General features: G+C 43.7%; 41 protein-coding genes and 1 tRNA gene (1 of these 42 only partly in view). 30 read left to right on the forward strand and 12 right to left on the reverse strand.

Annotated features, from left to right (window positions below):
• The 5 genes from P1X15_RS12080 to P1X15_RS12100 form a co-directional block, all read right to left on the reverse strand.
• Positions 1–3117, reverse strand: a 3117-nt coding sequence (locus P1X15_RS12080; protein WP_277338378.1) for a choice-of-anchor Q domain-containing protein, incomplete at its 3' end; no start/stop codon positions are given.
• On the reverse strand, positions 3114–3671 hold the full coding sequence (locus P1X15_RS12085) for a hypothetical protein (RefSeq protein WP_277338379.1): 558 nt from the start codon (positions 3669–3671) through the stop codon (positions 3114–3116). The genes P1X15_RS12085 and P1X15_RS12080, both read right to left, overlap by 4 nt.
• 162 nt (positions 3672–3833) lie before the next feature.
• On the reverse strand, positions 3834–5705 hold the full coding sequence (locus P1X15_RS12090; protein WP_277338380.1) for a helix-turn-helix domain-containing protein: 1872 nt from the start codon (positions 5703–5705) through the stop codon (positions 3834–3836).
• 86 nt (positions 5706–5791) lie between these two features.
• Complete coding sequence (locus P1X15_RS12095) at positions 5792–7309, reverse strand: hypothetical protein (protein ID WP_277338381.1); 1518 nt, start codon at positions 7307–7309, stop codon at positions 5792–5794.
• Positions 7284–7865 (reverse strand): RNA polymerase sigma factor, encoded by a 582-nt coding sequence (locus tag P1X15_RS12100; RefSeq protein WP_277338382.1) that lies wholly within the window; start codon positions 7863–7865, stop codon positions 7284–7286. The genes P1X15_RS12095 and P1X15_RS12100 overlap by 26 nt, the downstream gene beginning before the upstream one ends.
• 182 nt (positions 7866–8047) lie before the next feature.
• Between P1X15_RS12100 and P1X15_RS12105 the strand changes: the two genes are divergently transcribed.
• The 11 genes from P1X15_RS12105 to P1X15_RS12155 all read left to right on the forward strand — a co-directional run bounded on the left by P1X15_RS12105 (position 8048) and on the right by P1X15_RS12155 (position 27889).
• Positions 8048–9106, forward strand: coding sequence for a glycoside hydrolase family 2 TIM barrel-domain containing protein (locus P1X15_RS12105; protein WP_277338383.1), 1059 nt, complete (start codon positions 8048–8050; stop codon positions 9104–9106).
• A gap of 32 nt (positions 9107–9138) precedes the next feature.
• The gene (locus P1X15_RS12110) at positions 9139–11631 is read left to right on the forward strand and encodes a glutaminase family protein (RefSeq protein ID WP_277338384.1); all 2493 of its coding nucleotides are present in this window, start codon (positions 9139–9141) and stop codon (positions 11629–11631) included.
• 29 nt (positions 11632–11660) lie between these two features.
• On the forward strand, positions 11661–12374 hold the full coding sequence (locus P1X15_RS12115) for a GDSL-type esterase/lipase family protein (RefSeq protein ID WP_277338385.1): 714 nt from the start codon (positions 11661–11663) through the stop codon (positions 12372–12374).
• 554 nt (positions 12375–12928) lie between these two features.
• Positions 12929–15997, forward strand: a complete 3069-nt coding sequence (locus P1X15_RS12120) for a TonB-dependent receptor (protein ID WP_277338386.1) — start codon at positions 12929–12931, stop codon at positions 15995–15997.
• 13 nt (positions 15998–16010) lie between these two features.
• Positions 16011–17510 (forward strand): RagB/SusD family nutrient uptake outer membrane protein, encoded by a 1500-nt coding sequence (locus tag P1X15_RS12125; RefSeq protein WP_277338387.1) that lies wholly within the window; start codon positions 16011–16013, stop codon positions 17508–17510.
• A 161-nt stretch (positions 17511–17671) separates the two neighbouring features.
• Entirely contained in the window at positions 17672–20029 is a 2358-nt protein-coding gene (locus tag P1X15_RS12130; protein ID WP_277338388.1) for a PSD1 and planctomycete cytochrome C domain-containing protein, read from the forward strand.
• A gap of 19 nt (positions 20030–20048) precedes the next feature.
• Positions 20049–21479: a DUF1501 domain-containing protein gene (locus P1X15_RS12135; protein WP_277338389.1), complete on the forward strand. Its 1431-nt coding sequence runs from the start codon at positions 20049–20051 to the stop codon at positions 21477–21479.
• Positions 21480–21718: 239 nt separating this feature from the next.
• Positions 21719–24046, forward strand: a complete 2328-nt coding sequence (locus P1X15_RS12140) for a PSD1 and planctomycete cytochrome C domain-containing protein (RefSeq protein ID WP_277338390.1) — start codon at positions 21719–21721, stop codon at positions 24044–24046.
• Positions 24047–24057: 11 nt separating this feature from the next.
• Positions 24058–25512: a DUF1501 domain-containing protein gene (locus P1X15_RS12145; protein WP_277338391.1), complete on the forward strand. Its 1455-nt coding sequence runs from the start codon at positions 24058–24060 to the stop codon at positions 25510–25512.
• Positions 25512–25673: a hypothetical protein gene (locus P1X15_RS12150; protein WP_277338392.1), complete on the forward strand. Its 162-nt coding sequence runs from the start codon at positions 25512–25514 to the stop codon at positions 25671–25673. The genes P1X15_RS12145 and P1X15_RS12150 overlap by 1 nt, the downstream gene beginning before the upstream one ends.
• Positions 25674–25720: 47 nt before the next feature.
• Positions 25721–27889 (forward strand): c-type cytochrome domain-containing protein, encoded by a 2169-nt coding sequence (locus P1X15_RS12155; protein WP_277338393.1) that lies wholly within the window; start codon positions 25721–25723, stop codon positions 27887–27889.
• A gap of 57 nt (positions 27890–27946) precedes the next feature.
• Here P1X15_RS12155 and P1X15_RS12160 read toward each other — a convergent pair whose 3' ends face one another.
• The 4 genes from P1X15_RS12160 to rsmI are packed head-to-tail and all read right to left on the reverse strand — an operon-like array spanning position 27947 to position 30975.
• Positions 27947–28795: an inositol monophosphatase family protein gene (locus tag P1X15_RS12160; RefSeq protein ID WP_277338394.1), complete on the reverse strand. Its 849-nt coding sequence runs from the start codon at positions 28793–28795 to the stop codon at positions 27947–27949.
• Entirely contained in the window at positions 28792–29052 is a 261-nt protein-coding gene (locus P1X15_RS12165; RefSeq protein WP_277338395.1) for a hypothetical protein, read from the reverse strand. The genes P1X15_RS12160 and P1X15_RS12165 overlap by 4 nt, the downstream gene beginning before the upstream one ends.
• Positions 29053–29054: 2 nt before the next feature.
• On the reverse strand, positions 29055–30260 hold the full coding sequence (locus P1X15_RS12170) for a DUF4105 domain-containing protein (RefSeq protein ID WP_277338396.1): 1206 nt from the start codon (positions 30258–30260) through the stop codon (positions 29055–29057).
• Positions 30261–30303: 43 nt separating this feature from the next.
• Positions 30304–30975, reverse strand: a complete 672-nt coding sequence (gene rsmI, locus P1X15_RS12175; RefSeq protein WP_277338397.1) for a 16S rRNA (cytidine(1402)-2'-O)-methyltransferase — start codon at positions 30973–30975, stop codon at positions 30304–30306.
• Between the two features lie 363 nt (positions 30976–31338).
• On the opposite strand from rsmI, the gene P1X15_RS12180 reads away from it, so the two are divergent.
• The 12 genes from P1X15_RS12180 to P1X15_RS12235 all read left to right on the forward strand — a co-directional run bounded on the left by P1X15_RS12180 (position 31339) and on the right by P1X15_RS12235 (position 46248).
• On the forward strand, positions 31339–34659 hold the full coding sequence (locus P1X15_RS12180; protein WP_277338398.1) for a TonB-dependent receptor domain-containing protein: 3321 nt from the start codon (positions 31339–31341) through the stop codon (positions 34657–34659).
• A gap of 204 nt (positions 34660–34863) precedes the next feature.
• The gene (locus P1X15_RS12185; protein WP_037326414.1) at positions 34864–35241 is read left to right on the forward strand and encodes a response regulator; all 378 of its coding nucleotides are present in this window, start codon (positions 34864–34866) and stop codon (positions 35239–35241) included.
• A 78-nt stretch (positions 35242–35319) separates the two neighbouring features.
• On the forward strand, positions 35320–36081 hold the full coding sequence (locus P1X15_RS12190; RefSeq protein WP_277338399.1) for an MBL fold metallo-hydrolase: 762 nt from the start codon (positions 35320–35322) through the stop codon (positions 36079–36081).
• A 300-nt stretch (positions 36082–36381) separates the two neighbouring features.
• Positions 36382–36455 (forward strand) — tRNA-Arg (locus P1X15_RS12195).
• Between the two features lie 164 nt (positions 36456–36619).
• A complete protein-coding gene (locus P1X15_RS12200; RefSeq protein ID WP_277338400.1) occupies positions 36620–39094 on the forward strand; it encodes a type I restriction-modification system subunit M in 2475 nt (824 codons plus the stop codon).
• The gene (locus P1X15_RS12205; RefSeq protein ID WP_277338401.1) at positions 39085–40098 is read left to right on the forward strand and encodes a YhcG family protein; all 1014 of its coding nucleotides are present in this window, start codon (positions 39085–39087) and stop codon (positions 40096–40098) included. Before P1X15_RS12200 ends, P1X15_RS12205 begins: the two co-directional genes overlap by 10 nt.
• 7 nt (positions 40099–40105) lie before the next feature.
• A complete protein-coding gene (locus P1X15_RS12210; RefSeq protein WP_277338402.1) occupies positions 40106–41332 on the forward strand; it encodes a restriction endonuclease subunit S in 1227 nt (408 codons plus the stop codon).
• Between the two features lie 112 nt (positions 41333–41444).
• The gene (locus P1X15_RS12215) at positions 41445–41741 is read left to right on the forward strand and encodes a type II toxin-antitoxin system HigB family toxin (RefSeq protein WP_277338403.1); all 297 of its coding nucleotides are present in this window, start codon (positions 41445–41447) and stop codon (positions 41739–41741) included.
• A 10-nt stretch (positions 41742–41751) separates the two neighbouring features.
• Complete coding sequence (locus P1X15_RS12220) at positions 41752–42129, forward strand: type II toxin-antitoxin system HigA family antitoxin (protein WP_277338404.1); 378 nt, start codon at positions 41752–41754, stop codon at positions 42127–42129.
• 30 nt (positions 42130–42159) lie between these two features.
• Positions 42160–42420: an HTH domain-containing protein gene (locus P1X15_RS12225; RefSeq protein WP_277338405.1), complete on the forward strand. Its 261-nt coding sequence runs from the start codon at positions 42160–42162 to the stop codon at positions 42418–42420.
• A 1-nt stretch (position 42421) separates the two neighbouring features.
• The gene (locus P1X15_RS12230; protein ID WP_277338406.1) at positions 42422–45517 is read left to right on the forward strand and encodes a type I restriction endonuclease subunit R; all 3096 of its coding nucleotides are present in this window, start codon (positions 42422–42424) and stop codon (positions 45515–45517) included.
• Positions 45517–46248 carry a M48 family metallopeptidase gene (locus P1X15_RS12235; protein WP_277338407.1) on the forward strand — a complete coding sequence of 244 codons (732 nt, stop codon included), beginning with the start codon at positions 45517–45519 and terminating at the stop codon, positions 46246–46248. Before P1X15_RS12230 ends, P1X15_RS12235 begins: the two co-directional genes overlap by 1 nt.
• A 9-nt stretch (positions 46249–46257) precedes the next feature.
• On the opposite strand, the gene P1X15_RS12240 is transcribed toward P1X15_RS12235, so the two are convergent.
• Positions 46258–47013: a LytTR family DNA-binding domain-containing protein gene (locus P1X15_RS12240; protein ID WP_277338408.1), complete on the reverse strand. Its 756-nt coding sequence runs from the start codon at positions 47011–47013 to the stop codon at positions 46258–46260.
• A gap of 6 nt (positions 47014–47019) precedes the next feature.
• Entirely contained in the window at positions 47020–48996 is a 1977-nt protein-coding gene (locus tag P1X15_RS12245) for a histidine kinase (protein ID WP_277338409.1), read from the reverse strand.
• Between the two features lie 270 nt (positions 48997–49266).
• Between P1X15_RS12245 and P1X15_RS12250 the strand changes: the two genes are divergently transcribed.
• The 7 genes from P1X15_RS12250 (at position 49267) to P1X15_RS12280 (ending at position 55249) form a co-directional block, all read left to right on the forward strand.
• Positions 49267–50640 (forward strand): OmpA family protein, encoded by a 1374-nt coding sequence (locus P1X15_RS12250; protein ID WP_277338410.1) that lies wholly within the window; start codon positions 49267–49269, stop codon positions 50638–50640.
• 26 nt (positions 50641–50666) lie between these two features.
• A complete protein-coding gene (locus tag P1X15_RS12255; protein ID WP_277338411.1) occupies positions 50667–51413 on the forward strand; it encodes a hypothetical protein in 747 nt (248 codons plus the stop codon).
• Between the two features lie 75 nt (positions 51414–51488).
• Positions 51489–51977: a hypothetical protein gene (locus tag P1X15_RS12260; protein WP_277338412.1), complete on the forward strand. Its 489-nt coding sequence runs from the start codon at positions 51489–51491 to the stop codon at positions 51975–51977.
• A gap of 10 nt (positions 51978–51987) precedes the next feature.
• Positions 51988–52680: a hypothetical protein gene (locus P1X15_RS12265; RefSeq protein WP_409049681.1), complete on the forward strand. Its 693-nt coding sequence runs from the start codon at positions 51988–51990 to the stop codon at positions 52678–52680.
• Complete coding sequence (locus P1X15_RS12270; protein WP_277338414.1) at positions 52677–54017, forward strand: hypothetical protein; 1341 nt, start codon at positions 52677–52679, stop codon at positions 54015–54017. The genes P1X15_RS12265 and P1X15_RS12270 overlap by 4 nt, the downstream gene beginning before the upstream one ends.
• The gene (locus tag P1X15_RS12275; RefSeq protein WP_277338415.1) at positions 54008–54658 is read left to right on the forward strand and encodes a hypothetical protein; all 651 of its coding nucleotides are present in this window, start codon (positions 54008–54010) and stop codon (positions 54656–54658) included. Before P1X15_RS12270 ends, P1X15_RS12275 begins: the two co-directional genes overlap by 10 nt.
• 174 nt (positions 54659–54832) lie before the next feature.
• Positions 54833–55249 (forward strand): hypothetical protein, encoded by a 417-nt coding sequence (locus P1X15_RS12280; protein WP_277338416.1) that lies wholly within the window; start codon positions 54833–54835, stop codon positions 55247–55249.
• A gap of 30 nt (positions 55250–55279) precedes the next feature.
• Here the strand turns inward: P1X15_RS12280 and P1X15_RS12285 are convergent, their stop codons facing one another.
• Positions 55280–57671, reverse strand: partial view of a PAS domain S-box protein gene (locus tag P1X15_RS12285; RefSeq protein ID WP_277338417.1) — the 3' portion only. The gene runs 1964 nt beyond the window's last position; the window shows 2392 of its 4356 coding nt (coding positions 1965–4356); its start codon lies beyond the right edge, outside the window; the stop codon is at positions 55280–55282.

Here is a 57671-nt window from a genome sequence, read left to right on the forward strand (position 1 = left end):
AGCATTTCCCGTGCCAGCGACGGCATTACCCACATTTGCGTTGTCTCTTTTGAGTTGATAGTTGATACCTGATTGTGAACCACTGAGGGTGATTTCGACGCCTGTCCCTCCTTGGCAGAAGCTACCGCCCCCACCGACGTTGTAGGCCGTGGGCAAATCATTGACGGTGACAGACGCACTGCTGCTCATGTCGTTGGTGCAACTAGTGGAGGCATTGGTAGCCACGACGGTGTAGGTTCCAGCGACGGTTTGATTACCAAACGAAAGTTCGTTTCCCGTGCCAGCGACGGCATTACCCACATTTGCGTTGTCTCTTTTGAGTTGATAGTTGACGCCCGATTGTGAACCACTGAGGGTGATTTCGACGCCTGTTCCTCCTTGGCAGAAGCTACCGCCCCCACCGACGTTGTAGGCCGTGGGCAAGTCATTGACGGTGACAGACGCACTGCTGCTCATATCGTTGGTGCAATTGGTGGAGGCATTGGTAGCCACGACGGTGTAGGTTCCTGCGACGATTTGGTTACCAAACGAAAGAGCGTTTCCCGTGCCAGCGACGGCATTACCCACATTTGCATTGTCTCTTTTGAGTTGGTAATTGACGCCCGATTGCGAACCACTGAGGGTGATTTCGACACCTGTCCCTCCTTGGCAGAAGCTACCACCGCCGCCGACGTTGTAGGCCGTGGGCAAATCATTGACGGTGACAGACGCACTGCTGCTCATGTCTTTGGTGCAATTGGTGGATGCGTTGGTAGCCACGACGGTGTAAGTGCCAGCGAGGGTTTGATTACCAAACGAAAGAGCGTTTCCCGTGCCAGCGACGGCATTACCCACATTTGCATTGTCTCTTTTGAGTTGGTAATTGACGCCCGATTGCGAACCACTGAGGGTGATTTCGACACCTGTCCCTCCTTGGCAGAAGCTACCACCGCCGCCGACGTTGTAGGCCGTGGGTAAATCATTGACGGTGACAGACGCACTGCTGCTCATGTCGTTGGTGCAATTGGTGGAGGCATTGGTAGCCACGACGGTGTAGGTTCCTGCGACGGTTTGGTTGCCAAACGAAATGGCGTTTCCTGTGCCAGCGACGGCATTACCCACATTTGCATTGTCTCTTTTGAGTTGATAGTTGACGCCCGATTGCGAACCACTGAGGGTGATTTCGACACCTGTACCTCCTTGGCAGAAGCTACCACCACCTGCGACGTTGTAGGCCGTGGGCAAATCATTGACGGAGACGGAAGCACTGCTGCTCATGTCGTTGGTGCAATTGGTGGAGGCATTGGTAGCCACGACGGTGTAGGTTCCTGCGACGGTTTGGTTGCCAAACGAAATGGCGTTTCCTGTGCCAGCGACGGCATTACCCACATTTGCGTTGTCTCTTTTGAGTTGGTAATTGACGCCCGATTGTGAACCACTGAGGGTGATTTCGACGCCTGTCCCTCCTTGGCAGAAGCTACCGCCCCCGCCGACGTTGTAGGCCGTGGGCAAATCATTGACGGAGACGGAAGCACTGCTGCTCATGTCGTTGGTGCAACTAGTGGAGGCATTGGTAGCGACGACGGTGTAGGTTCCTGCGACGGTTTGATTACCAAACGAAAGTTCGTTTCCAGTTCCAGCGACGGCATTACCCACATTTGCATTGTCTCTTTTAAGTTGGTAATTGACGCCCGATTGCGAACCACTGAGGGTGATTTCGACACCTGTCCCTCCTTGGCAGAAGCTACCGCCCCCGCCGACGTTGTAGGCCGTGGGCAAATCATTGACAGTGACAGACGCACTGCTGCTCATATCGTTGGTGCAATTGGTGGAGGCATTGGTAGCCACGACGGTGTAAGTACCAGCGACGGTTTGATTACCAAACGAAAGAGCATTTCCTGTGCCAGCGACGGCATTACCCACATTTGCATTGTCTCTTTTGAGTTGGTAATTGACGCCCGATTGCGAACCGCTGAGGGTGACTTCTACGCCTGTACCTCCTTGGCAGAAGCTACCACCCCCGCCGACGTTGTAGGCCGTGGGAATTTCCACTGCCGATTGATATTCATAAGCCCCCATATCAATGACCCCTACTTTTCGGGTATTTTTTCCTAAATCTAGGGTAGTGCTATTAGCGGCATCTTCTCCCACGTTGATAGCGGGAGAGCATTGTTGCAAACGGAAGTTGCCATTGGCGGCATCCACAAAAAGGGGATCAGTGTTGATATTGCCAGTGCCAGTGTAGCCACCTTGTATAAGAGAGTAAGTAGCTGTGGTAGTACTATATTGATTGTTAAAAACGACGCTATTGTCTGAGGAGGTATTCCCCCAAGCAATACAATTTTTTAGAGTAGTACTTGTCTCACGAAGGTTATTATACAGAAAACTGCCGTATATACCTGCCGTATTTCCAAAAAAACTACAGTTAACAAAAATAGGATTACTTTTATCTACAGTACAAATAGCCCCTCCGTGATAACCTGCGTAATTTTCAATAAACAAACAGTTGGTATAAGTAGGAGAAGATGATGCCATATTTGACACTGCTCCACCGTTACTTGCTGTGCGATTATTACGAAAAATACAATTTAAGATGGTTGGCGAGCTATTTTGATTACGCAGACCTCCTCCTTCAGCGCCGGAAAAAGTGCTGGTGTTGTAAGCATCTCTGATCGTAAATCCATCGAGAATAGCAGAGCTATTGATGTTATCATTGAAAATAATTCGTCTGCTGTTGTCCTCTACCGCGCTGGTACCTATCTCGCCGCTCAGGATGGTCACGTTGGTATGCCAATTACGGTCATCGAAGGTGGGGCTACCCGTATTGGGAAAGCCTCCGTAAATGGCTACGTCATTTTTAAGAGAAAACGTAATGTCTCGATCAGTACCCGTAGTGGGTTTGTAGGTACCTGCCGCTACCCATATTTGGGTACCCGCAGAGGCATTGGTAATGGCTGTTTGGAGGTTGGTGTACGCATCTGTCCAGGAGGTACCATTGTTGGTACCGCTTGCGTTTTGCTTTACATAGATAATACTCACCGGAGGGTAGGCGTAGCTTTGAAAACAAAAGGCAATAAAACCTAAAAGCAAGGGTAATTTTTTTAAAATGATTTTTGGAAGGAGAGTAGCGTTTTTCATGCGTGTACAGAGAGTGGTAAGGTTTGATATTTGAAATGAGTGGGGATAAAAGCCATCGAAGCATCATTGTAATCATAAATTCGATCGATTCGTTTTTCGGGATTGAAATGGCACCAAAGGCTGATGGTTTGTTCTAAAATTTGACCTGAAAGGAAGGTGATTTTTCGGGTAAACATGGCAAGTACATATACTCCCGCTAAGTCACCAAAGGGCAGAGGTTCGGGGGTGTTGAGTGGTACAAAATGAAAATTGGTGAGCTGTATAGATTTAATATGGGCTTGGGGGCGTTGGTTTTTCCAATGAAATAACAGTTGTTTTTTGCCAGTAACTTTGGTCTGGGTTTGGCGATAAGGAAAAGTGTATTCCACATTAGAAGCGAGCATTTCTGACCAAGCATCAAGGTCAAAATCGGCTTGATAAGAAAGAGCTTTTTGGGTAAGGGCAATGTAATCGGAAAAATGGTCAACGGCGGCTTGATGTTGTTTTTGTTCGGTAGATTGGCAGGAAGATAATCCTAGCCAACACGGAATGACAGATAGAAAATATTGGAACATGAGCCGCCTCATTTGATGTTTTTTGAGTCCTGATGATGTGGCAAATCTACAGGAGAGGAGGCGGAAGTATCTTTGATTATTGTGTCAAAAACTTAGAAATTTTGCTTAAAAACTTAGAAATTTTAGAAAAATAGACAAAAAAGGGGGCGAAATAGCTTGAATCTAAAAGTTGAGTCCCAATTTTTCGAGCAAAGCCTGAAAGCGGGCATCGGAGTGTAGAAATTTAAAAAGCGGTGATACTTTCAAATAAATAGGAACCATACCTACCTCCATCCCAAGTTGGAGATACTTCAGACAATTGTCTTTATCCTCAAGACCTGCATAAATAGTAGCGAGTTCAATATAATTTTCGGAAGTAGGTGAAAGGGTTTTGAGATACTGCTTCACAAGGGCAGTGTTTCCAAGTTTGGCTTGGCAATAAAATTGATTGTAGCGAATTGTTTTTGTATTTGGACTGATAGAGTCGCATTTCATCAATTCTTTTAAGGCACTTTTATAATCAGACAGATTGATGTAATAATACGCCCTTACATAATAATAGAGATAAAAACCGTCGAGGCTCAGTTGATAATTGTCCAAGACGGCTTTGGCTTCTTTGTTTTTGCCCGCATACAATAAGTTTCCGGCATGACCTACCACCACAACGGGATAGAGGGGGTCGAGGGAAAGGGCTTTGGTACTATATTCAATGGCTTCTTCCATCTGGCCCAAGGAGCGCAGAGTGATACTGTACCAATAGAGAATTTGGGCATCGTTGGGGCTGTATTTGAGGGCGATTTGATAGGTGGTTACGGCTTGTTCCCATTTATTTTGTTGGCGATAGCCATTGGCAAGGGTTGCATAGGCCAAGGCATTTTGGCCATCGAGCCGAATAGCCGTGAGCGCATTTTGTTCTGATAATTTAATCCCTTTTTTGAAATCTATAAAATCATCATTGACCAAAATAAAATAAGCAGACGCCCTATGAGCGTAAGCATCGGCAAAGGTTGGGTCTAAAGCAAGAGATTTGTCGAAACGCTGAATACTTGCTTCTAGCTTTTCTTTGGTTCGGCTCAGCATCAGCTGCTTACCTTGCAAAAATTCCCGATAGGCTTCTTCGTTTTGGGTCGGGACGCGATTCATGTTTTTGGACTGCGTTTCACTCAGTTTTTGGTGCAATTCCAGAGTGATTTTTTTTGCTACTTCGTTCATCGAACTTAGCGATTGTCGGAGATTGCTCTCAAACGTTTTGGACCACAGCGACCTGTCTTCAGAGGCTTTGATGAGTTCGATGTTTATCCTAAACCTTTGACCTTGGGGTTGTACCGACCCCACTACAATATAATTCACTCCCAGTTCAGTGGCGATTTGGGGAATGCTTTTGGGAGAAGCACGAAAAATAGCAGAGGAGGTTTTGGAAATCACTTTGAGATTTTCTAACGAAGCCAATGAGGCATGTACTTGGCTCATGAGCCCTTCGGCCAATAAAACCTGACTAGTGTCTTGTTGCGAAAGTTTGAAGGGTAAAATAGCAATAGAAGGCTCTATAATGGTGGGCTGTGTTGTTTTCCAGAAATAAAAAATACCTCCCATAATGACCAAGCCTAAGATACCTGCTACTCCATAAAGCTTCATTTTACTACGACGAGGCGCTTCTGTCGGAGGGGGTAGAGGGGGCAAATCAGGTACTGAAGCATCCGTGGTAGGTTCGGCCTCTGGCGCGGTGAGGGCCTTTCGGTATTCAGAGGGGCTGATGCCAAACTCTTGGGTAAAATATTTAGTGAAAGTTTGGGGGCTATCCACCCCAATTCTCTCAGAAATTTCTACCATTCTGAGATCCGTAAGCCTTAATAATTCCTGAGCTTTTAGTAGCCGTCGTTGACGGATATAAATAGAAATCGTGGTATTGGCTTCTTCTTTTAGGATTCTGTTTAATTGAGACCGACTTAAACCAATTTCTTGACAGAGATAATCAATTGAAAAGTGGGGGTTTTCGAGATATTGGTCAATAAGCGTATCAAGCGTATCAAGATACTTTTTTGAGGTATTCTCCATAGGGCTATTCTTCACACATCGAGTAACTGCACCGCAAATATCTTAAAAGTATGGAGATTCGCCAATCTTAAAATTTCCTTTGTTTTTTAAAACAAACGATAGCGCATCGACATAAAAAGCCCTGCCGAACGTAAGCGTATTTTGCCAAAACCTACATCGGCCATGGGCGTTTTGAGATAAGGCTCGGCTTGAAGGGTAAAATGCTTGCCTATTTGCCGCTCAAAACCAGCAGAAATATTGAGTACACCTAGCCAATAATTGCCCGTAGTACCGTTCCATTTATACCATTTGATATTGGTAGAACCAGGAGGATAATTGTAATCATATTTTTCGTTGAGCATCATGTAGCTCGATAAACCCGACGATACAAACCACCGACTTTTGCTACCCTGTGTAAAATCGTACCGAAGATTAAGAGGAATATCAAGTACTTTACAATTAGCATCAACACTCGTTGGACGTACTTTTTGACTATACCAATAAGTTGGCCATTGGTATTGGGCGCCAGTGGCTCCATAAAGCTTCACAGAGCGCATTGCTCCTAGTTGAAGACTGAGGCGGCTATTGAATCGATATTCTACCATTGCGCCTACTACTGATCCAGGGTTAGTAAATTGATTGAAATTAATAAAACTAAAATCGGGAGATACCATTATTTTGGTACTTAACCCACGCTTAAACAAGGGGGAGGGGGGCTCTTGTGGTAAAGAACTAACAGTACTAACGGGCGCCTGATAGGTGATAGTAATAGGAGCGGTTTTAGAAGGATGCCATTGCCAAGGTTTGGGTGTTAAAGGCTCTAGTTGTAAAGAAGAGGTTGTTGTCAAATTTGAACCTTTTTGTACTTCGCCTAAAACGGTAGGAGTGAATAAGGCAGAATCCTTTTCTTGATTATTCAAAATAGCTTTGTTCTCAAGAAGAGACTCCGAAGAAGATGAAGAAGTTTTACGATTCTTCCCTTCATTAGATTTTTCTTGAATATTTAATAAAGGAGATTGGTTTCCATTAAAAGCCACTTCCTGAAGGCGATTGTTTAAAAGACGCTCCGAAGGCGAAGTCTGTTTTTTGATAATCTTACGCTTGGTAGTGGTTGGTTTTATAAAATTTGAGTTTGAAGAATTAGAAAGACGATTTTGTTGAGAACTCTCTTCTAAAATAATTCTAGAACTGTTTTGTGGGGATTGCACCACATCGGTGCTAATCTCAGAACTACCCGTGGTTTTTTCTTTTTTATTGCCTTTAGGCGAAATATTGGGTAGGGATGAGGAAGTATTTACTGTATTTTTTCCCTTAATGCCATTATGGATAGCCGAAGGCTTAACTCCGCTATTCGAGGAAGGGTACGCTGTGGATGGTGGATTGGGTCTATTTATATTTTTTACAAAAGGCCAGTCGAATACAAACCCACCTACCACAATAGATGCAAAGAACAATAGAGCCAGTACCCAAGGCCACAGGAGTGGTCGTTTGACAATATTTTCTGTATTGTCTAGTTTTTTGCGCATGGCATCCCATGCTTGTGGCTCAAAGTTGGGTTCAAACTCCTCAGCAGACTTTCTGAAGAGTTTGTCCAGTTCGTCATCTGGTAACTCTTGCGTACTCATCTCTACCTTTTTTTTGTAACATTGCTCTTAAATTTTCGCGAGCACGGGCCAAATTGGATTTGGATGTGCCCTCACTGATGCCCAGTTTTTGGGCAATTTCTTCGTGTGAATAACCGTCAATGACGTATAAATTAAAAACCAATCGATAAGCGGGCGTTAGCTGCTGAATGAGCTCAATGAGTTCTTCCTGTAGAAGGTTTTGATAGCCGCTAGTAGCCTCAGAACTAGCCACGGTATTTTCGACGACACTAAGATCTTCTTGATGTTGGTATTTTACATTTTGACGATAGTGGTCGAGTGCAGTGTTAATCATTACTCGCCGAAGCCATATTTTAAAAGAGCGCTCGGCATCATACATTTCTACTTTTTGAAAAACCTTCAGGAATCCATCATTGACTACTTCTAGTGCTTCTTCTCGGTTAGGAACATAACGCATACACACCCCCATGGCATACCCGTAAAACTGCTTGTAGAGCAATTCTTGACATTTGCGGTCTTTTTTTAGACAGCCTTCGAGTAGTTCCGGTAAGGTTTTCAACGCACGTGAAAATAACATTCAGCTAATAAGTACGGAAGTTTGTTGTTGTAGGTTGCGTCAAATGTCGAGGAAAATATAACTTTTTGTTATCAACCCTCAAAAAATGAATGATTACCATATTTGTGGGTCTTACGGTTAGAAGTTGCGTTTAACTAGCTTTGATTAGTCGTAACCAACTATTTACTCTCACTTATTAATGTATGAAAAAATCAATCTTTCTAGCAGCTACTCTATTGTTTATGGCTTCTCTCTTATATGCACAGCCCCGATGGTCGGCCCAACAAGCCAACGATTGGTACAAAAAACAAGGCTGGATTAGAGGATGTAACTTTCAGCCAAGTACTGCTATTAATCAATTAGAGATGTTTCAAGCGGCTACATTCGACCCTCAGACCATCGACCGCGAGCTAGGCTGGGCCGAAGGGCTAGGTATGAATGCCATGCGCGTATATCTACATCACGTAGCGTGGACTTCTGATCAAGCGGGTTTTAAAAAACGCTTAGACCAATACCTCCAAATTGCTAATAAACACGGTATCAAAACCATTTTGGTTTTCTTTGATGACTGCTGGAATGACGAATACCACGCCGGAAAGCAACCTGCTCCTAAGCCTGGTATTCACAATAGCGGATGGGTACGCGACCCCGGAACTATGCTCTTAAATCACCCCGATAGCCTCGGGATGCTTGAGCGCTACGTGAAGGATGTAATGACTACTTTCAAAAATGACCAAAGAATCCTACTTTGGGATCTCTACAATGAACCGGGTAATAGTCAGTATTTTAGCAAAAGTTTGCCACTCGTAAAAGCTGTTTTTAGTTGGGCCAAAGCCGTCAATCCTTCACAGCCTCTCAGTGTAGGTGTATGGAGCTGGGGCGAGAAGTTCGATGAATTGAATAAGTTTCAACTCGAAAATTCGGATGTCATTACCTATCATCATTATGGTTACATCGACAAGCACCAAGAGTTGATTCAAGAATATCGCAAATACAATCGCCCTTTGATATGTACCGAATACATGGCGCGCCGCAATGGAAGCTTGTTTCAGACGATTATGCCTATGCTCAAACAAGAAAACGTAGGTGCCATCAATTGGGGATTTGTCGCGGGCAAAACCAACACCATTTTTGCCTGGAGTTCGCCCGTACCTGATGGCAAGGAGCCTGAGCTGTGGTTTCATGATATTTATCGCAAAGACGGCACCCCTTTTAGCGAAAATGAAGTCAAAACTATTAAGTCGTTGACAGGAAAGAAATAAACAGCTAAACCTTCGCAGGTGTGAAGATTATCATGAAAAAAACACTTTCATCTATTTTTTTGGGCGTAGCCACGTTTTTGGGAGTGGGCATTGTTCAAGCCCAAAACCTACGACCTCCGGCGTATCCACTTATTACCCACGACCCTTACTTTAGTATCTGGACCAATACCGACAAGCTCACCGACAGCCCCACGCGGCACTGGACTGGTAGGACACAGTCGTTGGAAGGTATAGTGAGGGTGGACGGAAAAGTATATCAGTTTTTGGGAGCGGTTCCGACGGCCTATGAGGCTCTCTTGCCAACCGGAGAAACAAAACCCTACTCGGCGCTCTATACCCTTACCAAACCAGAAGCTGGTTGGGAACAACCTGACTATAAACCGCAAAATTGGAAATCAGGTTCAGGCCCTTTTGGTGATATTCCGGTGGCTCGTACCCCTTTTACCAACGCTCGCACGGATAAGGACGGGATTTTTATTCGTCGTGAGTTTAATTATGACGGAAAAATCGACCCTTCTAAGTTGCTGTTAGTTGTAAGCCATGACGATGATGTAGTGATTTATCTCAATGGCACAAAGATACTTAGCAAGACCTGTTGTGCGGGGGAGTATATTCATCTTCCTCTTTCGCCAGAAGGACAAAAAGCCCTTCGCAAAGGCCGCAATGTATTGGCGGTGCATTGTATCAGCCAAGTAGGGGAGTCGTTGATTGATGTGGGTTTGGTAAGCCCTCTTCCACCTTCCAACATCACTACGGCGCTTCAGCAAAGCGTCGAGGTCACTGCTACTCAGACCACTTATGATTTTACGGCGGGGCCTGTAGCATTAAAAGTAAATTTCTTGTCGCCTTTGTTGCTCGATGATCTCGAAATCGTGGCACGTCCCGTAAGCTATGTGACCTTTGAGGCGCGTTCTACCGACGGTAAACCCCACGCTGTACAAGTATATTTTGGAGAAGCAGGAACTGTAGCTGCTAATACCCCTGGACAAGAGGTAGAAACCAAAATAGAAAAGCAGGGAGGGTTAAGTTTGGCATCGGTCGGAACAAAAGCTCAATCCATCCTTGGCAAAAAAGGAGATAATGTACGCATTGATTGGGGCTATGCTTATTTGGCCGTTCCTGAATCGGTCACTGGACAAACGGCCGCAGGTACACCCGAAAGCCTGAAAAAAGTATTTTTTGTCAAAGGAGAATTACCCCAGAATGCTCAAAAATCGACGAGTTTGGCGGGAGAAGTGGCTATTGCGACGGCTCTTAATTTAGGCAACGTGGCATCAACCTCCGTGGCGCGTCATGTGTTACTAGGCTATGATGATGTATATTCAGTGCAATATTTTGGTCAAAACTTACGCGGATGGTGGCGCCGCGACCCCAACATGACCATGCTCAAAACCCTTCAAATGGCTGAGACGGATTATGTGCGTATTCGAGAAAAAAGTAGTCGCTTTGACAAAGAACTCTACGGCGAAGCCCAAAAAGTGGGGGGAAAAGCCTATGCCGATTTGTGTCAATTGGCTTATCGACAGGCTATTGCTGCCCATAAAATAGTGCAAGGTCCCAAAGGAGAGGTATTTTTCTTTTCAAAAGAAAACTTCTCTAATGGTTCTATTGGGACAGTGGACGTGACGTATCCGTCTGCGCCCCTATTTTTGTTGTACAACAACGAACTCGCTAAAGGGCTGTTAAGGTTCATTTTTGATTATAGCGAATCGGGGCGTTGGAAAAAAGATTTCCCTGCCCATGATGTCGGAACTTACCCCCTAGCCAATGGCCAAACTTACGGGGAAGATATGCCCGTGGAAGAAGCTGGAAATATGGTAATTTTGACCGCAGCTGCTGTCAAAATGGACGGAAAGCCAGATTTTGCACGGGAACATTGGCCGATGCTGACCAAATGGGTTGGATTTTTGAAAAGAGACGGTTTTGATCCGGGCAATCAACTCTGTACCGACGATTTTGCGGGACATTTGGCGCGCAACACCAACTTATCGGCCAAGGCTATTATGGGCATTGCGTGTTATGGGCAAATGGCGGCTCAACTAGGCCACCAACAGGTAGCCGACGAACACCTCAAGCTGGCACGTGAACTTGCACAAAAGTGGGCTACAATGGCTACCGAGGGAGATCATTATGCCCTTACTTTCGATAAGCCTACAGGAAGCTGGAGTCAGAAATATAATATCGTTTGGGATCAATTGCTCGACTTGAATGTCTTTCCTAAAGAAATCATCAAAAAGGAAATGGCTTTTTATTTGAAGACCCAAAGACCTTACGGCTTGCCACTCGACAATCGCAAAACTTATACTAAGTCAGATTGGATTATATGGACAGCTACTATGGCCGACTCAGAGCAGGATTTCAGAGCGTTAGTAGAGCCAATTTGGAAATTTGCCAACGAAACACCTAGTCGAGTGCCATTGTCGGATTGGCACGAAACCACCAATGCCCGACAAGTAGGTTTTCAGGCGCGTTCGGTAGTGGGAGGTTACTTTATCAAAATCTTAGCGGAGCGTTTGAAAAAATAATTATCATATCTTTAAATTTCAGTTGAACCATGTCTCAACTAATTTTAATTATTACGTGGTTAATAGCAAGCCCCTTCTTTTCTATAGTGAGAGGAGAAGTAGCCTCGCCCGCTTCGTATCTCAGTGAAGTAAAAGAAGAGCTAAAAAAAGAATGGCCTAAAAATCGTACCATCAATTTGGTATTTCATGGGCATTCGGTGCCAGCCGGGTATTTTAAGACTCCTGTAGTCAATACCCTAGAGGCTTACCCTTACCAAGTCCTCAAACAATTGAAAGCTGAATACCCTCATGCGGTCATAAATATTATTAATACCGCTATTGGTGGAGAGGATTCTCAAAAGGGAGCAACTAGGTTTGAAACAGAAGTATTGGTGCATCGACCAGATGTGCTTTTTATTGATTATGCACTCAATGACCGACGTATTGGGTTGGCGGAAGCCGAAAAATCTTGGCGAGAAATGATTGGGAAAGCTTTACAAAAATCCGTTAAAGTTATTCTACTCACTCCTTCCCCCGACCAGCGGGTCAATTTGGAAGATTCTAAGAATGAACTTCAAGCTCATTCCCTCCAGATTAGACGGTTGGCTGAGGAATTTGGAGTTGGATTAGTGGATAGTTATGCTGTTTTTTTAGAAAAACATAAAACGGGTGAAAAAATTTCAACCTATATGTCACAAGTGAATCATCCCAATGAAAAAGGGCATCAACTTATCGCTAATGAAATTATGAAGTATTTGCGTTAGGTTTTTATCAACAGGGGATTGAAAGATAGTTATAAGGTAAAAAGGGAGAAGGCTTTTCAAGCCTCTCCCTTTTTTGTTAGAGATTTTAGGTGTTAAATGATTGATTTTTAGTGAATTAGTTTTGTTTGGCAGCGATTGTTTACAATAGAGGTGATAGAGTGATATTGATATATTAAATAATATTAAAATATCAAAAAGTGCAAAAAAATAACCATTTTGAGTAAATGCATTCTTTTGCTTGTGGGTTAGATTTGTAAAATATAAACTTGATATAGTTATATAATTGAGCATCACTTCTTCTTTGTCCACATTTAGTCACTCCTATGACAAACACTTATTACATCGATTTGAGTCGCAAACAAGAAAGCAGGTTAGTACAGGATAATTCCAAGTTTCTTTTTTGTGAAAATTAGATTCGAGAATAAGTAGTTCATAATGACATAAGCATATAATAATTTCATTTTGCTCATATTTAAGCTCTTCTTTATTCTGGTTTTAAACAGTGTAAACGCAAGTATCACTAAAATCCCTTTAACCTTTAATCAACTCATTCTATGAAACAAATTCGACTGTTTATGATTTGTATGTTACTAGCCTTTAAAGGGTTTGCACAAGGAGTGCAAGTTCAGGGGAAAGTAACCTCTGCAAATGGTGCTGCTATTCCAGGGGCAACTATCCTCGAGCAAGGAACTAGCAATGGTGCTACTACGAATGTGGACGGTACTTACCGTATCACTACTACCAAAGCCAATGCCTCGCTTGTTTATTCGTATGTAGGTCTTATTAGCCAGACCATCAATGTTCAAGGGCGTACTGTAATTGATGTGACGCTAGAAGAAGATTTGAAAGCTTTACAAGAAGTAGTAGTGGTGGGATATGGCTCGCAACGTAAACAAGATATTACGTCGGCGGTATCGGTGATTAATATGAAAGATATTGGTGAGCAACCGGCCAACAATATGAACCAACTCATCCAAGGACGGGCCGCAGGGGTGGTAGTCAAACAAAAAAGCGGTACGCCTGGCGGAGCTTTTGAAGTACGTGTAAGGGGGATAGGTTCGTTGGGGGCAGGTAGTGATCCTTTATATGTAATTGACGGGTTTGCGGTGGGTACTACTGTTGGACAAAACCTCAACCCTAATGATATTGAAAGTATTTCTATCTTGAAAGATGCCGCTTCTACGGCTATCTATGGGGCACGTGGCTCTAATGGTGTAGTGCTTATTACTACCAAAAATGCCAAAGAAGGCAAAGTTGGTGTCAACTTATCAGTAGATTATGGTATTCAAAATGTGCCCTCTTCAAGACGGGTAAAAATGCTGAATGGTGTAGAGTTTGCACAATTCAAAAAAGATGTATTTGAAGATGGTATCCGTTATTTCCAAAATAGAGAACCGACACTAGAGGAAGTACCCATTGGTTTTCGTTATCCTGAGCAAACTAAATATTCGACCGACTGGTTTGCCGAAATCATGAACAACAACGCTGCCTATACCGATGTAAACCTCACTATTTCGTCAGGTAAGGGGCCTTTGCGTTCACTTTTGTCAGTAGGTTATTTTAAAGAAGAAGGTTCTATCATCAAAACTGACTACGATCGCTTATCTATTCGTAGTAATTTGGGCGGACAAGTCAATAAGTTTTTGAATGTAGGTCTTAACATTAATGGTAGTTATACCAAACAAAACCTTGCCAATACCGACGGTCGTAGCGCCTTAGTAGGAGGAGCACTCTTGATGGATCCTCGTGAGCCTGTTTACAATCCTGACGGAACGCTCCGCCCTTACATTGGAGGATTAGATGGGGTTTTTGGTTTTCCAAACCCGGTGTATGTCCTCAACAATGTGCTTCGTAGAAGAAATATCGCCGACATCCTTACCAATGGTTTTGTGGAAATCTCTTTCCTTAAAAATTTGAAGTTTAGATCTTCGGTCAACGCAAAACTCAATTATAATAGTTACAAAGATTACATCCCTTCTACAATTGGGTTGTCGGTGGCATCTGGTACTGCCGGTGCACCTCCTCGCATCGCTACTTCGCAGGAGATTGTGGAGCAGCTCCAAAACTATTCTTTTGACCAATTGCTCACCTATACGCCACAGATTGGTTCGCAGCATAGCCTTGATATGTTGGCTGGTTTTACTTCCCAAAGAGAAATCCTCAGAGGAGTATCAGGTAGTGCCAATACTTTCCCTGACGACTTGGTGCCGTATTTGGGCGCAGGGTCTATCAGAGCCTCAAACTCTTACGAAAATGGTTGGACTTTGTTGGCATACCTAGCACGGGTCAACTATGCTTTCAAAGATAAATATTTGTTCTCGGCGTCGTTTCGCCGTGAAGGAAGTTCGAGATTTGGTACGCAAAACAAATACGGAGATTTTCCAGCGGCCTCAGTAGGTTGGAGAGTAACAGAAGAGTCTTTTATGCCCAAGATGCCTTGGCTAACCGACTTGAAACTCCGCGCAAGCTGGGGGGTAACTGGTAACAACAACATCGGTAACTATCCAAGTTTGGCATTCGTGGGAGCCAACAATTATATCCTTGGAAATGCTTTCGCTCCGGGTAAAGTGATTAGCTCTTTTGCCAACTCAGCCCTTAAATGGGAAAAATCAAACCAATTGGACCTTGGTATTGACTTGGCTACTTTCAACAACAAGTTGGTATTTACTTTTGAGTATTATAACAAACTCACCAACGATATGTTGTTGCCAGTATCTATTCCGGCGGTATCAGGCTTTACAACGAGCTTAGACAATATCGGTAAAGTAAGAAACCGTGGGGTTGAAATTGGCGTAGATTACAAAACCAATATCGGGGCGGTCAATTTCAGAACCAACGGAAACTTGACCATAAATCGTAGTAAAATTCTGGCTATCAAAGGCGTAAATGATGCCTTATGGTATGGAAGTTTCTATGGTGGCTACAACGTACAAAAAGTGGGTCGCCCTATCGGGATGATTTATGGCTACAAGAAAATGGGGATTTTCAACACTCAAGCCGAAATCGATGCATGGCCTAAGCAAGATGGGGTGATTCCGGGCGGTATGAAGTTTGCAGATACCAACGGCGACGGGGTAGTCACTTACGATACACAAGACATGGTCGAAATCGGAAACCCAAATCCAGCTTTTACTTGGGCATGGACAGGAGCTGCCGATTATCGGAACTTCGACTTAAATATCTTATTTGTAGGAGCGCATGATTTTGACATCTACCGTAATATCGAAGCCTCAACGATGAACATGGACGGGGTATTCAACGTCCTCGACAAAGCAAAAGACCGCTGGAGATCACCTTCCAATCCAGGTTCTGACCCTAACGCTAAAAATTCTCAAGGTGGAACCAACTACTTCAAATGGTCACGCGAGAGTAGCGAAAGATATGTATATGATGGTAGCTACATTTGGCTCAAAAGTGTAACTCTAGGATATACGTTGCCTAAATTTAAGTCGGTTTTGAGTGATGCACGTGTGTTTGTGACGGCCAACAATCTTTTCTTGTTTACCAAATATCCTGGTAACAACCCCGATGCAGGGGTAAGAGGCGGTACTGAACTCAACAACGACGATGAGTCTTATCCAGTACCTAGAACGTTTGCGGTAGGTGCTAAGTTTAACTTCTAATTTTTTGACAGAAATGAAAAAAATAACAGGCTTTTATATATTACTTCTTTGTCTGGTGCAGTTTTCGTGCAAAGACGATTTTTTGACCACCACCGACCCTACGCGTCTTGGTACAGATGTGTTTTACAAAACCCAAACACAGTTTGAGCAAGCACTCAACGGAGTGTATGGTCAGCTTCAAGGCATCACTAACACGGCTTACCTAGGGCAAGAGTTTATTTCGGACAATACCACCCTTGATTTTAACCCACTCGACCGTGGGGGCGCAGCTGGCTGGGAAGCGTTTGAGTTTTCGACCGTAAATCCAGGCAATGGCGAAGTAAGCACTCTTTGGAACAACCATTATGCGGCTTTGTATAATATCAATTATGCTCTCGAAAAACTAGCGCCTGCTACTATTGATGATGCGGCTAAAAAGGAAATTGAAGGACAGTTGAAATTTATTCGCGCGTTTCATTTCTTCAATTTAGTACGGTATTTTGGAGATGTGGTTTTAACTACCAAAACCCTTTCTACTCCTAACGAAGCTTTTGATTTGGTACGCTCACCTCAAGCGGATGTTTACAAGCAAATTGAGGCAGATTTGAAAGATGCAAGCACCTTGCTTCCTGCTACTTATCCCGCCGCTGGCAAAGGCCGTGTGACCAAAGGTGCTGCGTTGAGTTTGCTTGGTAAAGTATATTTGACTTTGAAAAGATATCCTGAAGCAGTGACTACTTTAAAGCAAGTTTTGCCGCTAGGATATTCATTGAATGCCAACTACAAAGATAATTTTGACCCCGCTAAGAAAAATGGCCCTGAGTCGGTTTTTGAAGTACAGTACCAAGGAGGCAATGATTTGGGAGAGCAAAGTACTTTTGTGTATGTATTTGCACCGCGCTTGTCGCAAGGGGCTGTGACGGGTTTTGCCAATACGGCTCCTAGTGGCCGTAATATCCCCACCAACGACATGATTGCGGCTTATGAGGCAGGGGACTTGCGCAAAGATATTTCGTTGCAAACAGGCTATACCCTCAACGGTACTTTTGTGGCAATTCCTTTTATTAACAAATACCGTTATCCCCATACTATTTCGGGGCGTTCGGACAACAATTGGCCCGTGCTGCGTTATTCTGATGTATTGTTGATGTTGGCCGAATCAATCAACGAAGCTACAGGGCCTGATGCCGAGGCATTGGGTTATCTCAACCAAGTACGCAAGCGTGCGGGCTTGGCCGAGTTGAGCGGTCTTACCAAAGATACCTTCCGTACAGCGGTAATGAAAGAAAGACGCGTAGAGTTAGCTTTTGAAAATCACCGTTGGTTTGATTTGCAGCGCACCAAAACGCCCGCCGAATTGGCGGCCTTTATGAATGCATATGCAGCTAAAGAAAAAGCTTCTCCTACCGTATCAAGAGGAGGAATTGCATTCAATGCTCTCGATTATGTATATAGCGATTTTGAGTACTTTTTGCCGATTCCTGCCCCTCAAATTCTGATTAATAGCAAGCTAACTCAAAATCCTGGCTATTAGGAGAATTGAGTAAAAGTGTTGGTTAGATTTTATTGGCTAACCGTCTTTATAAATAGTACTTATAAAAGCATCTATCGTATTATGCCAGAGCTAGCTCGTCATCATCGATAGGTGCTTTCTAAACTAATTTTTCCCACTACCTTAATCACATTTTTAAAATCGTGCAAGAAACCACAGAAACCTTCTGGCTTTGGCAATTATTAGGGCGATTGCACCCGCTAATCGTCCACTTTCCTATCGGACTCCTTTGCGTTGCGTTGTTGTTAGAAATTGTAGATTGGCGGCGCAAGTCCACCGAGCTGAGAGCGGGTATCAAGGCATTGGTATGGATTGGAGCTGGAAGTTCTGTTCTGGCCGCTGCTTTGGGCTTGATTTTGGCCAATCAAGAAGAATATGGCGGAGATACGGTAGTAGTTCACCAATGGTCTGGCATTGCTACGATGGCTTTGGCCGTGGGAGCAGTGTGGGCTTTGCGTACAGAGCGTCAATCGCTTTTTAGGAGTTTATTGTTTATGACTGTGGGTGGAGTTACGGTGGCAGGTCACTACGGGGCTTTGCTAACCCACGGCGAAGATTATATCAGTGGTGTTTTACCTTTCAATAAATCTTCCGAAGGTGAGCCTTCGGGCAGTACAAATTTCACATTTGCTAGTACCAACCAACCCCTTACAGAAAAGCAAATTGAAGATTTGAATATTGAAGTACGTTCTATTTTGGCTCACAATTGTTACAGCTGTCATAGCGCTACCAAAACCAAAGGAGAGCTTCGGCTCGACCAAAAAGACCTCATTTTCAAAGGTGGAGAGCATGGGCCTATCATCGTGGCTGGCAATCCTGGCAAGAGCGAATTGATTCGCCGCATTACTTTGCCTGTAGGTCATAAAGAAGCAATGCCCACCAAAGGCAAGCGACTTTCCGAAAAAGACGTGGCTATTTTAGAATATTGGATTAAACAGGGCGCTCCTTGGCCTAGTGGTGCCGAAAAAAGCATTTATCGGGTGGCAGCATTGGAGCCTCGGATGCCAGAACTACCTGCTGCTACTGCCGAACTCACGCAGCCTATCGACCGTCTTACGAATGCGTATTTTCAGAAAAATAAAATCACTTGGAAAAAGCTAGTTGATGACCGTACTTATATTCGTCGGGTATATTTGGATGTGGTGGGGTTGTTGCCCAAACCAGAAGAAATTCAGGCTTTTGAAGCCGACAATCGCCCCGACAAACGGGAGATTTTGGTAAGAAGTTTGCTCAATCGCAACGAAGATTATGCACAGCATTGGCTTACTTTTTGGAATGATGCCCTCCGCAATGACTATTCGGGTACGGGCTACATCACCAAAGGGCGTTATGATATTACCAAATGGCTTTACACTTCTCTCAAAACCAACAAGCCTTATAATCTTTTTGTAAAAGAACTCATCAGTCCTACCAAAGAATCAGAAGGGTTTATCAAGGGAATCAAATGGCGTGGTACCATCAACGCTAGCCAACGTACCGAAATGCAAGCGGCCCAAAATGTGGCGCAGGTTTTCTTGGGCCTCAATCTTAAATGTGCTTCTTGCCACGATAGTTTTATCAGCGACTGGAAATTGGAAGATGCGTATGCTTTTGCTAATATTTTTGCCGACACTACCCTCGAAATTCACCGTTGCGACAAACCTACGGGCAAGTTGGCGGGTCGTAGAGTGCTTTTCAAGGAGCTAGGCGAAATCAAAGAAACGCCCGTTACGGAAGAGCGTTTGAAAGAGTTAGCGGAGTTTTTGGTACAACCCAAAGACGGTCGTCTTTATCGTACGTTGGTCAATCGGGTATGGGCGCAGCTAATGGGGCGCGGTATCGTAGAGCCCGTAGATATGATGGACAACGAACCTTGGAGCCAAGATTTGCTCGACTGGTTGGCGTCAGATTTTGTGGCGAATGGCTACGACATCAAAAAACTAATGTATGCTATCTTGACTTCTAAAACCTATCAATTGCCATCGATTGGTGTCAAAGACGCAGGTTTGCTTACATCTTCAAACTTTGTTTTTGAAGGGATGGTAAGACGACGCCTTACAGCAGAGCAATTTGCAGATGCAGTCAGCGTGGCCTTCAATCCTGTGTATGGTGATTCGGCCTTAGAATTCAAACGATTGCCCGAAAATATTCAAAAAGAAGTTCCTTTTTCAAGAGCGTCATTGGTCAAAAACGACCCATTCTTGACGGCCTTGGGGCGTCCTAATCGTGAAACGGTTACGACGAGCCGAAACTCTCAAGCCAACCTTCTTCAAGCGCTTGAGCTTACCAACGGAACCAAGTTTAATGAAGCAATCAAAAAAGGTGCAAAAATATGGCAAGCCAAATATCCTTCTTCTGAACTGCTGGTGAAGGAGCTTTATAAAAAATCGTTGGGACGGGAGCCTTTGCCGAAGGAGCTGAATGTAGCCCAGAAAATAGTAGGACCTAAGCCTACCGTAGAAGGCATAGAAGATTTAGTTTGGGCTATATCAATTCACCCAGAATTTCAGTTAATATATTGATAATAAAGCGATTTTGATAATGAAAAATAGATGGAATAGAAGAGAGTTTCTCCAGAAAACAAGCGCGGCTACTTTGGCAGCAATGGCGGCGAGTGCCCCTTTACCTAGCTTGCTTTCAGGCTGTACTAAAAAAATAGGTCAAACCAACGGTACCGCCGATACGGTCATTTTGCTTTGGATGGCGGGTGGTATGGCTCATACCGAGACCTTTGACCCTAAAAGATACACGCCTTTCGAAACAGGAATGGAAGGCAATCGTGTACTAAGTACTTTCAAATCTGTACCGACGGTTTTAGACGGAATTCATTTTTCGGAAGGGCTAGAGTCGATTGGTAAAGTAATGGACAAAGGAACGCTCATTCGCTCTTATGTAGCGGCTGACTTGGGGCATATCTTGCACTCTCGGCACCAATACCATTGGCATACCTGCTACGAACCGCCCCAAACGGTCGCAGCACCTCATATTGGAGCATGGATTGCCAAAGAACTAGGCCCTAAAAATCCCGTGATTCCGGCTTTTATTGATATTGGTCAGCGTTTTACGGTAGGTGAGGCCGAAGAGTTGAAAGCCTTTCATACGGCAGGTTTTTTGGGAAATGAATACGGGCCTTTCTTTATTCCTGACCCCAGTCAAGGATTAGAAAGTGTACGCCCGCCTGTAGGAATGGATGCCAAACGTTTTGAACGCCGCAACCAGCTCTACAACGATCTCATCAGCAATGGCCCTATGGGTGAGTTTGGGAGTGATTACCAAAAAGAATCCCTCAAACGCTCGATGGAGCAAGCCTATATGCTGCTCAATTCGCCCGAAGCTAAGGCTTTTAACCTCACTACCGAGCCCAAAGAAAGCTACGATATTTACAACACAGGACGCTTTGGGTTGGGGTGTCTGTTGGCCAAAAGGTTGACCCAACAAGGCGCACGTTTCATCAGTGTAACCACCGAATATGAACCATTTTTTGGATGGGATACCCACGAAAACGGTCACACGCGCTTGGAAGGGATGAAAAAAATGATTGACGGGCCCGTGGCTCAATTGATTAAGGATTTAGACCAATCGGGCCACCTCGACCGCACGCTTATCATCTTGGCGAGTGAGTTTAGTCGCGATATGATGGTCGAAGGCCGTCCCGATGCCAAGGTACAAGAGCAAGTAAATCAGCCCGAGATTTTGTCGGATATGAAATTTTACGGAATGCACCGCCACTTTACTGATGGCTGCTCAATATTGATGTTTGGAGGGGGAATCAAACGTGGATTTGTATATGGCAAAACCGCCGACGAACGTCCCTGTAAGACTATCGAGAATCCCGTAAAAATCGACGGAATCCATCAAACTATTTATCATGCATTGAGCATTGCGCCTGATACACAGTATGAAATCGAAAAACGACCTTTTTATACTACCCCCGACGGTAAAGGTAAGGCTGTGATGGATTTGTTGGCCTAGAATATAGCTAACAGCCGTGATATATCGCAATTCAAAGGATCTTTATGATTTTACTTGCAAAATTCAACCTCACGGCAGTGGCCGACCGTCCCACCCTCACGGTACGCCGTGCGGCCTTTCTGGAGAAGGGAATTTAAAGCCCTCTCCAGAAAGGAGAGGGTGGGGTGAGGTTACATTTTCAAAGCGCAAGTAACTTCATAAACTACCAATTCAACGATGCTTTAGCACTGAATAATGTAATGACGAAAAATGCTTTTTATATATCGGTAATGGCCGTGGCACTTATCGGGTATTTACAATCTTGCGGAAGTAGCTCAAGCACTTCTCAAGAAGAAATACCCGATAAGGTGAGTTATAATTTTGACATCCGTCCTATTCTTTCGGATAAGTGCTTGGCGTGTCATGGGCCAGATGCCAACAAAAGAGAAGCGGGACTTCGGCTCGACGACCCCGAAAGTGCCTTCCATGCACTGAAAGATAATCCATCGGCTCACGCTATCATAGCGGGAGAACCACAGCGGTCGGAGGTGTTTTTGAGGATTTCGACCAAGGATACCAATAAGCTCATGCCGCCGCCTTCCTCTAATCTTAAACTCTCAGCTAGAGAGATAGCCCTGATTGAGAAGTGGATTAAACAAGGGGCCAAATATGAGAAGCATTGGGCGTTTGTGGCTCCCCAAAAACCAGCGGTGCCTAAAGTAAAAAATGAGGATTGGCCCAAAAACGAAATAGACTTTTTTGTTTTACAAAAACAAGAACAAAAAGGCTTTAGTCCCAACGAAGAAGCTGACAAAGAGCGGCTACTCAAACGCCTAAGTCTTGACCTTGTAGGCTTGCCTCCTACGCTCAAAATGATGGACAGTTTCTTGGCCGATAAAAGCCCCAATGCTTACGAAAAAGTAGTGGACGAACTGCTCAAAAATCCAGCTTATGGTGAAAAAATGGCGGTGTATTGGCTTGATTTGGCACGATATGCCGATTCGCATGGGTACCAAGATGATGGTTATCGTACGCAGTGGCCGTGGCGGGATTGGGTGATTCATGCCCTCAACAAAAACATGCCTTATGATAAGTTTGTGACATGGCAGTTGGCGGGAGATTTACTACCCAACCGCGATAAAAGCCCTACTTACAAAGAGCAACTTTTGGCAACAGGCTTTAATCGAAACCATAAGATTACGGAAGAAGGCGGTGTGATACCTGAAGAGTATCGCATCAGCTACGTGACCGACCGCAACGATTTGTTTGGCAAGGCTTTTCTGGGGGTCACTCTTGAATGCGCTCATTGCCACGACCATAAGTATGATCCTTTCTCTCAAAAAGAATATTACCAACTCTTTGCTTTTTTTAATAGCGTCAATGAAGTGGGGATTGAATCGGTAATTGGTGGGCCTGAAACCTATGCCAAAAAACCGCTCATGGAAATCAGCAATGAGGATGTAAAAAATATTTTGACTTTCATCAACAAACCTGATACCAACCGCCTCATTGTATCGGTGATGACCGACCTTGATACCATGCGCAAGACGCATATCTTACGCAGAGGAGTATATGATGCCCCTGGCGATGAGGTACAGCCTAATACTCCTTCCTTTATTTTGCCTTTTGATAAAAAATACCCCAAAAACCGCCTTGGATTAGCTAAGTGGCTTTTTGATCGCAAAAATCCCCTTACGGCACGGGTATTTGTCAATCAAATGTGGCAGGAGTTTTTTGGGAAAGGCATTGTCAAGACATCGGGCGATTTTGGGATGCAAGGAGAGCTTCCTTCCCATCCAGAGCTGCTAGACTGGTTGGCGGTCGATTTTATGGAGCATGGATGGAATCTTAAACGATTAGTAAAACAGTTTGTGATGTCGGCTACATACCGGCAGTCGGCAGTAGTAACACCCGAAAAACTCGCCACCGACCCCGACAATATTTACCTAGCACGGGCGCCGCGCTATCATATCAATGCGGAGTTTGTACGGGATTTGGTGCTTTCAAGTAGTGGATTGCTGGTGCCTACTGTTGGGGGGCCAAGTGTCAAGCCTTATCAGCCACCAGGGCTTTGGGAAGGAGCTACTTCGGGTCGCGGGTTGCTCTCTATGTATGTGCAAGACCACGGTGCAAGCCTGTATCGTAGAGGAATGTACACGCTCATTAAGCGCACGGTGCCGCCACCTTCTATGAGTATTTTTGACGCCAGCAATCGTGATTTGTGTGAAGTAAAACGCCTCAAAACCAATACCCCTTTGCAAGCTTTGGTGATGCTAAATGACCCCACGGTGCTAGAAGCTTCACGGGTATTAGCGGCAAAATTGCTACAAGAAAATAGTGGCGTTTCCGACAAAATTCAGAAAGCATTTCGCTTAGTAGTATGTCGCAAGCCTACCGATAAGGAGATGACTATTTTGAGTGATTTTTATGAAAAAGAACTTAAAAAACTCAATAAGTCGAGTGCAGAAAAGCTGTTAGCTGTAGGAGAGTATCCTATGCCCTCCCAAATAGACAAAGTGCAATTGGCAGCTTTGATGAAAGTTGTCAATACCATTTACAACTTAGAAGAGTCTATTACAAAGACCTAACGTAGAAAAGAATGGAAAAAGAAATCTTAGAACATGGCTTGAGTTTTAATCGTCGGCGGTTTTTATCGACCATGAGCCTGGGCTTAGGAAGTGTAGCGTTGGGGTCGTTGATGATTCCCAATCTACTCAATGGTGGTGATATGGACGAAGCAGGTTTTACACCGGGTATCCCTCACTTTGCACCCAAAGCCAAACGAGTCATTTATTTGTTTCAGAATGGAGCTCCTTCGCAGATGGAACTCTTTGATTATAAGCCCAAGTTGCGCGAAATGATGGGGCAAGAAATCCCGCCGTCAGTGCGTGGAAACCAACGCCTCACGGGAATGACCGCCAATCAAGCTTCATTTCCTTTGGCGGGCTCATTTGTGGATTTCAAACAATATGGGCAGTCAGGGGCGTGGGTGAGCGATTTGATGCCTTATACTGCCAAAATCGTGGACGACCTCTGTATTGTCAAATCAATGTACACCGAGGCTATCAATCATGACCCTGCTCTTACCTTTTTACAAACAGGCTCGCAGCAAGGCAACCGCCCAAGTATGGGGGCGTGGTTGAGCTATGGTTTGGGTAATGAAAACAAAAACTTGCCTGATTTTACGGTACTTCTATCGCGGGGAATCGGCAATGGTCAGGGAGTATATTCCAAACTTTGGTCGAATGGCTTTTTGGATTCTATTCATCAAGGGGTACAATTTAGCAAGGGAGAAGACCCTGTTTTGTATATCCGAGACCCTGAAGGGATGAACCGCAAAGAACGCCGTGAAATGTTGGATAATTTATCTGAACTGAATCAACTTTCCTATGAGCAGTTTGGCGACCCTGAGATTGCGGCCAAAATCAAACAGTACGAAATGGCCTATCGAATGCAAACAGCCGTGCCTGAAGTGATGGATTTGTCAAAAGAATCGGACGATATCGTAAAGCTTTATGGGCCAGACTGTTTGGTGCCGGGCACTTACGCTGCGAATTGTCTTTTGGCGCGTAAACTTTCTGAAAATGGGGTGAGATTTGTACAATTATACCATCAAGGTTGGGATCAGCACGGAAACTTGCCTTTTGAAATACAAAGCCAAGCCAAAGACGTGGATCAAGCTTCCGCTGCATTGGTGACTGATTTGAAACAACGTGGGCTTTTGGACGAAACATTAGTGATTTGGGGGGGAGAATTTGGTCGTACCAGCTATAGCCAAGGTAAACTTACCAAAGACAATTATGGCCGCGACCACCACCCGCGTTGCTTTACGATTTGGATGGCGGGCGGCGGAATCAAGCCGGGGCTAGTCTATGGCGATACCGACGAAGTAGGATATAACATAGCCCGTAATCCTGTGCATGTGCATGATTTTCAGGCGACTGTGCTACACCTCTTAGGGCTTAATCACGAAAAACTTATTTTCAAACATCTTGGTCGCCGTTATCGGCTTACCGATGTGTCGGGCAAGGTAGTAAGAGATATCATTAGTTAATGGCGTTTAACTTAGCTGATTTGCGTCGGAGACGCAGCACCCTTTTTGACCCAAATGATAGTTTGGGTCAAGCTATTGCAAAACTTATTTTTAAACATCTTGGTCGCCGTTATCGGCTTACCGATGTGTCGGGCAAGGTAGTAAGAGATATCATTAGTTAATCTTTTTTGTAACATAGGGAACAAAACCTAAAGTCCAATTTTCTCAAATGAGTAGAAAGGTTATTGATTATTTAGAGCAGTTTTTGTTGGTTTTCGGAATATTTATTGCCTTTCTGTTGTTGTTTGAGAGCAAATTGGTAGTACCGCTTTGGCTCCAGCCTTTGGGACGTATGCATCCTTTGCTGTTGCACTTTCCTATTGTGATGCTGCTTATTGCCTTTGGAATGGAGTTTTTTCGCTTTAATTCTTCCAACTCCTCCAATTCTTTTTACCTTCTATTTCTGCGAAATCTCTGGCTTATTGGAGCCGTTTTGACCGGGATGACGGTGGTTATGGGGCTTTTTTTGGCAAAAGAACAAGGCTACGAAGGTGAAACCTTACCTTGGCACAAATGGACAGGTATAGTGGTTTTTTATGTGGCACTAGCGGGCTATTGGGTGCGCCAACAGCCTTGGTATCAGGCTGCTATCGCCAAAGGATTTGTGTCGATTGCGGCCTTGATTTTGGTAATTACGGGGCATTTTGGCGCGGTTTTAACGCACGGCGACAATTTTATTTCTGGTCCTTTGCAAACCCCTGAGTCAGTTCCTTTCGACGAGGCCATTGTTTTTGACCATGTCATTCAACCTATTTTTGAACAAAAATGCGTTAGTTGTCACAATCCCGATAAGATAAAAGGTGAGCTGATGCTGACCGACCAACAGTCGATTTTGAAGGGTGGCAAAACAGGCAAGTTGTTTGTGCCCGGACAGCCCCAAGTGAGTTTGCTTTTGCAGCGTATTCACTTACCGCTCGACGACAAAAAGCACATGCCTCCCGTGGGGAAAGTACAGCTCAATCCGCAAGAAATTATGCTATTATCGCTGTGGATTAAAGGCAATGCTGATTTTAAGAAAAAAGTGGCAGACTTGCCTGCTAATGATTCCTTACGGCTTATTGCCGCCAATTTGTTGGCACCTGTCAATACCCCACAAGAAACATTTGACTTTGCTGCTGCCGACGAAGAAACCATCAAAAAGCTAACGACGGAGTTTCGGAGTATTGCACCCTTGGCCCATGAATCGCCTGCTTTATCGGTCAATTTTTTCAATAAAAATTTGTACAACCCTGACAAAATCAAAGAGTTGGTTGAGATTAAGAAGCAGGTGGTATTTTTGAATCTTGCCAAAATGCCCGTCAAAGATGCTGATTTGGGTCAAGTAGTAGCTTTTGAAAATTTGCAAAAATTGAATCTGAATTTTACGGATATTACTGGCAAAGGACTGAAAGAACTTACTGCTTTAAAAAAACTCAAAAACCTCTCTGTAGCAGGAACAAAAATAGCCTTCAAAGACTTTCAAGCAGTCATATCTAGTTTTGAGAATCTCAATACGGTGGCTATTTGGAACACGGGTCTGACGCCCTCAGAGATGCAGCAACTCAAAAAAGAGTTTAAGAATATCAATTTTATTGAAGGGTTCAAAGATGATGGTTCAAACCCTATCAAACTCAATCCGCCGCAAGTTAAAAACAGCGCAATGGTTTTTGAAAACTCATTGGCCGTATTGTTGAGTCACCCGGTCAAAGGTGTTCAAATTAGATATACGACCGACGGCACCGAGCCAGATAGTATTCGTTCGCCGTTGTTTACTAATCAAACAATCATTAATAATAGCACTCATATTCGTGCTAAGGCCTACAAAGATGGTTGGTATGGAAGTGACGTAATAGATTTTGACTTTTTGAAAAGAACCTACAAGCCTGATAGTGTACGGCTTTTGCTACCGCTCAATCGAGTACATCAGGCAGAAGGAGAGAAATCGTTTTTTGATACAAAACTCGGTACCTTCAATGCCAACAGCCCTGCATGGGCCAACAATTGGACTGGCGTCCGAAACAACGATATGGCTTTGATGTCAGAATTTAAGAAGCCTGCGCTTATATCGTCGGTGGAGTTGCGTATCATGGAAGAAGTAGAAACGGGGATATTTCCTCCCGAAAAAATTGAAGTATGGGGAGGAACAGACCCTAATCAATTGAAACTAATAGCGACTTTTAAGCCTTCTATTCCGACCCAACAACGCCCGCATTTGCTAACTACAGTAGGAGGTAAGTTTAAGCCTCAATCGGTGACTTTTCTGAAAATCGTAGCCAAACCTCTTCAAAAAATTCCAGATTGGCATGGAGCCAAAGGACGGACGGCATTGTTGCTCGTAGATGAGCTACTCATAAATTAAGCTGTAGCGTGCCAAAAACCAATTCTTTTAGGCTTTTGGCACGCTACACAATAGGGTTTAGGACCAGTGTTCTTGAATTACTTCTAGCAATTCTGATTGAGCAGCACAGCCAGCAATCACATCACCGCCAAAGAGCCAATCTTGTCCACCCGAAAAATCAGTGATTTGTCCGCCTGCTTCTAAAATAAGGAGTGTGCCAGCGGCCATATCCCAAGAGTTGAGGTTGTATTCATAAAATGCCTCAAAACGCCCTGCCGCTACGTAGGCTAAATCAATGGCGGCGGCTCCCATGCGGCGGAGGCCGTGGCAGCGCTGCATGAGGGTTTCTAGGATTTTGAGGTATTTGTCTTGTTTTTCAAATTTATAATAAGGGAAGCCCGTTGCTAGTAAGCTATCGCCTATGGTGGTGGCCGTCGATACTTTGAGACGAGTTGCATTTTCGAGCAAAGAAACATCTAGCGGAAGCCCTCCCAGCGTATACCTTAGGCTAACACTCCACGCGCCGCCACCTTGCCAACCATAAAATAGTTCTTCGGTACCCAAATGGTAAATGACCCCGGCGATGGGGATTTTGTTTTTGACCAAACCTACGCTTACGCAATAAATGGGCAAAGCATGAATAAAATTGGCAGTTCCGTCGAGTGGGTCAATAACCCAATACAACTCATCGGGGTTTGATTCTTCGCCAGCAGTACCTTCTTCGGTGATAAAGCCCGCCTCAGGCAAGAGTTGGCGCAGACCTGTCACAAGAAGCTTTTCGGTTTCTTTGTCAACGTAAGATACTAAATTGTTGGCGGCTTTGTATTCGGTTTGAGTGCGGTCAAATTTCGCCGCTTCTTGTTTAATAAATGCCCCCGCTTGGCGAACAATTTCTATGGTCTGTAAGGTGAGATTTTCGAGATTCATTCTTCGATGTTCTTTAAATATGATAAGTCTTGCATTGAGATGACATTGTACTTGCTTCGTTCAATAGGCGTACGAGATTTAAGTATTCTGCTTCCATTGTCTAGGGGAGGGTTGGCGGGGTTTGCTTTGTAAATCGCCTTGGCATATAAAATAAGTTTCAAAGCTGCTTCCAAACGTTGCTGCGGAGTTTTACTGTGCCATAGCTCTTTGTCATATTTAGGAATATCGTCAGGATTTTGAGATTTAATGATAGCCATGATTAAAGTGTTCTTTTTCTGAGAAAGAATAATCGATAAAAAAGACAAAAAATGAGCAGCCAAGCTTCCAAAGGCATTCCTACAAATACGCCTTTGACCACACTCCCTATCGCGACCGATAGCACATAGACGCCCATCAAGCCAAGGTTGATTAATACAAACTTTTGTACCCAAGTTTGTTGCTTAATTCGGCTTAGAAAAAACGCCAATGGTAAGTACAGCGGAATAGCCCATAGTAGATGCAAGTTCCACTCCGTCACACCGTGATTGGTAGCAGTAGCTAATCCCAACAAAATCCATCCTGCTAGGCCGATAATGGTAAGAAATATTTTATCAAATACGAAGGAGATTTTCAATTGTTTCTGTTGGCGTTGCGTATACCAAATCACAAATACTACCAATACCCCAAAGAGTACCATCGGACTTAACCACCAAGGTTGCGAAGGCTGCTCCCGATGCGAAAAATGAGTAGTAACCAAGGGTTGTGTCCTACTTACGAGGGATTTGCCACCTATGGTAGCCTTGTCGAAGTGATGCATCAAATTGTAAGGCAGGTACATTTCTTGCTGAGGCGTTGCAATTTCATCCGAAGGAAGTCCAAGGGCTAGATTCATCAGAAATTTTTCCCAAGGTTTATATTCCAAATATTGATTCATCCATTGCCTAAAACTTTTGGCTTCGCCGTCAATAGGTTTGTTGTAATAAACCAGACTATCGCCACAAGCTACTTGCAGGGCATCGCGAATACGGCTAGAACAGTTGTCATAAAAGAACCGGTATTGATATTCACGATTTTGGGGAAGAGCATTGTTTTCCAGAAAATCAAACAGTTTTTGTTTTTGTGTTTGGGACAAATTCAAAATCTGCTCAGTCAAGTCGCGGCGTTCGGCCTCATAATGGGGCACTACGTACTCCATTGGTACTACCGAAAGCGTGTAAGGTAGCGTACCTTGCACAAATTTTAGCAAGAAATTGCCTGTTTGAAAAGTATAAGTGCCATAGTTGTAGTTTCTGCTGATGCCGTTGAGCGGGTCATATATCCAGAGAGAGCTGTGCCCAAAACCACTTCCTTCAAATACACTATTGCCTGGAGCAATAGTAATCAGACTCACTTTGGCTTCATTGCTGAGGGTTTGGGCCATGAGCGACGAACTTAGCAGAAGGCTGTAAGCGATAAGCTGTAGGCTGTAAGCAATACGTCTAGCCATATTTTCTCTGCTTTTTCTCTTCTGGACTGCTACCCCTTTTTTACTATTTACCTGATACAACAATAACGATTTCACCCTTGATAGTTTTTTCGGCAAAATAAGCAATAATTTCGGTTAAAGTCCCACGAATAGTTTCTTCATAAACTTTTGTTAATTCGCGAGACACAGAAGCTTGTCGGTCGGCTCCAAAATACTCCACAAATTGCTCCAAAGACTTTAATAGCCGATGCGGAGATTCATAAAAAATCATCGTTCTTTCTTCTTCTTTGAGTTGAGTAAGGCGAGTTTGGCGGCCTTTTTTATGGGGTAAAAACCCCTCAAATGTAAAACGATCATTAGGAAGACCTGAGTTGACGAGGGCAGGTACAAAGGCAGTAGGTCCAGGCAAACATTCTACTTCTATGTTGTTTTTGATACATTCTCTCACCAGCAAAAAGCCTGGGTCAGAGATAGCAGGCGTACCTGCGTCAGAGACCAAGGCCATGTTTTCGCCTTTGAGGAGACGAGCGATGAGTTTCTGTACAGTCTGATGCTCATTGTGGATATGGTAGCTTTGCAAGGGCTTCGTAATACCCAAATGCTTGAGTAAATGACCAGAGGTTCGGGTGTCTTCGGCCAGAATGACATCAGCGTTTTTGAGGGTATTGATAGCACGCAGGGTAATGTCTTCCAAATTGCCAATAGGGGTAGGGATGAGGTATAATTTTGGAGTCACGGTATATGGTGATTTAATGGTCACAATTGCATGAATACGGCAATTTGTACGATTTTAAGGAAATAGACAATATGCTTAATAGGATTAATCTCATTTTTGGTTTAAAAGCAGTTTCAAACAAATAAGCAAGATTGGGAGTTTGAGAAGCAAAACAATGTTAACAATTTTTTAAAATCTTTATTTTGAAAAATTGCCGTAAAAAAATGTATTATTTTAATAATACGGTCATTCACAGCTGTTAAGGTATTGTTTTCTTTGGGAATAGCTTTTGTTTGTCCCATAAATTTCTTGTTTCTTTGTGCCGATTTTGACATCAACCAACTGTTTAAAACCAATTACAATTCTAACCAAAATTTTCAAATTATGAATCTTAAAGATTTACGAAAAATGCGGCTCATAATTGCACTTTTCGCAGTCATTGCTGCTATTTGTGTGAGTTTGCCCGAAGTGAAGGCGCAGGTTACTACCTCTACTTTGAGCGGTACTGTGAAGGATGACAAAAACTCAGAACTACCCGGTGCCACCGTAGTAGCTGTACACGTTCCTTCTGGTACTCAATATGGAAGTGTTACAAATGTAAGTGGTAACTACAGTATCCCCAACATGCGGATTGGTGGTCCTTACAAAGTTACGGTAAGTTTTGTGGGATTTGGAACCAAAACATACGATGATATTTATCTGAAATTAGGAGAGCCTTATACCCTTAATTCACAGCTTTCGACTGGCGATGTGCAGCTTGCGGAAGTAGTAGTAGTGAGTGCTCAAAACAAACTCCTTAGCAGCGAACGGCTGGGTGCAGTAACCAATATCGGTAGCGGTCAGATTCAAGCTTTGCCTTCTATCAGCCGTAGTATCAACGACTTGACTCGTCTTACTCCTCAAGCCAACGGTACGTCGGTGGGTGGAGGAAACTACCGCCAAAACAATATCACTATTGATGGTGCTGACTTTAACAACAACTTTGGGATTGGTACTAACCTTCCAGGTGGCAATGCAACTCCTATTTCATTGGATGCTATCGAAGAAATTTCAGTAAATGTAACTCCTTATGATATTCGCCAATCTGGTTTTATTGGTAGTGCTATCAACGCCGTTACACGTTCTGGAAATAATAATTTTTCTGGCTCAGCTTATACTTATTTCAGAAATCAAAATCAACAAGGAAATAAAGTAGGCGATAATACTTTTGCTCGTCAAGATTTGGATTACAAACAGTACGGTTTCCGTTTGGGTGGACCTCTTATTAAAAACAAACTTTTCTTCTTCGTCAATGCCGAGACAGAAAAGCAAATCACTCCAGGTCCTTCTCAAATTGCGGCAACGGCTCAGTTGCCTTTTTCACAAAGCAATCCCCAAGTATCGCGCCCTACAGTAGACGAAATGAATACAATCAGCGCTTACTTGAGAGACACATACGGATATGAAACTGGGCCTTACCAAGGGTACTCTTCAAATAGCTTCAGTACTAAATTTTTGGTGCGCTTAGATTGGAACATCAGCAAAAATCACCGTATCAACGTCCGTTACAACCAACTTAAGAGCGAGTCTTCACGGATTCAGCCAAGTACATCTGTTTCGCCGTTTACAAATATTTACCCCCAAAACCGTCAAAGCACTCAAGCTTTGCAGTACGAAAACTCAGGGTATTTTCAAGCAGCCAACTTTACTTCTTTTGCGGCCGAGCTTAACTCTACTTTCGGTGGTAAATTTGCCAATACATTGCGTGCTACTTATACACACCAAAATGACCCCCGTACTACCAAAGGCGGACAGTTTCCTTTTGTTGATATCTTGAAAGATGGTAATCCACTTACTTCTTTTGGAACGGAGTTGTTTTCGTATGGAAACTTGCGTGATGTAGAAATGCTATCTTTCGTAGATAACCTGACTTGGACTTCGGGTAAGCACAACTGGACTGTAGGAGCACAAGCCGACTTCAATACTACCAAAAATGGTTTCCAACGCTTTGGTACAGGTTTTTATGTATTCCAGTCTTGGGATGACTTTACATCGGGCAAATTGCCAAGCCACTATGGTTTGACTTACTCGTTGGCACCTAATTTTGAGCAAGTGTTCCCAAGCTTTAAGTTTTCTCAGTATTCTGTGTACGGACAAGACGAAATCAACGTCAACAGCAAGCTGAAAATTACGGCTGGATTGCGTATCGATTTGCCAACTTACCCCGAACCTTTGAAGGAGCATCCATTGATTTCACAGTTGACTTTTGCTAATGGACAGAAAGTAAATACGGGGGCTCTTCCTAAGTCTAGTTTGTTGTGGTCGCCACGTGTAGGGTTTAACTATGATGTAAATGGCGACCGTTCGCTTCAAGTTCGTGGTGGTAGTGGTATTTTCTCAGGACGTGTGCCTTTTGTATGGATTGTATCACAAGCAGGTGATGCAGGTATGCTACAAGTAACTCAAACTTGGACAGGTGCCAATGTTCCTGGTCCTTTCAGATTGGAGCCTTACTATCCCACCACTGTCCCTGTGGCTGGTACTTCTATTCCTACAGGAGGAACAACAGCAATTTCTCCTGATTTCAAAATGCCACAAACTTGGAAAAGTAGCTTAGCCGTGGATATGCAATTGCCTTGGGGAATCGTAGGTACGGTAGAAGGGATTTACAACAAAGACATTAATACTGCTTATTTCAGTAATATCAACCTTGTTCAGCCTACTGCACTTGGCGTGTCGGGGTATCCAGACAATCGTTTGATGTATCCTACCACAAACACCCAAAAATACATCAATCCTCTTACATCTGCGGGTCAGTATAGCCCTACCGGAACCACCGCCTACAACGTTACAATGCTAGGAAATGCTTCACAAGGCTACTATTGGTCTGTGACTGCTAAATTAGAAAAACAATTTAGCAAAGGTATTTCGGCTTCATTGGCATATGTACGTAGTGGTGCCAAAAACTTGTTTGACGGTGGAGGGGATCAGCCAGCTTCGGCTTTCCAAGGAACTGCTACTGTCAATGGCTCAAACTTTGCGACCCTTAGCAATGCTAACTATGTAGTTCCGACGCGTTTAGTTGGTTCACTTTCTTACCGTAAAGAGTATGCTAAATTCTTGGCGACAAGTATTTCGTTGGTATATCAAGGTTCAGCTGACGGTCGTTTCTCTTATATCTATTCTACGGATTTCAACAGAGACGGCGCCAATGCTGATTTGATTTATGTTCCTAAAGATCCTTCAGAAATTACGTTTGTATCACAAACAGTAGGCTCTGGTGCCAGTGCAGTTACTTATACTCCCCAACAGCAGAGTGATGCGTTTTTCCAATATATCGAACAAGATGCTTATTTGAGTAAGCGTAAAGGTCAATATGCTGAGCGTAATGGTGCTGCATTGCCTTGGAGAAACCAATTTGATTTCCGTATCCTTCAAGATTTCTTTGTCAATGTACAGGGCAAACGCAATACTATCCAGTTGAGTGTTGATATTTTCAATCTTGGAAACCTTCTTAACAGCAGCTGGGGCTTGACTAAGCTTATTAACAACAACGCTATTTTGATACCTGCCAACAACTCGTCGGTAGTATCAGGAGGAACAGTGAAACCTACTTATCGTTTAGGCTTGGATCGTGGAGGACTTATCAAAGATACTTTCCGCGACAACGTAGGATTTTCATCTACCTACTACATGCAATTTGGAGTGCGTTATATCTTCAACTAAGCATTGTTTTACTACTTTTCAAAAAATCCCGTGCCTGCGCTCGGGATTTTTTGATGGGGCCTAGGCTACCTTAAAAGGAGTTAGGAATGATTTTTGTGTTTTTCTTGAAAAGAGTTTTTTAGTTTATAATTTTTCTGTTTCTTAATATCGCTTTTCTTTGTTCTTTTGCAATAGAAAGCATTAAACCACCAAAATTCATATATCATGTCGCAAAAGCGCGTTCTCATTGCCGAAGATAGTTCCGTCATTCAAAATCTAGCCCGCAAGATTTTGGAGTTTCAGAATTATGAAATCACCGCCGTCAAAAACGGAGAACAGGTGATGCAAATCGTGGACAAAGAAGATTTTGACATTGTTTTGCTCGATATCAACATGCCTATTATGGATGGTATGGAGTGTGTAAAAGCTATTCGAGCTCTCAACGATAAGAAAAAATCTAATTTGCCAGTGGTAGCAATCACTGGTAATGCCAAAAATTATTCTGAAGAAGAGTTCAAATCAGCGGGCTTTAATGATGTACTCGTAAAACCCCTCAATTTCGACCGCCTTGTAGAAATCGTAAATGAATTGACGGAAGAATAAATAATACCTTTGGTGCGTGTATTGGAAACTAAATTTAGCTAAAAATTTCTTCCAATACACGCATCTTGCTTATCCACAATGGTTGTTACTCTTCTCGGTACTGGAACCTCATCCGGGGTGCCGCTCATTGGCTGCTCCTGCGAAGTCTGCCGCTCGCTCGACTATCGCGATAAGCGTTTGCGTGTATCGGTACACATCTTCATAGAAGAAAAAAGTTTTGTGATTGATACCGGACCCGATTTTCGTCAGCAAATATTAAGGGAGGGAATCAATCAGCTCGATGCAGTTTTGTTTACCCATCAGCACAAAGATCATACGGCGGGTTTGGATGACGTAAGAGCCTTCAATTTTCTTCAACAACGCGACATGCCTGTATATGGGCGAGCGCAGGTCTTAGAGCAGTTACGGCGGGAATTTGAATATGCTTTTGCGGAGTTTCGCTATCCTGGCATTCCCCGACTCCAACTTCACGAAATCCACAATGAGCCTTTTAGTATCGAAGGTGTCGAATTTGTCCCTATTGATGTGCTACATCACAAACTCCCCGTTTTTGGCTTTAGAGTAGGGGATTTTGCCTACCTAACCGACGTAAATCACATTCCCGAAAGCGAATACGCTAAACTTCAAAATCTGGATACGTTGGTATTGGGAGCATTGCAGCACGAGCCCCATATTTCTCATTTTAACTTGCGCGAAGCCTTAGAAGTGGTGGAGATTCTGAAACCACAACATGCGTATTTTACGCACATCAGTCATAAAATGGGACGTCATGCCCTTATCGAGCCTACTTTACCGAACCACGTAAAATTGGGCTATGACGGACTAAAGATTTATGTTTAGTATACCAATTGCAAAATACAAATGCTTGATAATGAATTGAAAGGTATTTTTTTTGAATATTTGTGTTAAAAATTTTTGCATTAAAGGAACAAACTGCTACCTTTGCAGTCCCAAAACAATGGGAAAATACATAACGGTTTCGTAGCTGACGGTGCGACGCCTCGCTTGGATAGAGCATCTGAGTCGAACGCGACTCCGGTCGAACGCGACTCCGGTCGAACGCGACTCCGGTCGAACGCGACTCCGATACGGATCAGAAAATTTGGGATTCAATCCCTATAAGTAAAGAGTAATTTATACGGTTTCGTAGCTCAATTGGATAGAGCATCTGACTACGGATCAGAAGGTTTGGGGTTCGAATCCCTACGAGACCACAAAAATCACAAAAAACCCTCAAAACAGCCTGTTTTGAGGGTTTTTTCTTTAAGACGTAATAACCGCTTACAAAAATCCGTAACTTCCTATTTGCTTGCCTTCTCCCATATAATCCCGATATTTACCGCCTCGAAAATCATCCATTTAGGCGTATCATAAATCAATGGCCATTAAAAAATCAGAATTGTATAGCTCCCTTTGGGCAAGTTGCGATGAGTTGCGGGGAGGAATGGACGCAAGCCAATACAAAGACTATGTATTGGTTTTGTTGTTTGTAAAATATGTGTCCGACAAATACGCCGACGACCCCAATGCCCTCATTACCATTCCCGAAGGAGGGAGTTTTCAGGACATGGTAGCCCTCAAAGGTGATAAAGAAATAGGCGATAAAATGAATACCATCATCGGGGCATTGGCCATCGAAAACGACCTCAAAGGCGTGATTGATGTGGCCGATTTCAACGACGACGACAAGCTCGGTAAAGGCAAAGAAATGGTGGACAAACTCTCCAACCTCATCACAATCTTTGAAAACCCCGCGCTTGATTTTAGTAAAAACCGCGCCGAAGGTGACGATATTTTGGGCGATGCCTACGAATACCTCATGCGCCACTTTGCCACCGAAAGCGGCAAAAGCAAGGGGCAATTTTATACGCCTGGAGAGGTAAGCCGCGTGATGGCCAAAGTACTCAACATCAAACAAGCTTCCAACCAAACCACCTTCTATGACCCTACCTGCGGATCGGGGTCGCTGCTGCTCAAAGCCGTGGATGAAGCCGACGGCAAAGGCAGTGTCTATGGACAAGAAAAAGACGTGACTACCGCCGCTTTGGCGCGGATGAACATGATTTTGCACGGCCAAGCGGCCATCGAAATTCACCGTGGACAAAGCACACTGTCGGATCCTTTCTTTAGAGATGCAAGCACGGGGCACCTCAAAACATTTGATTTTATCGTGGCCAATCCGCCCTTTTCGCTCAAAAACTGGACGAGTGGTTTTAATCCCCAAGATGACCTCTATGGGCGCTTTGATGGGTTTGGCGTACCGCCCGACAAAAACGGCGACTACGCTTTTTTACTGCACATCATTAAGTCGCTCAAAAGTACGGGCAAGGCGGCCTGTATCCTCCCGCATGGCGTGCTTTTTAGGGGAAATGCCGAGGCCGAAATTCGCAAAAATCTCCTTCAACACGGCTACATCAAGGGCATCATTGGCTTGCCTGCCAACTTGTTTTACGGCACGGGCATCCCTGCCTGTATCATCGTCATCGACAAAGAAACCGCCGACGCACGCAAGGCCATTTTTATGGTGGATGCTAGCAAGGGTTTTATCAAAGACGGCAACAAAAACCGCCTCCGCGAGCAAGACATTCACAAAATAGTGGATGTGTTTAACAAACAAATCGAGCTGCCCCATTACAGTCGCCTCGTGCCGATGGAGGAAATTGCCGACCCCAAAAACGAGTATAACCTCAACATCCCGCGCTACATCGACAGCCAAGAAACGGAAGATATTCAGGACATTATGGGGCATTTGGTGGGCGACATCCCCCGTGCCGACCTCGATGCCCTCAACGACTATTGGGCGGTGTATCCTACGCTCAAAACCACCCTCTTCGACAGCAGCCCCCGTGCGGGCTACTATCGCCCCAAAGTGACCAAAGAGCACCTCAAAACCAGCATCTTTCATCATCCTGAGTTTGTGACTTTTAGTGCCGAAATGGACGCCGTTTTTACCCAATGGAAAACCCGCACCACCGCCTACCTCAAAGCCCTCAATACTGAATCCAAGCCCAAGCACATCATTACTACCATCGCAGAAGACATCCTCAGCAGCTACGCCGACAAAGCCCTGCTTGACAAGTACGATGTGTATCAGCACCTGATGAACTACTGGAACGAAACCATGCAAGACGACTGCTACCTCATTGCCACCGACGGCTGGAAGGCTGAGCCCGTGATTCAGAAAAAAACCAAAACCGCTACCATCTGGGAGTGCGATTTGGTCCCCAAAGCGCTGGTGGTGGATCGTTATTTTGCCCACGAAAAAAATACCCTCGCCGCCCTCGAAGCCCAAAAAGAAGCCCTCTTTGCCCAGCTGCAAGAACTGGAAGAGGAACACAGCGGCGAAGAAGGTTTTTTTGCCGATTATGACAAGGTAAACAAAGGCAGCGTCCAAAAACGCCTCAAAGAAATCTCGCCCAAAAAAGAAAATACGAAGGAGCTTACCTTGGATTTTGGCCTAGTGGCCGAGCCGCAGCTGACGTACCTCAAAACCAACGACGATGCCCAAGAACGCGCCCTGCTCACACTTTACTTGCAGCTCATCGACGACCAAGCCAAGCTTGCCACCCAAATCAAAGAAGCCGCCGCCGACTTGGACCAAAAGACCCTCCAACGCTACCAAACGCTGACTGAGGACGAAATCAAACAACTGGTGGTGGACGACAAGTGGATGGCCGCGCTCGAACGCAACGTAAAAACCGAAATGGAGCGTATCAGCCAACGCCTCACGCAGCGCCTCAAAGAACTCACCGAGCGCTACGAAACCCCACTCCCCGCCCTGACCAAAGAAATGGAAGCACTGGAGCAAAAAGTGAACGAACACCTCGCTAAAATGGGATTTGTATGGAATTGACATTTTATCTATCGCTGATTGATGATATAAAAAGCAGAATCAGGCAGGGGCAAATAAAAGCCTCTCTCTCGTTAAATACTGAAATGATTCTGATGTATTGGGATATTGGTGCTATTATTTTGAAAAGACAAAAAATGGATGGCTGGGGCAAAGGTATTATCCCTAAACTTGCTAAGGACCTTAAAAATGACCTGCCCGAAGTAAAAGGTTTTTCAGAACGTAACTTGGGGTATATGTTGCAATTAGCTAAAGAGTATCCTGATTCTTCAATTTTGCAACAGGCTGTTGCAAAATTGCCTTGGGGACATACGATTCTGCTGATGCAACGCTTGAAAAATACCGATGAACGGGGTTGGTATATTCAACAAACGCTACAGAATGGTTGGGGGCGTGATACGTTAGCGCAAATGATAAAAAGCGACGTTTATCTTCGACAGGGACGATCTGCCAATAACTTTGGAACTACTTTGCCGTCACTCCAATCCGAATTGGTCAAAGAAACACTCAAAAATCCGTATTCATTTGATTTCCTGACCCTAACCGAACCTTTTACGGAACGTGAACTGGAAATCGAATTGGTAAAACACCTTGAAAAATTTTTGCTGGAATTGGGGGCTGGGTTTGCTTTTGTAGGTCGCCAATATGAGTTAACTGTCTCAGAGCGGGATTTTTACCTTGACCTCCTCTTTTATCACCTCAAGCTACGTTGCTTTGTGGTAGTGGAACTTAAAAAAGGGGAGTTTAAGCCCGAATACGCAGGTAAAATGAATTTTTATTGCTCAGCGGTAGATGATTTACTGAGACATCCTACCGATAATCCCACCATTGGCCTGATCCTTTGCCAAACCAAAGATAAAGTGTTTGCGGAGTATGCACTCAAAGATATTCACAAGCCCATTGGTATCTCGGAATACGATTTAACGCGTATTCTCCCCGAAAATCTCAAAAGTAGTTTGCCAAGTATTGAAGATATTGAACGTGAATTACAAGGCGATATGCCGTAAAAAAAACATGAACACTACCCCCCAAAATACCCCCTTCAAACAAACCGAAATCGGCCTCATACCACAAGATTGGGAAGTAAAAAAGCTAGGTGAGATTGGTGAGTTTGCTTCCGGAACTACACCAAGAAGAGAAATGAATGAAAGATATTTTCAAAATGGAAATATCTTTTGGGTAAAAACAATGGATTTAAATGATGCTGAAATCTATGATACAAGTGAAAAGGTAACGGAAGTTGCTCTAAAAGAGACCAGTAGCTTAAAGATTTTTCCTGTAGATACCGTTTTAGTGGCGATGTATGGCGGGTACAACCAAATTGGAAGAACAGGTATTCTAAAAATCTCGGCATGTGTCAATCAAGCCCTGACTGCAATTCAGGTAAATAAGCAAATTTTGAACCCCTTATTTCTCATAAACATCCTAAACTATAAGGTAAACTACTGGAAAGATGTCGCTACAAGTAGCCGTAAAGACCCAAATATTACTAGCAAAGATGTAAAGACATTTCCCCTCCCTCTCCCCTCTCTCACCGAACAAACCGCCATTGCCACGGCCTTGAGCGATGCCGATGCGCTTATTGGGAGCTTGGAGAAACTCATCCACAAAAAACGCCTCCTCAAACAAGCCACCCTACAGCACCTGCTTACGCCTAAAGAGGATTGGGAAGTGAAGAAGTTGGGGGAGATAGGGGAATGTATTATTGGATTGACATATAGCCCGAATGATGTAAAAGAGAGCGGTTTGTTAGTATTACGGTCTTCAAATGTTCAAGAAGGAGTACTTAAATATGACAATAATGTCTATGTGGATGTAAAAATTCCTGAAAAGCTAATTGTTAGGAAGGATGATATTTTAATTTGCGTTAGAAATGGTAGTAGGGATTTAATAGGGAAATGCGCACTAATTGATGATAATGCAGTCGGTGAAACATTTGGAGCATTTATGTCCATTTTTAGGTCTTCCTTCAACAGATATGTATTTATCTTATTTCAATCAAGTATTATAAAAAAACAAATAGATGAACATTTAGGAGCAACCATAAATCAAATAACAAATAAGAGTCTTAATTCTTTTGAAATCCCTTTCCCCCCTCTAGCCGAACAAACCCGTATTGCGGCGATACTATCTGACATGGATGCGGAGCTGTTGGGCTTGGAGGCCAAACTGGAAAAGTACCGCCAACTCAAGCAAGGCATGATGCAGCAGTTATTGACGGGTAAGATACGGTTGGTGTAGGGGCTATCCGATAAGTAAAACGTAGTGGAATACTATATAATCAAGTTTGTTAAAAATTCTTATATTTGTATATAAATATACCGAAATGGGAATTTAACTTTTGTGTTTGTAGATGCGAATAATTACGAAAGGAACCCTAAAGGAGTTTTGGGAAAAGTATCCGGACTCGGAGCAGGAACTTAAATATTGGTATGCCAAAATGAAGCAGGCCAATTATCAGTCGCCCAATGAAGTCATTGAAGATACGCCCAAAACGGATATTGTAGGCAACAATAGAGTTGTGTTTAATATTTGCCGCAATAAGTACCGACTCATTGTTTTGTTTAGATACAAACTTCAAAGGGTTTATATTCGTTTTATCGAAACGCACAAAGAATACGACAAAATCGAGGACATAAAAAATATTTAATTGCTTGATTATGAAAGAGATTGAAGCATTTAGGCTGAATTTAAAGCCCATCAAAACCAAAGAGCAATATCAGCACTATTTGGGCATGATTGACTCCTTGGTTGATTGTGCCGAAGGTAGCTCCGAAGAGGAGTTATTAGAGCTTATTTCCATTTTGGTCGAAGACTACGAGGCTACCCATTTTCCCATTGAAGCTCCCGACCCCATAGATGCTATCAAGCTCAAAATGGAAGAAGAAGGACTTAAAAGGAAAGACTTAGCCCCTTATTTTGGAAGTATCAGCAGGGTATCGGAAGTATTGAACCGAAAAAGGCCGCTTACGCTCGATATGATACGTAAACTTCACCGAGGCTTGGGGATTTCGGCCGAAACGTTATTGGCAGTATAGATTTCACCGTCAGGTAAGATACCGACTCCTGTGTATGAATTCTATTGGGGAGGGATAGAAGTGCATTTTGCAGCGGGGAGAATGCCAGAAAAAGAGAAAAAAAGTTCGGTGAAAATAATAGAACTAATCACTGAAAATAATCAAATTACCATTCCAGAAATTGCCCAAATCTTACAAAGATCAACGCGAGCCGTTGAAAAGCAAATCCATAAACTGAAAGAAGCGAATCAATTACAGAGAATTGGAGCAGATAAAGGAGGATATTGGAAAGTACTAAACTCAACCTCATGAAATGAACCCACACCAAGCTGTCGCCTCCGAGCGCGTGACCCAAAACCGCGTCGTAAAACTCCTGCGCGATGCCCTTCACTATCGGTATTTGGGCAATTTGGAAACCCAAGAAAACACCAACCTCCGCGAAGACGACCTGCGTCAGTACCTCCTCCGTACGGGTCGCTACACGCCCACCCTCATCCAAAAAGCCTTGTTTGAGCTTCAAAAAGCGGCACTCATCAACCGCAACGATGAGCTTTATACTGCCAACAAAGCCGTGTATTCGCTACTGCGCTACGGCATCCCTGTTAAGGAAGACATCGGCCAAAACAAAGTAACGGTGCAGCTCATTGATTGGGAGCAGCCCCAAAACAACGACCTAGCCGTGGCCGAAGAAGTGACCGTCAGGGGTGAAAAAATAAAACGCCCCGATGTGGTGCTGTACGTCAATGGCATTGCGTTGGTGGTGTTGGAGTTGAAAAAAACGAGCGTGTCCGTCAGCGAAGGCATCCGTCAGAGCATTGGCAACCAGCGACATATCTTTATCAAACCCTTTTTTACGACCATTCAGCTCGTCTTGGCCGCCAACGACTCCCAAGGGCTGCACTACGGCACCACGGGTACGGAAGAGAAGTTTTTTTTGAAGTGGAAAGAAGACGGCGACACCTACCAGCCCGATGAGCTCCTGCTCGACAAGCACATTCGGCAGTTTTGTGCGCCCCAACGGCTGCTCGACATCCTCCACAACTTCGTTATTTTTGACAAAGGCACAAAAAAACTGTGCCGCCCCAACCAGTACTTTGGCATCAAAGAAGCCCAACGGTATTTGGCTCGCCGCGAGGGCGGTATCATTTGGCACACCCAAGGCAGCGGCAAAAGCCTCACCATGGTGTGGTTGGCCAAGTGGATTTTGGAAAACAATCCCCGTGCCCGCCTGCTCATCGTCACCGACCGCACCGAACTTGATGAGCAAATTGAAGGCATCTTTATGGGAGTAGAAGAAGACATTAAGCGCACCCGCAGCGGGCAAGAGCTCATTGCGTGGCTCAACGGCACCGAGCACCGCCTGCTGTGCAGCCTCATCCACAAGTTTGGAAGCAACACGCAAGCCGACAGCAGCGCCACCAAGGAATTTATCGAACAAATCAAAATTCCGCTCGATTTTCGGGCCAAAGGCGAGTTTGTGGTGTTTATCGACGAGTGTCACCGCACCCAAAGCGGCGATTTGCACAAAGCCATGAAAACCCTACTGCCCGAGGCCGTTTTTATCGGTTTTACGGGAACACCTCTGCTCAAAAAAGACAAACAAAAAAGCATCGAAGTATTTGGCCGCTATATCCATACCTACAAGTTTGACGAGGCCGTCAAAGACGGCGTAGTGCTCGATTTGCTCTACGAAGCCCGCGACGTGGATCAGCACGTACACGACCAAAAAAGCATCGACGAGTGGTTTGAGACCATCACCTACGGCATGAACGACCTACCCAAAGCCGAACTCAAGCAAAAATGGGGAACGATGCAAAAAGTGCTCAGTACCAAAAGTAGGTTGGAAAAGATTGTATTTGACATCAAAAAAGACTTTTTGATGAAACCCCGCCTGCGCGACGGGCGCGGCAACGCCATGCTCGTCGCGCGGAGCATTTACGAAGCCTGTCGGTACTACGAGATTTTTCAGCATTTTGGTTTTAAAAAATGCGCCATCATCACCAGTTTTGAGCCCACCGCTAAGAGCGTCAAACTCGAACACATAGGCGAAGGCGAAACCGAAAAAGTAGAACAATTTGAGACCTACCAGCGAATGCTCCGCGACTACGGTTTCAAAGACACCGAGACGTTTGAGACGTTTGCCAAAGACAAATTCAAAAACGAACCCGCCCAAATGCAGTTGCTGATTGTGGTCGATAAACTCCTGACGGGCTTCGATGCCCCCAGTTGTACCTATTTGTACATCGACAAGCAGATGCAAGACCACGGGCTGTTTCAGGCAATATGCCGTACCAATCGGCTCGGCAAAGAAACCGAAGCCGACCCTTATTTCAAGGAGTTTGGGTACATTGTCGATTACAAAAACCTGTTTAATAGCCTCAACAAATCCATTTCCGACTACACCTCCGATGCTTTCGACGCCTACGAAGAAGAAGACGTAAAAGGGTTGTTGACCAATCGGTTAGAGAAGTTCAAAGAACGGCTAGAAGATGCCTTGGAGGCTGCCCACCAAGTGTGCGAACCCGTAATGCCGCCCAAGGGAGAGCCTCAGTTTTTTCACTATTTCTGCGGTGATACTTCCCAGCCCCAACAACTCAAAGCCAACGAAGAAAAGCGGTTTACGTTTTACAAATTGGTGGTGGAGCTGATTCGGGCTTACAACAACATCGCCGCCGAAATCTTGCAAGCGGGCTACACCGAAAAGCAAGCCGAAGCCCTCAAACAGAAGGTAAATTACTACACCGAGCGCCGCAACAGCGTCAAGCTCCACAGCGGCGACTACATCGACATGAAGCAGTTTGAACCCCAAATGCGCCAAATGCTTGACATGTACCTCACCGCCGACCCCAGCCGGATATTGTCTAACTTCGGCGACGCTACGCTGTTGCAGTTGATTGTCGAAAACGGCATTAACGAGGGTTTGGCGTTATTGCCCGAAAGTATCAAAGAAAACCAAGAATCGATGGCCGAGGTGGTAGAAAACAACCTTACCAAGACCATCATCCAGCAAATGCCCGTCAACCCCGCCTACTACGAGCGCATGAGTGTGCTGTTGGTAGAGCTGATCCGAATGCGCAAAGAAGGGGCAATCGCCTACGAAGCTTTGTTGAAAGAGTACGAAGACCTAGCCAAACAGGTGCAGCCATCTACCCCAAAAAGTCACTACCCAACGGCCATCAACACAGCGGCGCGGCAGGCATTGTACGACAATTTGGACCAAGAAGAGGAGCTATCGGTCGTGATGGACAGTGCCATTTTGTACGGTAAACACGACGATTGGCAAGGGAATTTTATCAAAGAAAAGCACCTTAAAAACCAAGTGTTGAAACCTATTTTGAGCAAATACCAAAAAGCAACCAAATTGGAGCAGATTTTTGAAATCATTAAAGAGCAGAAGGATTATAAGTGATGCAAGAAGAAGAATATACACTTAGGCTTGGGGGGCGGTTGTCGATTGATGTGGTTCGTAAAAACATCAAAAACATTCACTTGTCGGTTTATCCTCCCACGGGGCGCGTGCGCATGGCCGTTCCATTGACCGTCGATGATGAATCGGCGCGTTTGTTTGCCCTTTCCAAATTAAGTTGGATTCGTCGGCACCAGCGCAACTTTGTAGCCCAAGAACGCCAATCGCCGCGCCAATACGTGCATCGGGAGAGCCATTATTTTCAGGGAAAAAGATACTTGTTGCGGGTTTTTGAGCAGGATGCGCCTCCCAAAGTAGAACTCAAAACCAAAAAATACCTCGACGTATATCTACGCTCTGGCACCTCTACCGCGCAGCGGCATGCGCTCGTCCAAGCATGGTACCGTGCCGAGCTAAAAAAACAACTCGCCCCGTTGTTGACACATTGGTGCGGCCGCATGGGCGTATCTATCAATGACTGGAGTGTCAAACAAATGAAAACCAAGTGGGGCGCGTGCAACATCGAAGCGCGGCGGATATGGTTCAATTTGGAATTGGCCAAAAAGCCCTTGCCTTGTTTGGAGTACATTGTAGTACACGAGTTGGTTCACCTGCTCGAACGCCACCACAACGCCGTTTTTCTTTCTTACATGGATAAATTCTTACCCCAATGGCCGCAACTGAAAAGAGAACTAAACGCGCTACCCGTCAGTCACTCTGATTGGAAGTATTGAGACGATTGCTCAAATTCTCCCCAAAGTCGTAAATTGCTCTATCAGCCAATCTCGCTTTTGTTTGGTGATGGGTACTTGGCTGCCGTCGGTCATGAGCAAATAGCCCCCTTCTTGCTTTATTATTTTTTTGATGTACTCAGGATTGACCAAATGCGAATGATGTACTCTTACAAATCCGTTGGGTTCGAGGGCCTGCTCTACTTCCTTGAGTGTACGACAAATGACGATTTTTTGGCCGTCCGACATCTGGAAATGAGTGTAGCTGGTATCGGCCATACATCGCACAATCTGTGCAATTTCGATGATTTCGTGCCCCTCATTGGTAGGTAGTGCAATACGATGAGGGGGTGTCTTGGGAGCTAGATGTTCATAAAAAGTTTGGATTTGGGGGCCTTGTAGCTGCTTTATTTTTTTTTGTTGCCATAGGCCGAGGGCTTCTCTCAAGTCATTTTCTTCGATGGGCTTGAGCAGATAGCTTAAGGCACTGACTTTAAAAGCTCGTATGGCATAATGGTCGTATGCGGTGGTGAATATGACATCAAAATGAAAATCAGAAAAGTGATGCAACAAATCGAAACCATTGAGGCGGGGCATCTCAATGTCAAGAAATAAAATGTCGAAAGCTGTCACTTTGATAAACTCTATGGCGGCCTCGGGTTGGTTAAACTTGGCCAACACTTCTACACCCATATTAAGGCGTTTTAGTTTCATGTCGAGCACCTCAGTAGCGGGTTTCTCATCGTCAATTAAAATAGCTCGTATCATGTTTTATTAGTTGTCGATTTGATAGATGATTCTTACTAATGTGCCTGTTTGCCCTTCTTTTTGCAAATCAGAAACTTCGATAGTAAGTTGGTTAGGATAGTTACGATTAAATAGGTCGATGCGTTGCTGTGTGATGTCCATCCCATAAGATTTGCGCCTTACGGTGGAGCGATTACGAAGTTCGGCGGCTTTTTGGCGCCCTATACCGTTGTCTTCAATTTCAAACTCCACCTTTTTGTCATCTTTTGAGCGGATTCTGATGGCTAATTTTTTGGAAGACAAATGGCTGGGCATTAGCCCATGCCAAATGGCATTTTCCACAAAAGGCTGTAGTAGGAGCGGAGGAATGATGAGGCTTTCGACGTCCACCTTCCGCTGCACTTCAATCAAGTACTCAAAATCGTCACCTAGTCGCATGGCTTCGATGTCAAGATAATACCGCAAAGCCGTCAATTCTTCTTCCAAAGAGATAGATTCTTCGCGCGAATGGTTGAGAATCATGCGTAAAAGTTTAGAGAACTTGGCCAAATAACTTGACGCTTTTTTCTCATCATTCGACATGATGAGGTATTCGAGAGAATTGAGGCTATTGAACAAAAAATGAGGATTCATCTGACTCCGCAAGGCTAGCATTTCGGTTTCGGCCATGCGTTTTTCATAAAAAGATTTGTTTTGTAGTTCTTCAAAATAGGCCAGTTGACTTTCGGTTTTTTCTTTTTCTAGCAACCGTACCCTGTGAGCAATTGCCAACGAAAGTACGATGATTTCGGCTACTACGGCAAAAGACAAGGTAAGCAAATCGTCGAGGCTGGCGGGGAGTTTTACGCCTTTCAAAATCACTTCTCCCGCCCTGAGCCAGGCAAGCATTCCGAAAAAGCCCAATACGGCATTGGCCAAAACAACATAAGGTACCATGGGCGACTTAACGCTCCGCCGTATCCAAATGAGGGTAAACAAATACAAAGGAAAAGCCACAAAACGCCCTCCCCAAAAGGAAAGCTTTTGTAAACCGCCGTCGTTTGTGAGCAGCATCACCGTAAGATACACCACTCCATATCCCCACAGCAGTACTGCCAATCTCCTAAACCAAATGCGAATGCGAGGGTTGTTTTTTTTAAGATCAAGAAGCTCAATCATAAAAAAAAGATAAGCTCCAATTCCCCACCATAGGAGGGTTTCCATGAGATGGTTTTTGAGAAGAGGCCATTCACCTAAACTGTGTCCTAGTGGAGTATAGGCGCGGGTTTTGAGGAGCGAAAACACAAAACTACACACAATATACACCCAATAGTAGGCATAGATTGGTTGGCGGTATTTGACGTACAAAAGACCCACAAACAACATCGCCAAAGCCAAAGCACCTTGTATCCAGCTTCGGTACTGAAATTCGGGCATGTTGGCCCGATACTCGCGCAGGATTCGCTTTTGATAATAATCTTCACTTTCGATTTGAAGATTCAAAGACGGTTTTGGCGTTTTGAAATCGGTCAAAAAAGGCAGAATTCCTGTCTGATGCGAGATACGTCCAAATACCCTGATGGTTTGATTTGCATCAATTGGGAGCGGAATATAGGTATCATTTTCGCTAGTGGCCCACTGAGAGGAGGGTGTCATGGAGCCACTTTGGAGGATTTGGCAGCTATCTCCTCGAAACACACTGAACCTAACACTCTGGTTGACCGAACTTGTATAAACATAGACGACCTTTTGCAAATCGGTATCGTTGTGTATCACAAAATGTAACCAATAGGCTTGCTGCGGCTGAGTGTTGAGAGACTTTTCAAGTATTTTCCAATCTGGAAGGGCTCTTAAAGAGTCCAAGTTAGTTGCATTGACCTGTCTTCTAATGGGGGTAAAAGTATAGGCCGCTTTTTGAAAAAGCGTTTGGCGTCCATTTAGCTGACCTAAATACAGTGTGTCGGGTACTGCCCAAGAGGTCAGCACCATCAGCATCATTCCTCCCCAAAGAAGGTAGCGTGTCATGTTTTAGTAGGTACTTTGTAATTTTTTCAAAGAAAAGAAAATAATCTAGCATCTCTCATTTTAAACTTATTCAACGGGCATTTGAGTTGCTAGAAGAGGTTTTTGACTGAATATTCAAAGAAGTATAACGATAAGCGGGCATTGTTGACTCAAACGCCCTTTTCATTGACCCATACAGATGCTCTATGAAATCTAACATAAGAGTCTAGGGCTTTTGGCGCAAATTTGGGTAGTTATTTTATCTATCCATTTCATAAAGCATTTACAAAAATGAAAGAAAAATCTGTTTGGCGTTTTTGTGGGTCTTTGTTTCTTATTTCCTTGATGTCGATGGTGGAGCTACAAGCGCAGATACGCATCGACAACCCCAAGCGTACCGCTGAAAGAAGCGTAGAAGGACGCGTCAACAGTAAGATAGACCAGGGTATCAACAGAGGTCTTGATAAAGTAGAGGAAGGAATTGGTAACATCTTCAAAAAGAAAGATAAGAGCAAAAAAGAAAATAAGAACCAAGAGCAGGAAGAACAGTCGACCGAAGATGAAAACCAGAATGAGGAGGTCGCTGCACAAAAGCAGAATACTGACAAAAAGGGTCAATCAGAATCTACAAGTTCTACGGTATCTTCTTCCAAAAGCTTAAAGTCATACTCAAAATTTGATTTTATAGCAGGGGAAAAAGTAGTAGCCCTCGAAGATTTTATGCAAGATGCGGTGGGAGATTTTCCTGCTAAGTGGAACACCAACGCGAGCGGTGAAGTGGTAAAACTGGAAGGAAACGCTTCCAAATGGCTACAGTTTGGCAACAAAGGAATTTTTTATCCTGAATTTGTGAACGATCTCCCCGAAAACTTCACTATGGAGTTTGATATGGCGATATCAGAAGAAATGAGCAACAATCAGTCGGGACTCAAAATCATTTTTCCCGAAAATAAAGAACGAAAACTTACCTACGACCAGCATTTTAGCAATGTGTTGCAGGTAGGAGTGGACATCCATCCTGTGCTTGGAGATGGAAGTTCTACGGATATATGGGTGTTCAACAAAAGCAATGAAAAAATCTTAGAAAACAGCAGTAAAATGCTTTGGAATGACAACCAGCCCAATCGGGTCTCGATTTGGAAGCAGAAAACCCGCTTGCGAGTGTATGTCAACGAAACTAAAGTATGGGATATTCCAAAAGCTTTTGATGCTACAGCTAAATATTCTATGCTTTTTGCTACTAATGTCTGGAGTGGAAGTGTTTTTCTTTCCAATCTCCGCGTAGCGGTAGGGACTCCTGATACACGCAGCAAACTCATCACGGAAGGGAAATTTAGCACGACGGGCATTTTGTTTGATGTCAATTCTGATAAAATCAAACCCGAATCTTACGGTATTTTGAAAGAATTGGGCGGGGTATTGAAAGAAAATTCGACTGTAAAAGTTAAAATTGTGGGGCATACTGATTCGGACGGTGATGATTCCAAAAACCTAGACCTATCAAAACGTCGTGCACAATCAGTCAAAGCTACACTAGCTAGTGAATTTGGGATTGAGGCAGCTCGTATGGAAATAGACGGAAAAGGCGAAAGCCAGCCTGTTGCACCTAATACCACGGTAGAAGGAAAAGCCAACAATCGTCGTGTAGAATTCATAAAATTGTAAACCCTTTTTAGACCATATAAAACGTAATGAAAGTCTCAATCAAAAACATACTGCTGGGTAGCTTGTTGCTAATAGGCTGTGGACAAAAAAACACTTCTGAAGCCACCGCAAGTGAAATAATGGAGACCTCATCTGCCTCGGTTTCTAATTCTGATGGAGGATGCCTACTATCCTATCAAGATAAGTATGACCAGCTACTTCCTTTAGAAAACATCCAAAAGCACTTTACGACGGATTGGAAAAGTACCAAAAAGACGTATATTCTAAACAAAAACCCCAAGTATCGCAATCATGACACCTACACTTATAGCTGGCCTAGCGAGCGTACCCGTACTATGGAGATTGCGGGTCGAAAACTGACGGTACCCATCGACAATAGAGTAGGGCTTACATGGGTAGGAGATGATTTGTACAAAATGTCTAAGAAAAAGTCGGACCTTGAAAACTTCCAATCTTTTTATAGAACCCCCACCAAAGAAGAGCTAGAACGGGCTTTTGAGGAAGCAGATAAACGGGTAGGGAAGCAAAAAGATGTATCGAAAGACCAAAAAAATGCAGCCATGGGGCTGGCAAAAGGAATGGCCGCCCAAGCTAAGTTTGAGCAAGTTTCGGGGATAGGTGATGCTGCTTCTTGGAAACCCAACGACAATGAACTTGTGGTATTGGTAGGCGGTTTGACATTTCAGGTCATTGCCGATGTGAGTAGTGATGCCACTACCAACTTAGAGCTTGCAAAAAAGCTCGCCCTTGAGGTTCTGAAAAAGTGTAATTAATTGATTTAGTGGTGTTTTTGACAGCGTTTAAGACGCTGAAAGGGAAATCTATGTTCAAAAAAATGTTTTTAACTCATGAAAACTAATAATCTAGCTGCCTTTTGTGTCACTTTGCTCGTCCCCATGATGCTTTTGATGAATGCCTGTAAGTCGGCAGGAAGTAAGGAGGAGGAGCCACTTCCGCAGACTACCAACTCTTTTGGTGCGATGATAGATGGAACCAACTGGAAATCGACCAAGGCAAATGGAGGCATAGCTGTAGTAGGTGGATTGCTCTCTATTGTGGGAAGTATAGACGATATAAATGAAATTTCCATTCAGATGATTGGCAAAGATTTAAAGACAGGGGTGGATTATCTGTTTGAAATACCTGCAAAAGAAGAAAACAAAATGGCAAATCTCATTTATAAGAGAAATGGCAGCGTGCTTTTTGCTAAAAGTGGAAAGGTGAGGTTTTCAACTTTTTCAAACAAAAAAATTGAGGGTACTTTCGAAGCCCAAGTGACGGATTATATCAATGCCAACGCTGACCTAAAATCAGGAACATTTACCATTAATTTTTAAAAAGATGATGATGAAAACCAGGATTTTTATAGGATGTATAGTTCTACTTTGGAGCTTCGGAGCAGTCGCTCAAGAATGCAGTGGCTATTTTGCCCTTCAAAAAGGATTGAAAATGGAACTAGTAAGCTATGATAAAAAAGACAAACCTGCGGCAACCCTAAAGTACGAAGTGGTGGATTATAAGCCCGTCAACGGAGGAATAGCGCTGTCTTTTTCAAACCAAACCTACGACGGCAAAGGGAAATTGCTGGCTAAAGGAGATGTGAGTGGAAAGTGCGTAAATGGAGAGTTTTATTCGGATGTACGTAATATCGGCTCAGAAATGATTCCTAAATCAGCCGATATTGAAGTCAATGTCACTGGTGATCAGCTTATTTATCCCAATGACCTTAAAGTAGGTCAAAAACTGAAAGATGCAGTGGTCACCGTAAAATCTGGGATGAGAGGAGGCATGACGCTTGTAAACATAACCGTCACAATCACAGATCGTACTGTACAAGGTTTTGAAACAGTCGAAACCCCCGCAGGAAAATTTGAGTGCGCTAAAATTACTTTTAACACGCTAACCAAATTGATGGGCAAACATAGTACTAAAACAACTGAGTATATGGCCAAAGGCATAGGTGTAGTAAAGTCGGAGCAATATGACGAAAAAGGAAAAAAAATATCCTCTTTGGTACTAACAAAACTGGAAAAACCATGATACGCCTGCTCGTATTTTTGCTGGTTTGCAGTCCACTATGGACAAATGCTCAAAAGATAGAGATTATCAAGCCCACTGGTGGTTTCAAAGAGATTGATTTTTCCAAGCCCACTTTTAGCGCTCAGCCAGCTCCTATTCCTAAGGCAAATGGTATTTATAAAAGCACCCACTTAATGGAGGTAGTATGCGATGATACCAAAGAAAGCGCCACTATGCTTCAGTACATCAATATCACCAATGGTGTGGTGGGGATTTCGTCAGAGCTTCTTAAAAAGTGGGAAGGCAATAAAGAAACATTAGAAGGGCTGGAGCATTTACATCATTGGACTATCTTGCCCAACATGACCCAACGAATGTATATCAATACCCCAGAAACCGGCAAAATTGTGATGGAAATGACTGCTGGAGATGGACTTCAGACTACTACCATGGCTCGTTTTGATGCTTATATGCTGGGGGAGATATTCTGGAATACAGCCAAGAAAATCAAGACGTACACCATTCCCCAAAACCTAGTGAGACTTTCGGAAAATCAGAAGAAAGCACCCGCTTTTGAAGTAGAGATTTACGAATATACGGGCGATGAAGGAAAAGTACAGGTGTGGCTCAAAGACTTGGGAGTGGCAGAAGGACAATATGCACCTCTGAAAAATACCTATGCTGCTACCGGTCTAGGAGGAATGGGATGGGTATACAACACCAAAAATAAACATGTGTATCTGGTCGTCCAAGTCAATGATGCTCCCAATACCAAAGGCTGCCGTTTGGTGGGGCTTTATCCCAAAGTACAGGTATTTTCGGGAGCTGGATATAAACCCATGGGCGATATGATGATGCCTACACTCGAAAAAAATCGAAAGGAGCTTGCGCAAAATTACGAAAAAGACCTAGCGGATGTATTGGCTCAAGAAGACGATGCTCAGATGCGAGTTTTACTCAAAGAACAAGCAGAGCTGCAACATCAAATCGCCCAAAAAGCTAATGATAATATGACCAACGCCGCCATGCTAAATGATGCTTCTGAAATCAATCGCTCTACTATAGGTATGGCACTCGATGCCGAAACTAATTATAAAATGACCGATATTGAGTTGAGAATTCAACTACGACGCCATCAGATTGAGTTGGAAAATGATAATATTACTAGTCAAGAACGCACCGAAATCAACAAAAAAATAAATTGTATTAACCAACAACGGCAGCATTGGAACAATTATCGTACCGATGCCAAAAAGCTCAAAGAAAAGATAAAACATCTTGAACAGTACGAGCAGGTTGAAAAAATGGGAACATTAATGGCAGACTATCAACAACGCTCTATGAACCTATGTCGCTAAAAATACTGTGTATATTAGGGGGATGTTTGTGGTTGGTGAGCGCTGCTTCCGCTCAGAAATCGCTCTTTTTTAAAGAACAGCTCACTTTTCAATACCAAGAAGGAGCAGCATTGAAAGAGATGAGCGTCTATTTAGATAGAAAAAGCTCGACCTGGCTTTTTACCAACGATGATAGTTTTGGGGGCAGAGCCGAGGGACTTGATTTTGTGGTGGCTTATGCCAGTGGTAAGTATCTTGTATGTAGTACGGATCATACTGGCTACAAAACTTGTCAGGAATTTGAGAGTCTTTTGGCAAAAAAAAGTACTGCTAAAATCAGCGGTAAGCCCACTGGCAACACCCAAATATTTGGGAAAAACAAATATGGATGGCCTACTTTTAAAGGACAAGAATACGAGATATATGCTGGGCGTGCTATCGAAAAGATATATTTGACTACTGTACCATTTAGTTGTAATCCTTTGTATAGTTATAATTTTTTAATAGGAATAGAACACTACTTGCCTCTTTTTGGAGAGATGGATTATCCTAGTTATTTGCCTAAAAATCACCTAGTTTTAAGGCAGAAAAATAATGTTCTACACACTTTATCCCCTACCGAATACTACCTTGATTTAGGACAATACAAGGTCGTGAAATAATCACCCTACATGGGTGATTATTTTATATAAAAAGCAACAAACTTATTATTTTTGAGGATCCTAATTAGTCAAAATGGGTTTACAGAACTTGCCGATTAGGCGCATAATCAATTGTAAATGTCGAGAATAGGAAAGTTCAAAACCCGCCAAGATTAAACATAAGTAGCCTCATTTATGAAAAAAGATATTTCATTTTCGCCCGTTTCGGGGGTGTATGTCACTATTGCTCGTCGCATTAATGAAATCAATCAAGCCGAATGGCACGTATATCTTATCAACCGTAACGATGCCCCTATCGAAAACGTATTTGTGACTTCAAGAGGGTACTCGGGCGATGATGCCAAAACCAGAGAAGAACAAGAGCGTACCTCTACTTTGCGTCATTTTTTTGCGGAGATTCTCCCTTCTCAATCCGTAATCATAGAGCCTATTATGTCGGGGGTATTTCACTTAAACAACGAATACTGGGTTAGTTATTTTGTTGGAAATCAGGTTTTTGATAAAAAATTTGTTTTTGTTCCAGACAGTATAGTTGAGCAAAATCTCGTAGATATTGAAGAACTAGGCCTCCAAGGAATACTCCACGAATAGCCCCGAAGAGATAAAGGTGGAGTATTTTATTTAATTTTTTTTGTAGCTCAAACGTTTATTAACCATATTCGTTACTAGGGTGATTTCTTGTAGAGCTTGTTGAATGAATGTGCTAAGACTTTCTGCTTCAGACGCTCTCCAAGATTCAATTTGCTTGGCAAGTTCGGCTAATTTGATAAAACCTGCGGTAGAAGAAGTGCCGTACAGTTTGTGGCCAACAGCGTTGGCTGTGGTTGTATCTTGGGTATTAATGATTGTTTGTAGTTTGACGGTCGCCAACTCGAGTTCATGGAGGGATAGAGTCAAAAACTCACTCATCAAATCTTCGTCTTCTCCCACTAGCATTGTCAGTTGAGAGGGATTGAAGTGCTGCAATTCATCGATTGGTTGCGGGGTCTCACTGGGAGTTTCTTTGTGAAACCATTTGTTGAAAAGCTTTACGATGGTCTCCTCCACAAATGGCTTGGTAATGAAATCATCCATGCCTGCTTCCATACATTTTTCTTTTTCTCCTTTGAGATTGCCGGCCGTAAGAGCGATGATAGGAATATGAACGCCAGGCGTGAGGGCACGAATCTTGGTAGTAGCCTCGTAGCCATTCATTTCGGGCATTTGGATATCCATGAAGATAATGTCGGGCAATTTTGCCTCGCAAACTTGCAGTGCTTGGTGTCCATTAATTGCTTCAAAGATAGTTGATTGTGGAGATACTCGCCTAATGATGGTTTTGGCCAGAAGCATATTGACAGGGTTGTCTTCTGCAATCAATACACGAAGGGCAATTGATTCTTCAGGGGTAGGTTGGAGAGGGGACGTAAGTTGAGACTCGTTCGTTTTTTTGAACAAACGTGAAAGGGTATTATACATTTCTTGCATTTTGATGGGTTTCACCAGCCGTTGGTTTACCCTCAGTTCTTCACACCCTTTGATGATAGTGCCGTCATCGGAGGAGCTATGCAACAAAATGACAGGCTGCTCTTCGTGGGTTTCAAAAAAACTTTCTCTGATTTTTTTGATAGTCTCAAGTCCATCCATATAAGGCATATGATAATCCATCATAATCACATCATAGCGGCGGCCTTGAGCGAGTAATTGTAACGCCTCAAATCCGTTTCGTGCTTCTTCAGAGACTATTTGTTTGAGCAGTAGCATTTGTCTCAAAATCACTCGGTTGTTGTCGTTGTCGTCAACAATTAAGACATTTTTGATAAGGTCAATATTTTCCCAATTGATAGAGCCTCCTTTTTCGGCTTTGAGTGTCAAGTCAAAAAAGAAGGTACTACCTTGAGCGGGTGTACTACGCAATTGGAGCTTACTATTCATAAGTCCCAATAGTTTGTTGGAAATTGTCAGTCCAAGCCCAGTACCTCCGTAGCGTTTGGTAGTAGATACATCCTCTTGTGAAAAGGCTTCAAAAATTTTGTCTTGTTTTTCGGGCTTGATACCAATCCCCGTATCTCGTACTTCAAAACGGAAAGTGACTTCGTCTTGATGGATATCGGAAAGAGCTTCTATTTTGAGTTCAATTTCACCTGTTTCGGTAAACTTAATGGCATTGCCGAGAAGGTTGACCAGTACTTGTTTGAGACGTACGGTATCTGTCCAGACAAACCGGGGCAAATCCAACGAAATATTAAGAAGCATCTCAAGTCCTTTGCTTTGGGCTTGGTAGGTGATGATGTCAGCTGTTTGGCTTCCTAGTTCAAATAAGTCACATTTAGAGATATCGAGCTCAAGCTTACCAGCTTCTATTTTTGAGAAATCCAAAATATCGTTGATGATTGTCAATAGAGCATTGGCCGATTGATTGACGATATGGATATATTGTTGCTGAGTTTCGTTAAGGGAGGTTTTTAGTACCAAATCCGTAAACCCAATGACGCCATTCAGAGGTGTCCGAATTTCATGGCTCATATTTGCCAAAAATTCTGATTTGGCTATACTTGCTTGTTCGGCTTGAAGTTTGGCTTTTTTTAATTCTTCACGTTGGAGACAAATTTCGGTGATGTCTTGTGTAAACATCATAATGCCCCCAATGCTTCCATCAAACTGATACCACGGCCTCACCTCCCACTTAAGGAATTGGTCATTGGACCAGCCCTCGGGGCGCCATCTATCTTCGTCATTTTTTTCAATGGCTCCTTGCAAACAGCGAGCGTGGATGTTTTTCCATTCTTGTGAAAGATTAGGAAATACCTCATAATGTGACAAACCAATGATATTTTGATTGCCCAGACGGTATTCTTCCATCCAGCGGTGACTGACAGCGATATAGCGGATGTTTTGGTCAAACATAGCCACTGCGGCGGGGGCGTGCTCTACAAACGCCATCAAGCGGGCTTTTTCAATCGTGAGTGCTTGCTGTGTTTTTTTCTGTTCCGAAATGTCAGTGGCAATACCCAAAAATCCAATGATTTTGTTT

Source organism: Runella sp. MFBS21 (assembly GCF_029433105.1).
Classification (GTDB): domain Bacteria; phylum Bacteroidota; class Bacteroidia; order Cytophagales; family Spirosomataceae; genus Runella.

Coding starts and splice junctions, on each gene's coding strand:
- P1X15_RS12085 (WP_277338379.1), bottom strand. CDS start 3,671: ATGTTCCAATATTTTCTATCTGTCATTCCGTGTTGGCTAGGATTATCT.
- P1X15_RS12090 (WP_277338380.1), bottom strand. CDS start 5,705: ATGGAGAATACCTCAAAAAAGTATCTTGATACGCTTGATACGCTTATT.
- P1X15_RS12095 (WP_277338381.1), bottom strand. CDS start 7,309: ATGAGTACGCAAGAGTTACCAGATGACGAACTGGACAAACTCTTCAGA.
- P1X15_RS12100 (WP_277338382.1), bottom strand. CDS start 7,865: ATGTTATTTTCACGTGCGTTGAAAACCTTACCGGAACTACTCGAAGGC.
- P1X15_RS12105 (WP_277338383.1), top strand. CDS start 8,048: ATGAAAAAATCAATCTTTCTAGCAGCTACTCTATTGTTTATGGCTTCT.
- P1X15_RS12110 (WP_277338384.1), top strand. CDS start 9,139: ATGAAAAAAACACTTTCATCTATTTTTTTGGGCGTAGCCACGTTTTTG.
- P1X15_RS12115 (WP_277338385.1), top strand. CDS start 11,661: ATGTCTCAACTAATTTTAATTATTACGTGGTTAATAGCAAGCCCCTTC.
- P1X15_RS12120 (WP_277338386.1), top strand. CDS start 12,929: ATGAAACAAATTCGACTGTTTATGATTTGTATGTTACTAGCCTTTAAA.
- P1X15_RS12125 (WP_277338387.1), top strand. CDS start 16,011: ATGAAAAAAATAACAGGCTTTTATATATTACTTCTTTGTCTGGTGCAG.
- P1X15_RS12135 (WP_277338389.1), top strand. CDS start 20,049: ATGAAAAATAGATGGAATAGAAGAGAGTTTCTCCAGAAAACAAGCGCG.
- P1X15_RS12140 (WP_277338390.1), top strand. CDS start 21,719: ATGACGAAAAATGCTTTTTATATATCGGTAATGGCCGTGGCACTTATC.
- P1X15_RS12145 (WP_277338391.1), top strand. CDS start 24,058: ATGGAAAAAGAAATCTTAGAACATGGCTTGAGTTTTAATCGTCGGCGG.
- P1X15_RS12150 (WP_277338392.1), top strand. CDS start 25,512: ATGGCGTTTAACTTAGCTGATTTGCGTCGGAGACGCAGCACCCTTTTT.
- P1X15_RS12155 (WP_277338393.1), top strand. CDS start 25,721: ATGAGTAGAAAGGTTATTGATTATTTAGAGCAGTTTTTGTTGGTTTTC.
- P1X15_RS12160 (WP_277338394.1), bottom strand. CDS start 28,795: ATGAATCTCGAAAATCTCACCTTACAGACCATAGAAATTGTTCGCCAA.
- P1X15_RS12165 (WP_277338395.1), bottom strand. CDS start 29,052: ATGGCTATCATTAAATCTCAAAATCCTGACGATATTCCTAAATATGAC.
- P1X15_RS12170 (WP_277338396.1), bottom strand. CDS start 30,260: ATGGCTAGACGTATTGCTTACAGCCTACAGCTTATCGCTTACAGCCTT.
- P1X15_RS12180 (WP_277338398.1), top strand. CDS start 31,339: ATGAATCTTAAAGATTTACGAAAAATGCGGCTCATAATTGCACTTTTC.
- P1X15_RS12185 (WP_037326414.1), top strand. CDS start 34,864: ATGTCGCAAAAGCGCGTTCTCATTGCCGAAGATAGTTCCGTCATTCAA.
- P1X15_RS12190 (WP_277338399.1), top strand. CDS start 35,320: ATGGTTGTTACTCTTCTCGGTACTGGAACCTCATCCGGGGTGCCGCTC.
- P1X15_RS12200 (WP_277338400.1), top strand. CDS start 36,620: ATGGCCATTAAAAAATCAGAATTGTATAGCTCCCTTTGGGCAAGTTGC.
- P1X15_RS12205 (WP_277338401.1), top strand. CDS start 39,085: ATGGAATTGACATTTTATCTATCGCTGATTGATGATATAAAAAGCAGA.
- P1X15_RS12210 (WP_277338402.1), top strand. CDS start 40,106: ATGAACACTACCCCCCAAAATACCCCCTTCAAACAAACCGAAATCGGC.
- P1X15_RS12215 (WP_277338403.1), top strand. CDS start 41,445: ATGCGAATAATTACGAAAGGAACCCTAAAGGAGTTTTGGGAAAAGTAT.
- P1X15_RS12220 (WP_277338404.1), top strand. CDS start 41,752: ATGAAAGAGATTGAAGCATTTAGGCTGAATTTAAAGCCCATCAAAACC.
- P1X15_RS12230 (WP_277338406.1), top strand. CDS start 42,422: ATGAACCCACACCAAGCTGTCGCCTCCGAGCGCGTGACCCAAAACCGC.
- P1X15_RS12235 (WP_277338407.1), top strand. CDS start 45,517: ATGCAAGAAGAAGAATATACACTTAGGCTTGGGGGGCGGTTGTCGATT.
- P1X15_RS12240 (WP_277338408.1), bottom strand. CDS start 47,013: ATGATACGAGCTATTTTAATTGACGATGAGAAACCCGCTACTGAGGTG.
- P1X15_RS12245 (WP_277338409.1), bottom strand. CDS start 48,996: ATGACACGCTACCTTCTTTGGGGAGGAATGATGCTGATGGTGCTGACC.
- P1X15_RS12250 (WP_277338410.1), top strand. CDS start 49,267: ATGAAAGAAAAATCTGTTTGGCGTTTTTGTGGGTCTTTGTTTCTTATT.
- P1X15_RS12255 (WP_277338411.1), top strand. CDS start 50,667: ATGAAAGTCTCAATCAAAAACATACTGCTGGGTAGCTTGTTGCTAATA.
- P1X15_RS12260 (WP_277338412.1), top strand. CDS start 51,489: ATGAAAACTAATAATCTAGCTGCCTTTTGTGTCACTTTGCTCGTCCCC.
- P1X15_RS12265 (WP_409049681.1), top strand. CDS start 51,988: ATGAAAACCAGGATTTTTATAGGATGTATAGTTCTACTTTGGAGCTTC.
- P1X15_RS12270 (WP_277338414.1), top strand. CDS start 52,677: ATGATACGCCTGCTCGTATTTTTGCTGGTTTGCAGTCCACTATGGACA.
- P1X15_RS12275 (WP_277338415.1), top strand. CDS start 54,008: ATGTCGCTAAAAATACTGTGTATATTAGGGGGATGTTTGTGGTTGGTG.
- P1X15_RS12280 (WP_277338416.1), top strand. CDS start 54,833: ATGAAAAAAGATATTTCATTTTCGCCCGTTTCGGGGGTGTATGTCACT.